The sequence below is a fragment of the Marinobacter sp. genome, assembly GCF_033722735.1.
Lineage (GTDB): Bacteria > Pseudomonadota > Gammaproteobacteria > Pseudomonadales > Oleiphilaceae > Marinobacter.
Genome location: NZ_JAWVYN010000022.1, coordinates 1 through 57,671, shown reverse-complemented (window position 1 = coordinate 57,671; position 57,671 = coordinate 1). Strand labels below are relative to the sequence as shown.

Here is a 57,671-nt window from a genome sequence, read left to right as displayed (position 1 = left end):
ATCAAGAGTGACACGGAAGAACTCTTTCCGCATATTAGCCATATTCACTCTGCGATCTTCAAATTCCTTATGAAGTGCCGATTCCAACGCTGGGGCTTCCTCACTGTATATCATCGCGTGGGTATCGAAAGCAAATGGAACACTGGCGTCTCCAAGCTCCCGTACCCTGTCATCTGGATCAAGCCTTCGAGTGAGACCAATTTTTACAACATTCTCCCCAAAAGATCCTACGTTCGAAATGATATAAACGTACCCTGAGCGGGTTAATTGAGCCATTGCTCTCGCACGTTCGCTTTCTGCATGAGCTTCCGCCAACTGAGCCTCAAGCTCTGCGATCTTTTGCTTCAAGGTTTCGTCGGGTTGACCTACTCCGGCTTCATGACGAACCCTTTCCAGCATTTGCTGATATTCTTTTTCTCTTTTTTCTGCTGACTTCACTTCAGCTATCAATTTCTTCTCTTCTCGCTCCGCACGCGCACGCTCGGCTCGCTCGTCTTTTTCCACTTTAATTTGTTCGCGATACTCATGGGTCAAAAAGAGCTCTTCCAATTTCAGCCCAATGTATTCATCAGTAATAAATATGTTCATTGAGGCATTTGCTTTATTAATCGCTTCTGCGGCCTTATGGATGCGCTTTTCCATAGCTTTAGCATTATTCCATCTCGTATTTGCGATGGCAGCTTCGCATTCGTTATTGAAGGCGCGCATGGTCAATCGGACTTGACGGTTAACCATAGTTTTACCCTTGGACTTACTATTATCAACGTACCAATTTGTGGGGCAGATAGTCGCCTTTTTATCCGAGATCATATTCTTTTGATGCTCGCGAACATCTCTAATCTTTTCTTTGAAAACCTCACTATCATGAAAGTCGAAGTGAGGCTCATAAACTCCAAGCTCAGCAAATGCCAAGCGTTCGTCATATACTGCAACGGTTTCCTCAAGTCTATTTAATAACTCTCGTTTCTCGGAATATGAGGATCTAAGCTCTGATATTGATTTAGAAACCTCGCTGGCTTCTTGTTTTAATCTATTTACTTCTTCTTCCTCTGAAATAATGTGGACAAATCGAAGCCTTTCCTTTTTGATCTCATCGGAACACCTTTCCCTCTCTTCTTTGAACAATTTATTGAAATCTCGATGTTGCCTATTCAATGATATTTTCCAGAATATTGCAGTAGCCAAGAGGGCAATGAGGGATAGTGTCAGGCCCGCCTTTTCGGAATCAGCTAAAACCCATAAAAGGTAATCGAGCTCCATAAGCTTTGCCTCCCTGGGAGATATCTTGATTTCTGATGTATTGACCGTGCACCAGCGGATTTAACAGCGTATTAGACCGAATGCTTCATTACCGCAAAAACGCAGCTTCTGCATTATTACGTGTCGTTATTACGCAAAATATAGAATCCAGGATTAAAACAGCCAAAAATTTCAAAGCGTTGCGGTCCATGTCCTTCATTGGCTCGTAATATCACCGCGTAATAACGACGCGGTCAAGTGACTACGTCCGGCCCAAAACAAAAAAGGCCCGAAAACTTTCGCTTCCGGACCTTTGTATCAGCGCGTTAGGTTATTCACCTCAACCACACTTACTATCCCCACAAGACAAACAAGTCGCACACCCATCCATAACAATCACCGCCTTGGTACTGCACTTGTTACACATGGTGGCATTGGCCGGGTATTCACCCGCAGAGTCGTCGTTCTTGGCCTTCTGGCTGGACTCAAACTCCGCCCGCTTCTCGGCAAGGATGCGCTTGGTGGCTTCGCTCATTTCCTCGCTTTCCAGCAGGCCGATGGCCTTGAGGTGTTTCTCGATCACGGCGCCGATTTCGGCCACCAGGGACGGCATGAACACGCCGCCTTTCTTGAAGTAGCCGCCGTTGGGGTCGTACACGGAGCGCAGCTCTTCCACCAGGAAGGTGACGTCACCGCCCTTGCGGAACACCGCGGAGATAACGCGGGTGAGGGCGATGACCCACTGGAAGTGTTCCATGGACTTGGAGTTGATGAACACCTCGTAGGGCTGACGGCTCTCGTGGTCGGTGCCTTCGTTCAGCAGGATGTCGTTGATGGTGATGTACATCGCGTGCTCGGCCACCGGCGGTTTGATCTTGTAGGTGGTGCCCAGCAAGAAGTCCGGGCGCTCGATGTACTCGTTCATCTCCACCGGCTTGGGGCCGGTGTCCTGCACGCTGGTGTCTGGCTGAGCCTGCTGGTTGTCGGCCTTGGTCACCCGGTAACCGACGATGTTCTTGGAAATTTTAACTGTCATGGTTCTGGTCCTGTGTCGGTTGTTCCCGGATTAATACTTGCCGTAGGTGCCTTCTTTCAGGGCGTCGAAGAGGTTGGCGGCGGTGTGGATCTCGCCGTCGTATTCTACCTGCTCGTTGCCCTTGAGGGTCACCTTGCTGCCATCGTCCAGGGTGAATTCGTACAGGGTGTTTTCCAGGTCTTTCTCTTTAACCAGTACGCCCTGGAACGCTTCCGGGTTGAAGCGGAAGGTGGTGCAGCCTTTCAGGCCGTTCTCGTAGGCGTACATGTAGATGTTCTTGAAGTCCTGGTACGGGAAGTCCTGGGGCACGTTCGCGGTCTTGGAGATGGAAGAGTCCACCCACTTCTGCGCGGCGGCCTGGATATCCACGTGCTGGTTCGGGGTCACGTCGTCGGAGGTGGTGAAGTAGGCCGGCAGCTTCTTGTCGTCGTCCTCGGAGAACGGCATGGCGTCCGGGTTCACCAGATGGCGGTAGGCCAGCAGTTCGAAGGAGAACACGTCCACCTTCTCTTTGGTCTTGCGCCCCTCACGGATGATGTTCCGGGAGTAGTGGTGTGAGAAGCTCGGCTCGATGCCGTTACTGGCGTTGTTGGCCAGGGACAGGCTGATGGTGCCGGTGGGCGCGATGGAGGTGTGGTGGGTGAAGCGGCCCCCTTTCTCGGCCAGCTCGGCCACCAGCTCCGGCTCCACCTGGGCAATCTTCTGCATGTAGCGGCTGTACCTGGCGTGCAGGACGCGGCCCTTGACCTTGTCGCCTTCCTTGTAGCCGTCGGCCTTCAGTTCCGGACGTTGGGCCAGCATCTTGGCGGTCACTTCAAACTCGTCGTCCATGATCGGGGCAGGGCCCTTCTCGCCGGCCAGGGCGAGGGACTGGCGCCAGCCTTCCACGGCCATCTCGCGGACCACTTCCTCGGTGAACTTGACGGACTCGTCAGAGCCGTAGGGCATGCGCAGCATGGCGAGGGTGGAGCCCAGGCCGAGGATGCCCATGCCGTGGCGGCGCTTGTAGGTGATCTCGTGGCGCTGCTCCGGCAGCGGCAGGCCGTTGATCTCCACCACGTTGTCCAGCATGCGGGTGAAGATGCCCACCACCTTGCGGTACTTCTCGTAGTTGAAGCTGGCCTTGTCGGTGAACGGGTAGTCAACGAACTTGGTCAGGTTCACCGAGCCCAGCAGGCAGCTGCCGTAGGGGGGCAGGGGCTGCTCGCCGCAGGGGTTGGTGGCGCGGATGTCCTCGCAGAACCAGTTGTTGTTCATCTGGTTGACCTTGTCAATCAGGATGAACCCTGGCTCGGCGTAGTCGTAGGTGGAGGTCATGATGGTGTCCCAGATCAGCTGCGCCTTGAGGGTGCGGTAGATCCGGCAGGCCACCTTGCCTTCGCCGTTCAGCACGTAGCCGTCGGTGACCGGGAAGTCCCGGTAGACGAACTGGCTCTCGTCGGACAGGTCCAGGCCTTCCTCTTCCACTTCCTTCTCGGTGACCGGGAAGGACAGGTGCCAGTCGTCGCCGTTCTTGACCGCCTCGATGAAGTCTTCGGTGATCAGCAGGGACAGGTTGAACTGGCGTAGGCGGCCGTCTTCCCGCTTGGCCTGGATGAAATCGATGATGTCCGGGTGGTGCACGTCGAAGGTGGCCATCTGGGCACCGCGGCGGCCACCGGCGGAGGACACGGTGAAGCACATGCGGTCGAAGATGTCCATGAACGACAGCGGGCCGGAGGTGGTGGCACCGGCGCCGGCCACGTAAGCACCTTTGGGTCGCAGGGTGGAGAACTCATAACCAATGCCGCAGCCTGCCTTGAGGGTCAGGCCTGCTTCGTGGTTCTTCTCCAGGATGTCGTTCATGGAGTCGTTGATGGTGCCGGACACGGTGCAATTGATGGTGGAGGTGGCCGGTTTGTGGGCCTCGGCACCGGCGTTGGAGGTGATGCGGCCGGCCGGGATGGCGCCGTTTTGCAGCGCCCAGACAAACTCTTTCTTCTGCTTGGTACGGACAGATTTGTTTTCCACCTGGGCGAGGGCTTCAGCAACCCGCTCGTAGGTGGCCTGGATATCCTTGTCCACCGGCTCGCCGGTCTTGGTCTTGAGCTGGTACTTGCTGCTCCAGATATCCAGTGAAGCGTCCTGCATGGGAATTGTTGTTATGACTGCCTGAGCCTTAGCGTTCATTGCCACCCTCTTATACTCCAAAGTGCCGTTTAAAGGCTGAGCGATTTACTTCCTACCCTTGGCTTCTTGCCTCGAGTATACGCCGCCTTACCCCTGAAAAATTCGTCTGTCTTGATGTTTCTTAAACCACAACATCTGGTGGTTGCCTGCCTGGCGCGGTCCTGTCTGTGCAGTACTTGACCGGCGGCTGCCGGCGGTTGCCGACGCCTTGACCAGTTCGCGTGCATCTTGTGCAAACTGGTCAATAAAGACCCAACATGTAGGTGAGTTTTGAGGAAGTATAACAGGATATAGTGGTCTGTGAAGAAGGTGACAACTATTAACCTGCGTCGGCAATCACGGCAAAATTAATGGCCAGGCTCTTGAAACGGGAAAATGCCTGCCAGCAGAGCGACTTGGGCCGACCAACGTCGAACACTACATGTTGTGGTTAAAAAACGATCAGTCATGAGTGGGGATGGAGCTGGAGCCGGGCCCCGGGAGGGTGTCCGGCTCCCTCGGCCAGGCTAACCGAGCAGCAGGTTGTCGTCGTCGATTTCCAGGCCCCGCTGTTGCTCGAACAGCCCCAGCAGGTCCTTGACGTCCAGGCCGTCCCGCTCGGAGCCGGCAATGTCGAACACCACCTGGCCCTGGTGCAGCATCACCGTGCGATCGCCCACTTCCAGGGCCTGCTTCATGCTGTGGGTCACCATCAGGGCGGTGAGCTGCTGTTCCTCGATGATCTTCTGGGTCAGCTCCAGCACGAAGGCCGCCGTCTTGGGGTCCAGGGCGGCGGTGTGCTCGTCCAGCAACAGGATGCTGGACGGGGTCAGGCTGGCCATCAGCAGGCTGACGGCCTGGCGTTGGCCGCCGGAGAGCAGGCCCATCTTGTCCCCCAGGCGGTCTTCCAGGCCCAGCTTGAGGGTGGCCAGGCTGCTACGGAACTGGTCCATGTAGCGGGCCTTGACCGCGGCGGTCAGGCCGCGACGCTGGCCCCGTTTGATGGCCAGGGCCAGGTTCTCGTCGATGGTGAGGGACTCGCAGGTGCCTGCCAGCGGGTCCTGGAACACCCGGGCCACGTTGCGGGCACGTTTGTGGGTGGGCAGGCGGGTGACGTCTTCGCCGTCCACCACAATCCGGCCGCTGTCCACCATTACCTCGCCGGCGAGGGCGTTGAGGAAGGTGGACTTACCGGCACCGTTGCTGCCGATCACCGTGACGAACTCGCCCTGGTTGACGGTCAGGCTCATGTCCCGCAACGCCGGGTTTTCCAGCGGGGTGCCCTTGCCGAAGGTCAGCTTGAGGTTGGATGCACTGATCATGGATGACTCCCTCAGGCGCTCTTGCGGGTGAAACGGGCGCGGACCGAGTTACGGAAACCCGGCAGCACAATCGCCAGGGTAACCAGTACCGCGGTGATCAGGTTCAGGTCCTGGGCCTGCAGCCCCAGGAAGTCGGCGTTCAGCGCCAGGGCGATGGCCAGGCGGTAGACGATGGCGCCCACCACGCAGGCCACCAGGGCCCGGAACACGGTGGACGGGGTGATCACCGCCTCGCCGCCGATCAGCGAGGCCAGGCCGATGACAATCACGCCCACCCCCATGGTGACGTCGGCGGCGCCCTGGCTCTGGGCGAACAGCGCGCCGGCCAGCCCCACCAGGCCGTTGGACAGGGCCACGCCGAGCACGATCATGGCGCCGGTGGCGATGCCCTGGGCGCGGGCCATGCGGGGGTTGGCCCCGGTGGCGCGCATGGCCAGGCCGGTTTCGGATTTCATGAACCGCCACAGCAGCAGCAGGGCGGCAATCGTGACAATCACGAACAGCACCACCGGCACCTGGTGGTAGGCCAGCCCGAGGTCGTACCAGGGGGTCAGCACCGTCTCCTCGGTGAGCAGGGCCACGTTGGGCCGGCCCATGATGCGCAGGTTCACCGAATACAGGGCGATCATGGTGAGGATCGACGCCAGCAGGTTGAGGATGTTGAGCTTCACATTTAGCAGGGCGGTCACCGACCCGGCCGCCATCCCGGCCAGCACCGCCGCGCCGGTGGCCAGCCAGGGGTTCACGCCCTGGATGATCAGGATGGCCGCTACGGCCGCCCCCAGGGGGAAGCTGCCGTCCACGGTCAGGTCCGGAAAATCGAGGACGCGGAAGGAGATGTAGATGCCAAAGGCCACCAGGCCATAGATCAGCCCGGTTTCTATGGCGCCATAGAATGCAATTTCACTGAGCATGGGTAGGTCTTCGTCGTCAGAATGTAAAATGGCGACCGCCCGCCCGGGGCGGTTGCCTGGGAAAGGAGACCGTTACTGTTCGCTGGAAACGACTTCCTGCGCGGATTCGATCAGTTCGTCGCTGAGGGTGATGCCCATGCGCTCGGCGGCGGCCGGGTTGACGAACAGGTTGAGCTTGTCGACGCTCTCCACGGGCATCTCGCCGGGGTTGGCGCCTTCCAGGATGCGTGCCACCAGCACGCCGGTCTGGCGGCCGTGGTCGTAGTAGTCAAAGCCCAGGGCGGCCACGGCACCACGGCTGACGGTGGCGGTATCGGCGGCGAAGACCGGCACCTTGGCCCGCTCGCCCACGGACACCACCGCTTCGGCAGCGCTGACCACGGTGTTGTCGGTGGTCAGGTAGATGGCGTCGGCCTTGCCGATCAGTGAGCGGGCGGCGCCCAGCACTTCCGAGGTCTTGGTGGCGGCGGCCTTCACCAGTTCCAGGTTGCGGGCGGCCAGGCGCTCTTCCAGCAGCTCCACCAGGGCCACGGCGTTGGCTTCGCCCGGGTTGTAGACGGTGCCGATCTTTTTGGCGTCCGGCATGACCTTCTGGAGCAGGTCGATGTGGCGATCGATGGGCAGCATGTCGGTCACACCGGTGATGTTGCCACCGGGCGCTTCCAGGTTGGGCACCAGTTTGGCACCCACTGGGTCGGTCACCGCAGAGAACACCACCGGCAGGTTGCGTGCGGCGGCCGCCATGGTCTGGGCAGAGGGAGTGGCGATGGCCACGATGACATCAGGGCTTTCGCCGACAAACTTGCGGGCAATCTGGGCGGCAATGGCGGCGTTGCCCTGGGCGCTCTCGTGCAGGATGCGGAGGTTGTCGCCTTCGCTGTAGCCTTGCGCGTTGAGTTCGTCCTTGACCCCTTGGTACACGGCATCCAATGCCGGGTGTTCCACAATCTGGGTGATTGCCACGGTTTGGGTGTCATCCGCCTGGGTCAGTCCGGTGGCGGTCAGGAGCAGGGCGCCTAGGAGGGTACGCAAGGTCCGCTTGGCCATAAGCCGATCTCCAACAAGTTGAGTTCAGGTGTTGGGCCTCCTGGTTGGGCGTCACGGCATGGCCGGGTCACCACAGGAGGTCCCGCTGGATTCAAAACGCGAAAGTTTAGCACAGCAAACGGCCCCGCGCTGGGCTTAGGCGGCGGTTTGAGGCTCGCTTCATATGCTGGATTTTCCCTATAGACAGGGAACTTGAGGGCATGCCGGGTCGTGTATAGTTCTACCGGAGTCACACTTTGACGTGAGAGAGTGTGGTGAAATATGCTACGAAAGTCGCACAACCTCAAGAAAGCAACGCCGCTTACACCCATAACAATCGAATAACCCAACAATAACACCTACAAGGAAGGTCCATGGACACTAATCAGAAACTTCCCCTGGATATGGTCTATCACTGGGAGACCGCCAAGGCCGAGTCGGTTTACATGACTCAGCCGATGGGCGGCGGCCAGGTGGTGGACTACACATGGCGACGGGCCGTGGGCGAGGCCCGGCGTATGGCGGCTTACCTCAAGTCGCTGAACCTCCCTGAGAAAAGCCGGATTGGCATTGTTTCCAAGAACTGCGCCCAGTGGATCATGTCCGACTGGGCAATCTGGATGGCCGGCCACGTCTCCGTGCCCCTGTATCCCACGCTGAATGCCGATACCGTCAGCTACATCCTGGATCACAGTGGCTGCGAGGTACTCTTCGTGGGCAAGCTGGATGACTGGGACACCATGAAGGACGGCGTACCGGAGTCGGTGCACTGCATTTCCTATCCCCTGAGCCCGCCCAACGATTTCAAGACCTGGGACGATATTGTGGCCAAGTACCCGCCGCTGGAGGAGAACGTGCAGCGGGACGCCGATGAGCTGGCCACCATCGTCTATACCTCCGGCAGCACCGGCAAGCCCAAGGGGGTGATGCTGAGCTTCGGCAATATGGCGTTCGCGGCCAAGGGAGGAATTGACGCGCTGGAGGTCACCAGCCACGAGCGCATGCTGTCCTACCTGCCGCTGTCCCACGTGCTCGAGCGGTTTGTGGTGGAAGGGGGCTCGATCTACAAGGGCTTCCGCCTGTTCTTTGCCGAATCCCTGGACACCTTCGTGGCGGACCTGCGCCGGGCGGAGCCGACCCTGTTCCTGGCGGTGCCGCGTATCTGGACCAAGTTCCAGCATGGGGTGTTCGAAAAGATGCCCAAGCAGAAGCTGGACCGGCTGTTAAAAGTGCCGCTGTTGCGCCGTGTGATCAAGAAGAAGATTCTCACCAACCTGGGTCTGCAGCACGTCAAGTTCGCCGGCAGTGGCTCGGCGCCGTTGTCCCACGACATCCTGGACTGGTATCGGGGGCTGGGGCTGGAGCTGCTCGAAGGCTACGGCATGTCCGAGAACTTTGCCTATTCCCACATGACCAAGCCCGGCCGTGCCCGAACCGGCTACGTGGGCGAAGCGCTGCCCGGCGTGGAGGTGAAGATCAGCGAACAGGGCGAGGTGCTGGTGAAGAGCCCGGCCACGATGATGGGGTACTACAAGGACGAGGAGAAGACCCGGGAGACCATGACCGAAGATGGTTTCCTGCGCACCGGTGACAAGGGCGAGATCGACGAGCTGGGTCGGCTCAAGCTGACCGGCCGCATCAAGGAAATCTTCAAGACCAGTAAGGGCAAGTACGTGGCGCCGGCCCCCATCGAGAACCGCCTGATGAGTCATCCGGACATCGAGATGGTGTGTGTCTCCGGGGAGAATTACCCGCAGCCCCATTGCCTGGTGATGCTGTCGGAGGAGGCGAAGAAGCGCAAAGCGGACGATGGCTACCGGCAGGAGCTGGAGAGCAGCTTCTCCTCGCTGCTGAAGGACGTCAACCAGACCGTGGACCCCCACGAGCAGCTGCAGTTTCTTGCGGTGGTGAAGGACGAATGGAGCATTGAAAACGACTTCCTGACGCCCACCTTGAAGCTCAAGCGCAACGTGGTGGAAGACGCCTACCGGCCGGATCTGGACAGCTGGTACGCCAAGCGCCAGCCGGTGATCTGGCAGTAACGCCCAATCCGGCACCCACCAAAGGACCTGCTACGGCAGGTCCTTTTTTTGTGGGGGCACCAACCGGCCCACTGGCGACGCCCGGGCGGCGAATGAGACCTGGGGCCGGTTGCGACTGGAGTCCCATTGGCGAGGTTCCGGCAACCGGTTAGACTGACCTGGGATTGGGAGGACGCTATGACACAATTGGCCCGTTTCCAGAACCGTATCAATGACGTGATTCCGCTGACCCGCAGCCTGGGCGTCAAACTTGAACGCTACGATGGTCGGCGGCTGCTGGTCACCGCGCCCCTGGAACCCAATAGCAACCATCAGGGCACCGGCTTTGGCGGCAGCCTCTATGCCGTCGGCGTGGTGGCGGCCTGGGGTGCGGTGGAGCTGTTCCTGGCCGACTGCGGACTGACCGGCAACGTGGTGGTGCAAACCGGCAACATCGACTACCGAGGGCCGGTGGAGGAGGATTTCTATGCCGTTGGCGAATTGCCGTCCGGCCCCGAGCTGGAGCGCTTCCAGAAAAGCCTGGCCCGTCATGGCAAGGGACGCCTGAATGTCGCGGCCCGGTTGTACTGTGGCAGGCCGGTGTTGTCGCCGGAGGCTCAGCAGCCGCAGGCGGTGTTTAATGGTCGCTTCGTGGTGGACGGAGCCCGCACCCGAGTGATGGCACGGGAGCCCACCCCGGAATAAGCCTGGCGATCAGGCCACGCTGCGGGTGTTGCCGATGGAACGGCTCATCAGGATGATGGGCACGATCCCCGCCAGCACGATGATCAGCGCCGGCAGGGCGCTGTGGGCCAGCTGTTCGTCGGAGGCGAACTGGTAGACGTAGGTGGCCAGGGTGTCGAAATTGAAGGGGCGCAGGATCAGCGTGGCCGGCAGTTCCTTCATGCAGTCCACGAACACCACCAGGGCCGCTGTCAGCAGGGTGCCCCGCAGGATTGGCAGGTGAACGTGAACCAGGGTGCCGCCGGGGCTCTGGCCCAGCGAACGGGAGGCCATGTCCATGCTCGGGGTGACCTTCTGCAGGGCGCTCTCCACGCTGCCGGCAGACACTGCCAGAAACCTCACCGTATAGGCGTATACCAGGGCGAAGGTGGAGCCGCTCAGCAGCAGGCCGGTGCTGATCCCGAAGACATCCCGCATCAGGCTGTCCAGCCAGTTATCGAACCCCGCCAGGGGAATGATCACGCCCACTGCCAGGACCGCACCGGGCATGGCGTAGCCCAGGCTGGACAGGCGCATGAGCACCTGCATGCCCCGGGTGTTATGCAGTCGCCGACTGTAGGCGAGGGTAACGCCGATCAGCAGGGTGGTCAGTGCGGCGGTGCCGGACAGGAACAGGCTGTTGAAGGTGTTCTCCAGGAAGGTCGGGTTCCAGCTCTGATCAAAGTACTCCCAGGCGTAGTAGCTCAGGCTCAGGGCCGGAACCACAAAGCCCAGCAGGAACGGCAGGCTGCAGACAGCCACGCAGGCCAGTTGCCGGCGTCTGGACAGGCGAAAGCGCTGAATCGGCTCCCGGGTGTCACGGGCGGCGTACTGGGACTGCTTGCGCCGGGAGTAGCGTTCCAGGGTTACCAGGATGATCACGAAAGTGAGCATGGTGGTGGCGATCTGGGCGGCACCGCCCAGGTTGCCCAGGTTCATCCAGGTGTCGAACAGCCCGGCGGTCAGGGTCTGCACCGCGAAGAAATCGACGGTACCGAAATCGTTGAGGGTTTCCATCAGCACCAGGGACAAGCCAACGGCAATGGCTGGGCGGGCGATGGGTAACACCACCCGGAAGAAGGTGCTGAGAGCAGAATGCCCCAGGCTACGGCTCACCGAGAACAGGGACGGCGACTGCTCCAGGAACGCCGCCCGAGCCAGCAGGTAGACGTAAGGGTACAGCACCAGGCCGATCATCGCCGTGGCTCCGCCCAGGCTGCGGATCTCCGGGAACCAGTAGTCCGCCGCGCTGGTCCAGCCGAACAGCTCCCGCAGGGCGATCTGCACCGGGCCGGCGTAGTCCAGCAGGTTGGTGTAGACGTAGGCGATGACGTAGGCGGGTACGGCAAAGGGCAGCAACATGGCCCACTCGAAGAAGCGCCGGCCCGGAAAGTCGCACATGGTGATCAGCCAGGCGGAGGTAACCCCCACCAGCAGGGTAATGGTGATGACCCCGATCATGAGCTGGAGGGTGGTCATCAGGTAGCGGGGCAGGGTGGTGCTGACCAGATGGGGCCAAATGTTCTCGTCAGGAAAGAAGGCCAGGTACAGGACGGCAAGAACGGGCAAGGCGACGATGGCGGTGGTCAGAATGGCGGAGATCAGCCATCGTTTGGACGTACGTCGGGCCAGCAGCGGTTGATTCAGTTCGTAATCCGCGGAACGTGCGGGCTGGCTCATGGTCTTCCGTTCACCTGAAAAAAGGCAGGAGTTTAGACAGAGCGTGGCTGGACTTCAATGACCGTGTGGTGGTCAGGGAGATTCCGGAGCGGCCGGCGGCCACTCCGGAACGGTGTGTCTTAGTTGTTGTAGTCGACACGGTCCACCATGCGAACGGCGGCGTCACGCTGCTCGGCGATTTCCTGCAGGGACAGGGAATCCGGGTTCAGCTCGCCCCAGCTCGCGACAATGCCGGACGGCTGGATCTCCGGGTTGGCCGGGTATTCGGTGTTAGCCTCGGCGTAGATCTGCTGGGCTTTTTCCTGGGACAGGAATTCCATCAGTTTGATGGCGTTGTCCCGGTTGGGCGCGCTGTTGGTCAGCGCAATACCGCTGATGTTGATGTGGGTGCCACGGCCTTCGGCGTTGGGGAAGACAATGCGGACCTGCTCGGCGGCGGGGCGCTGGTTCTCGTCGGCCAGCATCTTGCCGTAGTAGTAGCTGTTTCCGATGGACAGGTCACAGACGCCCTCGGCGATGGCCTTGATCTGGTCGCGGTCGCCACCCTGGGGCTTGCGGGCCAAATTGTTCTTGAGGCCGGTCAGCCAGGCTTCAGCCTCTTCCTCGCCGTGGTGGGCGATCATCGAGGAGAACAGGGCGATGTTGTATGGGTGCTTGCCGCTACGGGTACAAATACGGCCTTCCCACTTGGGGTCCGCCAGTTCTTCGTAGGTGCTGATCTCACCCTCTTCCACCCGGTCAACGGAGGCGTAGATCATGCGGCCGCGGGTGGTCAGGGCGAACCATTTGCCGTCGGGGTGACGCAGGTTCTCCGGGATGTTCTGTTCGAGCACGTCATTCTGGACCGGTTGGGTCAGGTCACGCTCGACCAGCTCGTTGAGGCGGGAAATATCCACGGTCATGACCACATCCGCCGGGCTGTTACGGCCTTCACGCTCCAGGCGTTCGGCCAGGCCCTTCTTGGCGAAGACCACGTTGGTTTCGATGCCGGTCTCTTCGGTGAATGCGTCCAGCAGCGGCTCCAGCAGGTTGGCCTGGCGGTAGGAGTAGATGTTCACTTCATCCGCGGCCTGGGCGCCGAGGGGCAGGGCAGAGGCAACCGCGACGGCGGCGGCAATATGCTTGACTTGCATAACTGACTTTCCCGAGTTGGTGTGTGCATGCGGAGCCCGTCTGGTTCAGCACCGCCTTATTAGAAACAGCAACTATTCTCATTCCAGTTTTTATTACTGTCAATGTCCATTTCACATATTTTGCCGGAAAAGGGTGCTATTCTTGGGCCTAAGGTCCCGCTTTTATGTAGTTTTTGGTTCAGCAAGGGAATTTCATCCATGACAGGTAGTAATGCAAAGTCGATGACCGCCGACCGAAGAGAACATTTGCGAACCTCGATGACCACCAAGGTCAGCGTGGAACAGCCGGGCCAGGGCCGGGTGGTGGTGCCCACCCGGGATATTTCCGATGGTGGCGTGTTCATTCTGGTGTCCGAGGGTGAGCTGCGCCTCGAGCTGGGGGACGTTGTCAACGTCCAGGTCCAGGGGTTGCCGGGGGAGGCGCCGGTGCTGGAAATGGTGGTGGTGCGCAAATGCTCCGATGGTTACGGACTGAAATTCGCTGGATAACTCGTCATGATCACTCGCACGTTAGTGAATGCCCTGGCCCTGTTGTTGCCCCTGGGTGCGCTCAGCGGCTGCGCCTCCTACTACAGTCATTACGCCATGTTTCCGGCCAGCAACTCCAGCGGCGAGAGCCGAATGGTCCGGCTGACCTGGCAGTCGGCCGATTATCCGGACTGGTGGTTGGCGCAGGACCAGGCCACCAGCATTCAGCTGGAGACCCAATGCAGTGAGCGGGTTTGGCGGTTAACCGACCAGGGCCAGGCCAGTCCCGGCGGTTGTGGTGAGGGCATTCGGGCCTGTGGTCGTCCGGGATTGGATTTGCTGGAGCCCAACCGGAAGCCGGTGGGTGAGGATTCAGTCTGCCTGGCAGTCTATCCGGAGCGCCCCGGCATCCGCATAACGGACCTGGGGGCAACCCTGGAACTGAACGTCTATTGTCGCCCCAGCCAGATAACCCGTGGCAGGGGCGATGAGGCGGTGAACCTGGATTACATCCGCAGTTCCGCGGTGCCGTATGTGGTTAATGTCAAGAAGGCCCCGCGGGGAAGTCTGGCGGGCCGGTTGCCGGCGTTTGACGAGTCGGTGTGTGACTGACTCGGGCGGCTGATTAAGAAAGCTTAACGGGCAAAATGTGAACAACGTCGCGGAGCTACAAAACGTTTCCGGCCGCGACATTGGGTGACAGTTTGTAGCCGTTTGTTCAAATAGACCAACAATAATGTAATGGCATCTTCCCTGCGTACCGGGAAAATAGGCAGCGTAACCATTTAGTCTGTTTCGAGGTGTCAGGTGGGCGTACGCCAGAAGAAAATTGCTGCGCATGATCTTACGGTCGGGATGTTTGTCTCCGATCTGGACCGGCCGTGGCATCAGACTCCCTTCCCGATCCAGGGTTTCCGCATTCGTTCCGACGAAGATGTTCGATCGGTCACCTCCTACTGTTCCTGGGTGATGATCGACGTGCCGGAGTTGCGGGACACCATCAGCTTCGAGCAAAGCAACACACCCATTTTTCCCCGACGGCGGGGGGCTACCCGCCGCGGTTCCCGGGAGGTCGTTCAGCTGCCGCCGGTGCAGATCAAAAACCCCGTTCAGTACCCCGAAGCCGCCCCCTTCCGCAAGGAAGTGAAGGCCAGTGCCAAGCTCCTGCAGGGGGCGGAGGATGCGCTCAACCAGGTCTATGACCGCCTGAAAGAGGGGGAGGCGCCCGACCTTCGCCCCCTGGCCGCTTCGGTTCAGAAAATGACCGACAGCGTTGTCCGCAATCCGGATGCCCTGCTGTGGTTGAGCCGCATGCAGGAACACGATGATTATATCTATCGTCACGGGCTGAATGCCGCCGTGTGGGGGTTGGTGTTTGGGCGTTACCTGGGGTTGGAGCAGGGGCTGCTCAACCACCTCGCCATGGGGTGCCTGTTGGCCCAACTGGGTAAGATGGATTTGCCCACTGAATTGTTGCGGGATGAGGAGGCACTCTCGAACGACGAGTTCGCCCATTACAAGTCCTACGTGGCCCTGGGGGTGCAGCGACTGGGTGACTTAGGTTTGTCCCGGGCCGTCACCAGCGTTGTCCAGTATCACCGGGAGCGGCATAACGGCAGTGGTTTCCCGGAGGGCATCCGGGGCGATCGTATTCCTCTGTTGGCGAAAATCGCCGGTCTGGTGAGCTGCTACGAATCGTTGATAGCGCCCCGGGACCCGCAGCGGGCCATGGCGCCGGCCCAGGCCGTAGCCCAGCTGTATGAGGTCCGCAACATCGAGTTCCAGGAAGACCTGGTGGAGAAGTTCATCCAGACCGTCGGTGTGTACCCGGTGGGCACCCTGGTGGAATTGTCCGACGGTCAGCGGGGGGTGGTTGTGTCACATTCGCCCGAGCGGCGGTTGCTGCCCCGGGTGATGGTGATGACCGACCGGGAACATCGCCCCCTGAAGCAGGCGAAGATCATCAACCTGGCGGAGTACAATGCGGAGAAATCCGCCGACGCGGCCCTGGTGGTGAATGGCTGTCTGCCCCAAGGCACCGAGGGGCTCGAGCCGGGGCGTTTCGACGTCACCGGTGTTGAATCCCGTTGGCGCATTGGCAACCTTCTTGGCGGTTAAGTGCCCCTCCCGCTTGCAGGGCAGGGGAGCCTCTCGGTCCCGGGTTATCTCACCAGCACCCGAAGCTGCTTCTTGAGCCAGCGGTAGTCCCCTTCCGGGCGAAAGTTGACCAGCAGGTCTGATTCGCCACCGGCCTCACCGGTCACAAAGTACTCCACCGTGGCACTCTGCCAGTCGAAGGAATGCACGGCCACGTCGCTGGTCCGCAGGCTGACGGCCTCCAGTGAGGCCAGCTCGGGCTCGCCGCCAATCTTGCGAATGCGCACGCTGTGAATGCCGGTGTCCGAAGCAGCGTGAGCGGCGGCCTCCGAATCCAGATAGTAGCGGTTGGCGTAGGTGCGCGTGGCCAGCTCCAGTTGCTGGGTGAGGTAGATCTCGGCCCGTTCCTCGTCGAACTGCTCCAGGTTGCGAACGGCGCTTTCAATCCGTTCCCGCCGGCTGATCAGGTCTTCCCGGTAGAGCACATCCGGATCCCGGTCGTCCACCTCGATGGGGCGTGCGGGAGCGTTGTCGATTTCGGCCTGAGTGGGGGGGGCGCTGCAGCGAAGATCGTCTTCAGGATAGAAACAGATCTCGGCCAACAGGCGGTTGGCCGGAGAGAGCGTCGCACCGGCGGCCTCAAAGTCGGCGGGCTCGACGGTGAAATCGATGGTGAGGTCGAGCCGCGCCAGGGCTGTGTTCAACTGCTCGATGACCCGGTCGCGAATGTCCAGCGTCTCGCCTTCGGTGATGGTTTCCTGCCAGTTCAGCGCCAGCAGGAACCGGGTCAGGTTGATCAGGGTATCGTCCTGAAGTGCACTCTGTTCGGCCATGCGGTGATCCCGTAGGCCTTCTTCGTTCGTCCCCGGTGATTGTAGGCGGCTGCGGGTGTCGGCCAGGAATTCCAGCGGCGTGACCAGGTCATCGGCGGGAACGTCGGTCGCCAGCACCAGGTCTCCGACGGCCAGTTGCAGCCGTTCGCCGGGGAGGTAGCGGAACTCGCCGGCCTCATTCGTGACCCCGGTCTGGCTGGCGGTCTGGTAGCTCAGTCCGCGGATGCCGGAGACGGTCACCTGGCCGCTGAGCAGGCCGTCATCGTCACTGGAGCCGCCGTCATCGAGGCAGCCGTTCAGCAACACCAGCATGGCCAGGAGCGTGAGGCGGGGCAGTTTCTGCAGCCGCCGAAGCAGGTTGGGGGAGAGACCTAAAAGGCGCATAGGCGTTGAAATACCAAAGTTTATTTGTAACTTGTTGTAAACGGCATTATAGGAAGCTGCCACCGCCAAGATCCGGAAGCCTGTCGCAGTTTGATGCATTGGTGTCCGGGGCGGCGGTGTCTGAACCAGGCCTTGAAATTCGGTCCATGCGTCACAACCTACAGATTTTGCTCTGCCGATCGGGGCGGATGGCGGCACTTTCACAGTTATGGGATTGCAAATGACCCACGCGCTCGAGATTAAGGGGCTGACGAAAACCTATGGTGACGGTTTCGAAGCCCTGAAAGGTATCGATCTGACTGTTGCCAAGGGTGACTTCTTTGCCTTGTTGGGCCCCAATGGGGCGGGCAAGTCCACCACCCTGGGGATCGTCTGTTCCCTGGTGAACAAGACCGCCGGTGCCGTGAGCGTGTTTGGCCACGACATCGACACCGAGCTGTCCGCGGCCAAGATGAATCTGGGCGTGGTGCCCCAGGAATTCAATTTCAACCAGTTTGAAAAGGTGTTCGATATTGTCACCACCCAGGCAGGTTACTACGGCATTCCGTTGCATCAGGCGAAGGCGTCGGCGGAAAAGTACCTGAAGAAGCTGGGGCTCTGGGACAAGAAGGATACCCCCGCCCGGATGCTCTCCGGCGGCATGAAGCGGCGGCTGATGATTGCCCGTGCCCTGGTTCACGAGCCGGGCCTGCTGATCCTGGATGAGCCCACCGCCGGGGTGGATATTGAGTTGCGCCGGTCGATGTGGACGTTCCTGGAGGAGATGAACCGCCAGGGCACCACCATTATCCTCACCACCCATTATCTGGAAGAGGCGGAAGCGCTGTGCCGGAACATTGCCATCATCGACCATGGCCGCATCCTTAGGCACACCAGCAAGCGTGAGCTGCTGGCGCAGTTGAACCGGCAAACCTTCCTGCTGGATCCCGATACCCCCTTGCAGGCCACGCCCGAGCTGGCAGGCTTCGAGACCCGGCTGGCCGAAGACGGCGCGCTGGAAGTGGATGTGGAGAAATCCCAGAGCCTCAACGATGTGTTCGTCCAGCTGGAGGAACAGGGCATTCGGGTTCAGAGCATGCGTACCAAGGCCAACCGCCTGGAAGAGCTGTTCATCCGGATGGTGCAGGAAAACGCCCGGGAAAAGATGGAGCAGGCCCTATGACCCCTCGTGCCATTGCTGTGGCGTTTTCCACCATCGTGGTCCGCGAAGTGCGCCGCTTTACCCGTATCTGGGCGCAGACACTTTTGCCGCCCGCGGTCACCATGACGCTTTACTTCATCATATTCGGCAACCTGATCGGTTCACGGATCGGGGAGATGGGTGGCTTCGATTACATGTCCTACATCGTGCCAGGCCTGATCATGATGGCCGTGATCACCAATTCCTACGCCAATGTGGTGTCGTCCTTCTTCTCCATGAAGTTCCAGCGCAGCATCGAGGAGCTGCTGGTGTCGCCGGTGCCCAACTGGGTGATCCTGGCGGGCTATGTGGCCGGTGGTATGGCCCGGGGCCTGAGTATCGGTGTAATCGTCACCCTGCTGTCGCTGGCGTTCACCCAGTTGCAGGTCCATCACCTGCCGGTGATGGTGCTGACGGTGATCCTCACCTCGGCGCTGTTTGCCCTGGGCGGGTTCATCAACGCCATGCTGGCCACCAAGTTCGATGACATTTCCATCGTACCAACCTTCGTGCTGACGCCGTTGACCTATCTGGGCGGGGTGTTCTACTCCATCCAGCTGCTGCCGGAGTTCTGGCAGGCGGTCTCCTTGGCCAATCCGATCCTGTATATGGTGAATGCCTTCCGTTATGGCATTCTTGGGGTATCGGACGTCAATATCGGCGTTGCCCTGGCGATGATCCTGATGTTTATTGCCGTTCTGTCGGCGGTCGCGCTGTTGATGCTCAGGCGCGGCAAGGGCATTCGCCACTGATTGCGGTGCGCCCCGAGCGCAACGACACATTACTTGAGGAATGACCATGGCGTTACACGACGCACCCCTGGGCAAGAGCAGTGATTACCCGGACCAGTACAGCCCGGAGCTGCTGTTTCCGGTTCCCCGGGACGACAACCGCCGTCGGCTGGGGCTGGCCGACGGCCGCTGGCCCTGGTATGGCGAGGATCTTTGGCAGGCCTGGGAAGTCTCCTGGCTGAGACCTTCGGGTGTACCCGCGGTAGCCTGGGCGGAGTTCCGTGTACCGGCGGCCTCGAAGGCGCTGATCGAGTCCAAATCCTGGAAGCTCTACCTCAACTCCCTGAACCAGACCGTGTTTTCGACCCCCGGGCAGTTGCAGGAGGTGGTTGAGAAGGACCTGTCCAGTGCCTGTGGCGCCGCGGTGCAGATGCGCCTGCACAGCGTGGACGAGCCTGGAGCCGCCCATGGCCGGCCGGCGGGCTTCGAGCTGATCGACGACGAGCCGGTGACCGGTGTGGCCTACGAGTACGATCCGACCCGGTTATCGGCGGGAGGGGGCATCGTGACCGAAAGGCTGTGCTCTCACCTGCTCAAGAGCAACTGCCCGGTGACCGGGCAGCCGGACTGGGCCACCCTGACCGTGGAATACACCGGGCCGGCCATCGACCGGGGGGGGCTGCTGGCCTACATTGTGGGTTTTCGCCAGAAGCAGGATTTTCACGAGCACTGCGTGGAGACGGTGTTTGTCGACCTCATGCAGCGTTGCCAGCCGGAATCGCTCACGGTGTGTGCCCGCTACACCCGGCGGGGCGGGCTGGATATCAACCCCTGGCGCAGCACGGAGCCGGGCTCGGCGCCGTCACTGAGACTGGTGCGGCAATAGCTTACATCTCTTCCTGGCGCAGGCGGTCGGCAGCGTCTTCCAGTGCGGCCAGGATGCTTTCGCGTTCCTTCTCGGTGATCTTGTCCGAATCCAGGTACATGGCAAAACCGCTGCGCTCGTGTTCCAGGAAACTGCGGTTGGGGCCGATGTCCCGCCGGAAATCCACCACCTCGTAGATAGGCACTGGACGGCCGAAGCCTTTCACGGTGATCTCGCCCTTGTCCCGGCACATGATCTTGTCCTTGATCAGCGAGAACGTCTCGTAGGAGACCAGGATCTCGCCGGGGTCGGCCAACGATTCAAGGCGGCTGGCCAGATTCACTTCCTTGCCGATGATGGTGTAGTCCATGCGGTTCTCGGCGCCGAAATTCCCCACCGTGGTGTAGCCGGTGCTGATGCCCATGCGGATCTCCAGTGGGGTCTTGATGCCCTGGCTACGCCATTTCTGGCGCATGATCTTCATGTGTTTGCGCATCTCGATGGCCATGGAGACACAGGCAAAGGCGTCTTCGCGCTGGCCCCGGCTGGTGGGATCGCCAAAGAACACCATGATCGAATCGCCGACGAACTTGTCGATGGTGCCGCCGTATTTGAGGGCGACTTCGGACATTTCGTTGAAGTAGTGGTTCAGCAACTCGGTCAGCGCCTCCGGCTCCATCTCTTCGGACAGGTCGGTGAAGCCCTTGATGTCGGAGAAGAAAATCGCCAGTTTCTTGCGCTGGGTTTCCAGCCGTACGTCCCGCTCGCCGGTGAAGATGGATTGCCACACCTGGGGCGACAGGTACTTGGAGAGCTTGTGGGAGAGGGCGATGGATTGCTCGCGCTGGTTCTGGATCTGGGTCTTCGCCATCATCAGCGAACGGGCCTGCTGGTGGGCATAGTAGGCGGTCACGCAGATATACAGGCCGGTGGCAAAGATCGAGACCATGCTGGTCAATAGCGGGGCCTGGAACGATGGAGCCGGGCCATGGATGCCCGCCGCGACAATCATGGCGCTGGTCATCGCTACCATGCCGAACAGCCACTGGCGGATGCCGCCGACAATCAGGCAACTGAACATCAACATCAGCACGACGGCGGCGGAGGGGATGGCGATCAGCCCCAGCGCGCCAATCAAACCGCCGCCCATCAGGCAGTCGAGCAGCAACATCTTGTGCCGGATGCGGCTGGACCGTTTCAGGAAGGTTCGACGGCTTAGGTAAAAAGCGGTGTGCGGCCAGATCAGGCAGCCCGCCACCAGCCAGTACAGCCAGGACGGGAAGATGCCCTCGTACATTCCGCTGGCCAGAATGCCCGCGGTGCCGGCATAGGCCAGTACGCGGCCGTTGTAATCGGGCATGGGCGGCACAGCCACGGGCTTGTTGTGGGAGTCAAGCACCAGTGTCTTGCCGGCATTCAGGGGAGCATTCATCATCTTAGAACCGGATTCGGCCAACCAGCATGTCTTTCAACATGACCCAATCGCCCATCAGACTGTATAGCGGGTACTTGAACGTCGCGGGGCGATTCTTCTCGAACTTGAAGTGGCCAACCCAGGCAAAGCCATAGCCGATGACTGGTAGCAGCCAGAGCAGGGCAAGCTTGCCGGAAAGCAGGGCGTAGGCAGCCACCACCAAAACCAGTGCGCTGCCCAGGTAATGCAGGCGGCGGCAGGTGGGGTCGCTGTGCTCTTCCAGGTAAAACGGATAAAACTCGGCAAAAGAGCTGAAAGTGCGATCGCTGCTCATTATTATTCTTCCAAACGATTGGATTGTTCTACCAGATGGTTGGCCGATTTCAGGTAGACCATTCTACGACTAAAGACTAACAGCATTGCGTGTTCTCGACAATTCTGGCAGTTTTGCGCAGTTCGTCTTCCACTGTCACCCATCGGGATTCGCTATGACAGATGTAATCGAGGCCATTCTCAGCCGCAGCTCCGAGCCGCGGTTAACCGCACCGGCACCCAGCGGGGAGCAACTTGAGAAGTTGCTGGAGTGTGCCTTCCGGGCACCGGATCACGCCATTCTCCGTCCCTGGCGCTACCTAGTCATTGAGGGGGAGGGGTTGAAGGCCCTGGGTGAGCTGTTTGCCCAGACCGGTGCGACCCCGGAGGAAAAGGACAAGCTGGGGCGGATGCCCCTGCGGGCTCCGATGATCATTGTGGGCATCACTTCGCCGAAGTCACACCCAAAGGTGCCGGAGATCGAACAGGCCATGTCCACCGCAGTGGGTATGGGCTATCTGTTGCTTGCCCTCAGGGACGCTGGATTTGGCGGCATGTGGCGCACCGGCATGTTGGCCTACAACGCCCAGGTGAAGGCTGGCCTGGGGCTGGCTGAGCACGAGTCCATCGCCGGCTTTGTTTATGTCGGCACCGTGGCCAGCGAAAAGCCGGCAGTGCCGCGACCGGCGGTGGCCGAGCTGGTCAGCCGGTGGCCGGCGCAGTCGTAACCTTGCCGCTTGATCCCCTGCCGCCCCCGTCAGGGGAAAAACCTTGCCGCTTTCACCGGGTCTTGCCGCCGAGCGTTCCAATCACTCACCTCGCAATCCATTGTCATCCCGGCCCGAACCCTTGTCCCGGGCCAAGGCTGTAAAGCTGGCACCCTCCTTGCTTTGTCTCTGTAAACACCGCTGCGACGGCCGACGCCAACGCGGTGCAACGAATTGGAGGCAGTATGGCGATTTCATTCGACAAGGCACTGGGGATTCATGAGCACGCACTGCAGGCCCGGGTCCAACGGGCGGAGGTGTTGGCCAACAATCTGGCCAACGCCGACACGCCGGGGTTCAAGGCCCGTGACCTGGATTTTCAGGCGATGATGGAACAGGCCAAGGGGCAGGTGAGCGGCCTACCGATGAGTCGCACCAACGACCGGCACCTGGACACCAGTGGCGCCTCCGGCTCGCCGGAGTTGCTGTATCGCACCCCTCACCAGCCCTCCATTGACGGCAACACGGTGGACAGCCAGGAGGAACAGAGCCGGTTCATGCGCAATGCCATGGACTACCAGGCCAGTTTCCAGTTCCTCAGCAGCAAATTCTCCGGTCTGACCAAGGCAATCAAGGGCGAGTAAGGCCCGAACGGTAATTCACTACGGCGGCAAGCACACACAGGAGATTCGCCATGTCCCTTGGAAACATCTTTGATATCGCCGGCTCCGGCATGACCGCCCAGTCACTCAGGCTCAATACCACGGCGTCCAACATCGCCAACGCCGAAACCGCCAGCTCCAGCGTGGAGACCACCTATCGGGCCCGCAAGCCGGTGTTTGCCGCCATCCAGCAACAGTTGCTGAATCCGGGGCAGGCCGGTGCGGCCGGCTTTCTGCAGGAGGGGCCTGGAGCAGGCGTGCGCGTGGAAGGGGTGGTGGAGAGTCAGGCGGAGCTTCAGATGCGCTACGAGCCTGATCACCCCGCTGCCAACGAGGACGGTTATGTCTACTACCCCAATGTCAACGTGGTGGAAGAGATGGCCGACATGATGTCGTCATCCCGCAGCTTTCAGATGAACGTGGACGTGATGAACACCGCCAAATCCATGATGCAGCGCATTCTGACCCTTGGTCAGCAGTAATCGGGGAATCCGCCAATGAGTACAGTTAACGGCACGGTTACCAGCGATGTCCTGAGCCGGTACCAGTTGCAGTCGCAATCCCAGTCGTCCGGCAAGGGCGAATTGGGCAAGACCGAGTTCATGGAACTCATGCTGGCCCAGCTCAAGAACCAGAACCCCCTGGAGCCCCAGGCCAACGGTGAGTTCATCGCCCAGCTGGCCCAGTTCAGCTCGCTGGAGGAAATGCAGAAGGTGTCCGGTTCGGTCGACAACATGGTGGGCGAGTTCCGCTCGGCCCAGGCGCTGCAGGCCTCCGCCATGGTGGGACGCTCGGTGTTGGTGCCGGGCACGGCGGGACAGCTGGAAGCCGGGGGGGAATTGAGCGGGAACGTGGCGGTTCAGGCGTCCACGTCAGACCTTCGCGTCTCCATCAAGAACAGCGCCGGCGAGCTGGTGCACCAGATCGAGCTGGGCAGTGCCCAGCCGGGGTATCACGCCTTCAGTTGGGACGGCACCAATGCTGACGGCGAACAGTTGCCGCCCGGCAAGTACGAGGTGGTGGCCGAGGGCAGCTACTCCGGCGGCACCGAGCAGCTGGGCACGTTGATCAGTGCCAATGTGGACAGCGTGTCCCTCGGCGGTGCGGGGCAAATTACCCTGAACCTGGCCAGCATGGGCTCCATTGCCCTGTCTGACGTGTACCAGATCAATTAACAACGAGGTGTAGCATGGCTTTCAATACAGGACTCAGCGGCTTGCGGGCGGCGTCTGTTGATCTGGACGTCACCGGCAATAACATCGCCAACGCCAGCACCGTCGGCTTCAAGAGCAGTAAGGCGCAGTTTGGCGACCTTTACGCCAGCGGTTTCCTCAGTGCCGGCACCAACCCCATCGGCGATGGGGTGCGGGTGCAGGATGTGAAGCAGAACTTCGGTCAGGGCAACATCAGTTTTACCGACAACGGGCTGGATCTGGCGATCAATGGCGATGGCTTCTTCGTGCTGAATAACGGCGGCGAGATTCGCTACTCCCGCGCCGGCCAGTTTGGCGTGGACAAGGACGGTTTCGTCGTTAACAACCAGAACATGCGGGTGCAGGGCTTCCTCGCCGACGACGACGGCAACCTGTCCGGGATTCGAGACGACCTGCAGATTGATACCGCCAACCTGGCGCCTCGCCGCACCACCCTTCTGGAAACCGACCTCAACCTGGACTCCCGGGAAGAAGTGCTGGAACAGCGGATTTCCGTGCTGGCGGAAGTGGGCGAAGCGGAACTTGGGGCGGGCAGCACGTCATTTCCGGCCGAAACCATAACCCTGACCTACAGCGACGGCACCCAGAGCACGGTGTCGATTCCCGCCGGCTCGTCTGCAGCCGAGGTTGCGGACCTTCTCGCCCAGGAAGACGGAGTCAGTGCCTCGGCCACCACCGATATGACCGTGGCAGGGTTGGATGACGCCTTCATTGGGGTGGGAGGCTTCACCTTCGAACTGGACGTGGAAGGCGTTCAGGTGCCGATTGACACCACCGGCGTCAGCGATCTGGATTCCCTGGCGGATGCCATTAATAATTCCAGCGCCAATACCGTCACCGCGAGTGTGGTGGCCGGGGAGTTGCGGCTGGTGGATAATCGGGGTCAGACCCTGACCACAACCTTTTCTAACGCAACCACCTCCCCACCGCCACAAACCCAGCTGGGCACGGTTCGCACACAGACCACCCGGGAGGTTACCGATCTGAGCTCGGACACCGGTACCTTCGAAACCGCGTGGGACAACCGAACGGTGCAGGTCACCAACGAGTTCAACCCCCAGGATCAGCGTACCTACAACCACGCGACGTCCACCACCATCTACGACAGTCTGGGCAACCCCCATGTGCTGACCCAGTTCTTCGTCAAGGACCCGGCTCCGGGGAGCGGGGTGGGTGTCAGTCAGTGGTCGATCTACCTGCAAGTTGACGGAGAGTTTGTGTCCGGCACCGATCAGACCCCCATCCAGGCCCAGTTTGATGAGGACGGAACCCTGCAGTCCATCGACGGGGACGTCAGTGGCCAGATCCTGGTGACGGACTGGACCCCGAAGGATTCGAATGGCCAGCCCAACGGCGCGGACGGTCCGCCTGCGCCGGGAACCGTGACCTCCACGCCCATTCCGGAGCCGCCCACCAGTTCGGCCTTCCTGATCGACCTGTCGGAGACCACCCAGTTTGGCAGTGCCTTCGGGGTGAACGATCAGCGCCAGAACGGCTTCACCACCGGGCGCCTCTCGGGGCTGGATGTGTCGGACGAAGGGGTGCTGTTTGCCCGGTACACCAATGGCCAATCCACGGCCTTGGGGCAGGTGGCTCTGGCGTCGTTCAACAACACCGACGGTTTGAGCCCGGTGGGGGAGACCACCTGGGTTGAGACCTTCGAGTCTGGCCAGCCCATCGTCGGCCAGCCTGGGACCGGTACCCTGGGCTCGATCAAGGCCAGTTCGGTGGAAGAGTCCAATGTTGATCTGTCAGAGGAACTGGTCAACCTGATCATTGCCCAGCGAAACTTCCAGGCGAATTCCAAGACCATCGAAACCTCGGACGCCATCACCCAGACCATCATCAACCTGAGATAACCTGACTAACCGGCCCGGGGCGCTATCCGCCGCCCCGGCCGATTCGCGTTCAGCCCTCATTCCCCAGCGCCTGTTCCAGGTGGCACGACTCCTGCATTAAGACTTTAAACAGTCAAAAATCCGGCAGGAGTTTTCCCATGGATAAGTCCCTCTACATTGGTATGTCCGGTGCCAAGCAGAACATGCTGGCGCAGCGGGCGCACGCCAATAACCTGGCGAACGCCAATACCACCGGATTCAAACGGGATTTCGCCCAGGCCCGCAGTATGCCGGTGTTCGGCGAACACCACCCGACCCGGGCCTACGCCATGACCGAAAGGCCCGGAACGGACCTGTCCGCTGGCGCGTTGATGGAAACCGGGCGCAAGCTGGATGTGGCGGTGGACGGTAGCGGCTGGCTGGCGGTGCAGAATGCCCAGGGCCAGGAGGTCTTTACCCGCTCCGGCAGCCTGCAGATCGATACCAATGGCCTGCTGCGCAACGGCGCCGGCGACCTGGTGCTTGGTAATGGTGGCCCGGTCGCGTTGCCCCCGTTCGAGAACGTACAGGTGGGCGCCGACGGCACCATCTCCGTAGTTCCGGTCGGTGGGCCGCCGGACCAACTGGTGGCGGTGGATCGCCTGAAACTGGTGAACCCGCCGGCGGACGTCCTGGAGAAAGGGGAAGACGGCTACATCCGCCGTAAGGCCGACCAGGCCCTGGACGGTGTGGAACCGCCCGACGCCACCTTGCGGGTGGCCTCCGGGTTTCTGGAAAGCTCCAACGTCAACGCGGTGGAGGAGATGATCGCCAACCTGCAGCTGTCCCGTCAGTTCGAGATGCAGGTCAAGGTCATGCGTACCGCCAATGACAATTCCGAGGCGGCGGCACGACTGTTGCAAAACCTCTGATAACGATCCATGACCAGTCACCGGCGTGGCAAAAGCGGCAAATTCTGGCCGCCCCAGGCCACTCCGGTAAGGAGTAGAACATGCATCCAGCACTTTGGGTGAGCAAGACCGGGTTGAGCGCTCAGGACACCAACATGTCCACCATTTCCAACAACCTGGCCAACGTTAACACCACGGGCTTCAAGCGGGACCGGGCGGTGTTCCAGGACCTGCTGTACCAGATCAACCGGCAACCCGGCGGCCTCAGCGGGCAGAATTCCGAGCTGCCCTCCGGCCTCCAGCTGGGCACCGGTGTACGGGTGGTGGGCACCGCCAAGCAGTTCTCCCAGGGCAACCTGCAGATCACCGAACAGCCGCTGGACATGGCGGTAAACGGCCGCGGCTTCTTCCAGGTCCTGCTGCCGGACGGGGACATTGCCTATACCCGTGACGGCCAGTTCCAGCTCAATGCGGACGGCGAGGTGGTCAATCCCGATGGCTACCCCCTGGAGCCCAACATCACCGTGCCGGAGAATGCCACCAGCGTCACCATCGGCAAGGACGGCACCGTCAGCGCCGTGGTGGACAACCAGGCCAGCCCGGTGAACCTGGGCGAGATCACCCTGGTGGATTTCATCAATCCGCAGGGGCTGCAGGCCATCGGCAACAATCTGTTCCGGGAAACCAATGCCAGCGGCGATCCCACCGAGGGTGAGCCGGGACTGGCCGGGCTGGGCACCATCGAGCAGGGCTCGGTCGAGGCCTCCAACGTGGAGGTGGTGGAAGAGCTGGTCAACATGATCACGACCCAGCGGGCCTATGAAATGAATTCCAAGGTGGTGTCCACCACCGACCAGATGCTGCAGTTCGTGACCAACAACATCGGTTAACCGGGGTTGCGGACGGTTATAGAGGGTATCGGCATGAATGAGACCATCGACAAAGCACGCAGCCGGGCGACCCTGGCCCTGGTGACCGCCCTGGTCCTGCTTCAGGGGTGCACCGCGGTGAGTCGACCGCGGGCGATGCCCGATGACCCCGCCTATGCGCCGGTGAGGGCGCAGGCCATGGCGGGGCAGGACCCCCATTCCGGCGCGATCTACCAATCCTCCCGTAACTACAATTTCTACGGGGATACGGTGGCGCTGAACATCGGCGATATCCTCACCGTGACGCTGCAGGAATCCACCCAGGCCAGCAAGTCCGCCGAGAGCAGCATCACCAAGGACCAGGAACTGAGCATCCCGGAGCCGGTGCTGTTCGGTAAGGCCAACATTGGCCTGAACGCCAGCGCCAACTACGAGCGGGACTTCGAGGGACAGGCCGAGGCGGACCAGAGCAACAGCCTCGACGGCAACATCACGGTCACCGTGACCGAAGTGCTGCCCAACGGCGTACTGCGGATCCGGGGGGAGAAATGGCTCTCGCTCACCAACGGCGACGAGTTCATCCGGCTGACCGGCCTGGTGCGGCCCCAGGACATTTCCCCGGACAACACGGTGCCATCCACCCGCATTGCCGACGCCCGCATCGCCTATGGCGGTACCGGTGACTTTGACCAGGCCAACCAGATGGGGTGGCTGGCCCGCTTCTTCAATTCCGAGTGGTGGCCCCTATGACCCTGCGCCGTTCGTTTCTCATCGTCGTGTTGATGGCCCTGGTGGCGGCACCGGTCATGGCGGACCGGCTCAAGGACCTGGCGCGGATCAAGGGTGTGCGTAACAACCAGCTGGTGGGCTACGGCCTGGTGGTGGGTCTGGATGGCAGTGGCGACAAGGCGCCGTTCACCAACCAGACCTTCCGTAACATGATGAACCAGTTCGGCATCACCCTCCCGGAGGGCACCAACCCCAACCTGGCCAATGTGGCCGCGGTGATGGTGCATGCCACCTTGCCGCCCTTCGCCAAACCGGGCCAGGAACTGGACATCACTGTGTCCTCCATTGGCAATGCCGACAGCCTGCGCGGCGGCAGCCTGCTGATGACCCCGCTCAAGGGGGCGGATGGCCAGGTGTATGCCATGGCCCAGGGCAGCCTGGTGGTGGGCGGCTTTGGCGCGGCAGGGGCTGACGGTTCCCGAATTACGGTCAACGTGCCCAGCGTGGGGCGGATTCCCAACGGTGCCACCATCGAGCGGGAAGTGGTCTCGCCATTCAGCCGGGGCGATACCATCACCTTCAACCTGTTACGTCCAGATTTTACCACCGCCCGACGTGTGGTGGATGCCATCAACGGCATGCTGGGCCCCGACATGGCCTACGCCCATGACGCCACGTCCATTTCCGTGAAGGCGCCGCGGGACCCCTCCCAGCGGGTCAGTTTCCTGTCGATCCTGGAGAACCTGGAGGTGAACCCGGCGGAGGATGCCGCCAAGGTGGTCATCAACAGCCGCACCGGCACCATCGTGGTGGGCCAGAACGTCAAGGTCAGCCCGGCGGCGATCACCCACGGCAACCTGACGGTGACCATCGAGGAGAACCCGGAAGTAAGCCAGCCCGAGCCGTTTTCGGAGGGCGAGACCGTGGTCACCCCGAATACCCAGATTGCGGTGACCGAAGACCCGGCGCGGATGTTCCAGTTCGGCCCGGCGGTCACCCTCAATGACATCGTTCAGGCCGTCAACCAGGTGGGTGCCGCCCCGGGCGACGTGATGGCGGTGCTGGAAGCCCTCAAACAGGCCGGCGCCTTGCGCGCCGAGCTGATTGTGATCTAGGTGATGTGATGCAGGACCCTCGGCTTCAGCAAACACAGATCTACACCGAGTTTGGCGGCCTCAACGCGCTCAAGGCCAAGGCGCGTACCGACAAGCAGGCGGCCTTGCGGGACGTGGCGGAACAGTTCGAGGGGCTGTTCCTGACCGAGATGCTGAAGTCCATGCGCAAGGCCGGCGAGGTGTTTGCCGAGGGTAATTACCTCAACAGCCAGCAATCTCAGTTCTATCGCGACATGTTCGACAACCAGCTCAGCCTGACCCTGTCGTCGAACCAGGGACTGGGGCTGACCGACACCCTGGTGCGCCAGCTCAGCCGCCAGATTCCGGGCATGACCGAGGGGGGCGAATCCTCCGGCTCCCAGCGTCGGACGCTGGCGGATTATGATCGCAGCCTGCCGGTGTTATCCCGGGAGCTGCCGCAACGACTGGAAGCGGTGAGCCGAATGGCGACTGAGTCGCAGCCCTCGACCGGCGAAGACGCGGTGGACGCCACGTCGCTGCCGACGCGTTTCGAGTCTCCCGAGCAGTTTGTGGAACAGCTGTTGCCCATCGCGGAGCAGGCAGCGGCCGGGACCGGCATCGACCCCCGGCTGATGGTGGCCCAGGCGGCCCTGGAGACCGGCTGGGGCAAGCACATGATTGAAGGTGAGGGCGGTGAGCCCAGCCACAACCTGTTCGGCATCAAGGCCGATCAGCGCTGGGCGGGTGAGGCCGTTGATATCACCACCTCGGAATACCGGGAAGGGGTGAAGCTGAATGAGCGGGCGGCCTTCCGGGCGTATCCGGATTACCAGGCCAGTTTCCGGGACTATGTGTCGTTCCTGGAATCGAACCCCCGTTACCGCGAGGTACTGGCGGCGGCGGATGAGCCGGAGCTGTTCGCCCAGCGCCTGCAGGAGGCGGGCTACGCCACCGACCCGAATTACGCCAACAAGATTCGCCGGATCATGAACGGCGATCAGTTTGCCAGCTCGGTGGACAGCCTGCGGTTGTCCATGGGGGCTGAGGAGTAAACGCTATGGCAGGTCTGATCAACATTGGCCTCACCGGTGTGCTCGGGCACCAAGCCGCCCTCAACACCACCGGTAACAACATCACCAACGCCAACACGGCGGGCTACAGCCGCCAGGAAGTGCTCTTCGAGACCCAACCCGGGCAGCGCACCGGTGCCGGCACCATCGGCACCGGCGTCAACATCTCGGACGTTCGTCGGGTGGCCAATGAGTTCCTGGTGGAGCAGGTGCGATCCGATACCTCGCTGTTCTCCGAGCAGGAGGCGCTGAACTCCGAGTTGAGCCGGCTGGACAATCTGCTGGGTGGCGAATCCACCGGCCTGAACCAGGTGCTGAACAACCTGTTTGCCAGCCTGCAGAGCGCCTCCGAAGACCCGGCCTCATTGCCTCAACGCCAGCTGGTGCTGAGCGAAGCCCAGGCGGTGGTGGACCGGTTCCAGGCGTTGCAGGAGGAGTTTATCCAGCAGCGGGAGTCGGTGAAGACCCAGATGGAGCAGGGGGTGAAGGACGCAAACACCCTGATCAACAGCATTGCCGAGCTGAATCTGGCCATCTCGGAATCCCCGGGGCTGGCCCAGGGGCACATGCCCAATGAGCTGCTGGACAAGCGCGATGAGAAACTGCGGGAACTGTCGGAGCTGCTCAGCATTCGGGTGGTCCCGAGTGAGGGCAGCCAGGTCAACGTGCTGTTACCCGACGGTCAGGCGCTGGTGCTCGGGGGCGAGGCCTCGAAGCTGGGTACCCGCGATAGCTCGGAGGACCCCACGTCGCTGGAGTTCACCCTGACCACCGCCGGTCGTACCCTGGTGATTGATGATCAGGTGACCGGGGGCAAGCTGGGCGGGTTGCGGCGTTTCGAACGGGAAGCCCTGCACCGGGCCTTCGACGAACTGGGCCGGGTGGCCGTGGCGCTGGCGGACAATCTCAATCACCAGCATGAGATCGGCATGGACCTGGAAGGCGACCTGGGGGGGCTGTTCTTCTCGGACATCAACTCCGACGCCGCCAAGCGTAGCCGGGTCATCGCCAATGCCGACAACCAGCCACCCAAGGACGGCGTGCTGGGGGTGGAGATCAGTGACAGCGGCGAACTTCAGGCGGGCACCTGGAACCTCCGCTTTACCGGTGATGGTCGGGACTTCGAGGTGATCGACCGGGCCACAGGTCAAACCGTCAATCAGGGCCGGCTGCCGGATCCGTTGCCGGCGGAAATCTCCATGCCCGGCTTCAACATCCAGATTGAGAGCGGTACCTTCAATGCCGGTGACAGCTATCTGATTCAGCCGACCCGGCTGGCGGCGGAGAGCATGGAACTGGAGGTGGCGCGGGAAGAGGACCTGGCCTTTGCCAGCCCGGTTCGGGCCGAGAATGACATCGGTAACAGTGGCACCGGGGTGATCGACCAGGGCGAGATGCTGAACGTCCGCAATCCGTTGTCCAATGGCATATTGCCGGAGTTCCAGACCCAGGGCCAGCTCAGCCCGCCGTTGGAGATCCGGTTCCGGGATGACGGCGGGACCCTGGTGTACGACATCCTGGATGCGACCGATCCGACCAACGTGCTGGTGGCCGGGGATGCCTCGGCAGTGCCGCCGCAGAATGTTTTTCAGGCCGGCATTTCCAATGACCTGTTCAGCGAAGATCCGCAGGACCCCAATTACCGGGGCTTCCAGTTCTCCATTAGCGGCGAACCGCAACCAGGAGACAGCTTCTTCATTGACTACAACACCAATGGGGTGTCGGACAACCGCAACGCCGAGAAAATGGCCATGCTGGCCACCGCGAATACCATGGACGGCGGCACCCAGAGCTTCACTGAGGGGTATGCCGGACTGGTGGAAAACGTCGGGGTTCAAACCCGGCAAAGCCAGCTTGATCTCGATTCGAGTCAGACCTTGTTGGAGCAGTCCACCAACCAGCGGGAGTCAGTGTCCGGCGTCAACCTGGACGAAGAGGCCGGTCGATTGATCCAGTTCCAGGCGGCGTACAACGCCTCGGCCCAGGTGATGAGCGTGGCCCAGAGTCTGTTTGACACCCTGCTGGCGACGTTCAGGTAAGGTCCGGGAGAAAGAACTCATGATCAGGATATCCTCACAGCAGATATTTTCAGGGGGCATCAACCGCCTGCAAACCCTGAACGGGACCCTTCAGCAGACCCAGCAGCAGATCTCCACGGGCAAGCGGGTAAACAGTCCGTCGGACGATCCGGTGGCCGCGGCCCGCATCCTCAAACTGGATCAGGAGGTCGCCCGTATTGAGCAGTTCCAGCGCAATGCAGGACTGGCTGACAATCGTCTGAACCAGGAGGAAAGTGCGCTGACCAGCGCGGTGGACGTGATCCAGCGGGTGCGGGAACTGACGGTGCAGGCGGGTAACGGGACCTTGTCCCAGAATGACCGCCTGTCCATTGCGTCCGAACTGCGGCAACGCCTGGATCAGCTGGCCACGGTAACTAACACCCGTGATGCGTCCGGTGAGTACATATTCAGCGGTTTCCAGGGCGAGACGCCGGCCTTTGGCAAGAACATCTCCGGCCATTACGTGTACCAGGGTGACGAAGGGCAGCGGACGCTGGAGATTGACGAAGGCGTGAGCGTGGCCATTAGCGATCACGGCAAGGGCATTTTCGTTGATATTCCCGCTGCAGATACCACGTTCTTCGCGGAGGCCAGTCCCAACAATCAGTCCGGGGCCCAGATCAGTACCGGCATGGTGCTGGATCAGCAGGTGTACGATGAGTTCGTAAGCAGCATCAACGGCGACGACCTGATTGTTCGGGTGCAGGATACCGATGCTGACGGCACCGCCGACACCTACGAGATTGCGGCAAAGACCGATCCGGGGACGGTTCTGGACTCTGGCGCCTACACCAGTGGTGAAAGCATTCTGTTTCAGGGGATTCAGTTTGAAATCACCGGCGCCCAGCCTGGCGACGCGTTCAATATCAAGACGTCGGACAAGCAGTCCGTGTTCTCCACCATCGAGAAGCTGATCTACGGATTGGAGAACCAGGTGAAGGGAGCTGCTGTCGCGACCGTCGACGGCGCCACCGGGTTCACCCCCAACACCGGGGATGTGTTGCACATCAACGGGGTTGATGTGGGGCCCTTCACCGCCGGGGACACCATCGCTGACCTGGGTGCCGCCATCAACGGCAATTTTGACCTCCAGGAGATGGGGATCACTGCCGAGGTCGTCAGTGGCGAGTTAAGGATCACATCCCAGGGGCAGGACATGCGTATCACCACACTCGACGAGAGTGTAGACCCGCCCGTATCGACCTGGACCGGCGATCTCACCATCGCCGGCGCCAAATTCGAGGATCTCGATGTAACCGCCGGGGCGGGCGTGACGTCGGCGAATTACGAAGGGGGGCAAGAGGCGTTTGACGACCTCATCGCCGATTCGTTGACCAACCTGGACAACGCCCAGGACAATATCCTGCTGACCCAGACCGATATTGGTGGGCGCCTGAATGCGGTGGAATCCACCACCGTATTCCTGGAGGACTCCTCCCTCTATACCAAAGACATCCGCTCCCAGCTGCAGGACGTGGATTATGCCGAGGCCATCAGCACGCTGAGCTTCCAGAGTTTCGTGCTGGAGGCGGCCCAGGCCTCGTTTGCCCAAGTGTCCCGGCTGTCGCTGTTCGACCGGTTGTAGGGCGTCTCTGGGGGGCGTCCGGGGAACCCGGCCTCAGTGCGGATGTCTCGATACCGAGGGCCGGCCGGGTAGACAACAAAACTCCGGCATTGTGTTGATTTCACAGTGTGCGTCAGTATAATTCGCAATCTCTCCGATGCCAGCGTGGTGAAATTGGTAGACACAGGGGATTCAAAATCCCCCGGGGTAAAACCCGTGGCGGTTCGAGTCCGCCCGCTGGTACCACTTTTTTCTAACAAGTCGTATGCCGGGGCCTGTTTGCCGAGCCGAGTTTGCCCGGACCACTCACCCGCGGCCCGCGGTTCCATTGAACAGTCCTTTCGATGAATGTCTCCGATTTTCACTTTGATCTGCCGGACGAACTCATCGCCCGCTATCCGCTGCCTGAACGCACCGCTTCTCGTCTGTTGACCCTGGATGGGCTCAATGGTCGTACCGAGCACCTGCATTTCCGGGATCTGCCGTCACTGCTCCAGCCGGACGACCTGCTGGTGTTCAACAACACCCGGGTGATCCCCGCCCGCCTGTTCGGACGCAAGGAAACCGGCGGTCAGGTGGAAATCCTGGTGGAGCGCCTGCTCGATGATCGGCAGATCCTCGCCCACGTCCGCGCGTCCAAGGCGCCCAAGCCGGGGCAGCGCATCCTGGTTGAGGACGGCACCGCCTTCCTGATGAAGGAACGGCAGGAGGCCATGTTCGTACTGGCCTGTGAGGCCGCCGAGCCGGTGATCGAGGTGCTGGAGCGTGCCGGTCACATGCCGTTGCCACCCTATGTGGACCGGCCCGACGAACAGTCGGACCGGGAGCGGTACCAGACCGTCTACGCGCAGCAGGCGGGGGCGGTGGCGGCACCGACCGCCGGCCTGCACTTTGACGACGAGTTGATCCAACGTTTGCGCACGCAGGGCGTCAATACCGCCTTCGTGACCCTGCACGTGGGGGCGGGCACCTTTCAGCCGGTGCGGGTGGATCGGGTGGAGGACCACACCATGCACAGCGAAGTGGTGCAGGTGCCGGACGAGACTGTCGAGGCGGTGCGTCAGACCCGCGAGAAGGGTGGGCGGGTGATTGCCATCGGCACCACCTCGGTCCGCTCCCTGGAGTCCGCGAGTCGTGGTGGGGTGTTGCGCCCCTTCCGTGGTGAGACCGACATCTTCATACACCCCGGGTATCGCTTCCAGACCGTCGACGCCATGGTGACCAATTTCCATCTGCCGGAGTCCACGCTGATCATGCTGGTCAGCGCCTTTGCCGGCTACGAGCACGTCATGGCGGCCTACCAGGAAGCCATTCGCGAGCGTTACCGGTTCTTCAGCTACGGTGACGCCATGTTCATTACCGGCCAGGAGCCCAGTTTGGGGGCGCTGACCGCTTCGACACCGTCGGGAGAGGTATCGTGAGTAGTGGCTGTTTTATGTCGTTTGAGAAACTCGGTGAGGACGGTAAGGCCCGCCGCGGGCGTCTGACCTTCCCCCGGGGCGTGGTGGAGACACCGGCCTTCATGCCGGTGGGAACCTACGGCACGGTGAAGGGCATGTTGCCCCGGGATATCGAGGAAATCGGTGCCCACATCATTCTGGGCAACACCTTTCACCTGATGTTGCGGCCGGGTACTGAGGTGATCAAGGCCCACGGCGATCTCCACGACTTTACCCAGTGGCAGGGCCCCATCCTGACCGATTCTGGCGGCTTCCAGGTGTTCAGCCTGGGGGAGATGCGCAAAATCACCGAACAGGGCGTGACCTTCCGCTCGCCGGTGGACGGATCGCCGGTGGAGCTCAATCCCGAGATCGCCATGCAAGTTCAGCGGGACCTGGGCTCCGACATCGTGATGATCTTCGACGAATGCACGCCGTACCCGGCCACCGAGAAGCAGGCCCGGGAGTCCATGGAGCTGTCCTTGCGTTGGGCCGAGCGTAGCCGCCGGGCCCATGGCGACAATCCGGCGGCGCTGTTTGGCATTGTCCAGGGCGGCATGTACCCGCAGCTGCGGGAGCGATCACTGGAGGGGCTGGAGGCAATCGGCTTTGACGGCTATGCCATTGGCGGTCTGTCGGTCGGGGAGCCGAAGGAGGATATGATCCGCATCCTCGACCACCTGCCACCGAAAATGCCGCAAGACAAGCCGCGTTACCTGATGGGCGTCGGGCGGCCCGAGGACATTGTCGAGGCGGTCCGTCGCGGCGTGGACATGTTTGATTGCGTGATGCCCACCCGCAATGCCCGCAATGGCTACCTGTTCACCTCCACCGGCATCGTCAAGATCCGTAACGCCCGTCATCGTCACGACACATCGCCGGTGGATGATCAGTGTGACTGCTACACCTGTGAGAATTTTTCGAGAAGTTATCTCCATCATCTGGATAAATGTGGAGAAATGCTTGGCTCGCAGTTGAATACAATCCACAATCTGCGCTACTACCAGAACCTGATGGCCGGTTTGCGCGGGGCCATTGAAGCAGGTACATTGTCCGACTTTATCGAGGCCTTTTACGCCCGTCGGGGTGAGGCGGTGCCGCCTCTTGCAGATTCCTGATTTCGCCCCCATAAAGGGGCGGCATTCCTATTTTGTAGAACGGAGAAGTTGAATGAACTTGATCAAACTGTTGGTTGCCGCAATGAGTGTTGTTCTGCCGGGCGTGGCCCTGGCCCAGGAGCCGGGTGCCGGCCAGATGGGCGTGATGGGCCAGGTTATCTTCTTTGCCGGCTTTATCCTGATCTTTTACCTGCTGATCTGGCGTCCCCAGTCCAAGCGTGCCAAGGAGCACAAGGCGCTGATGTCCGGCCTGAACAAGGGCGACGAGATCGTCACCTCCGGTGGGGTTGCCGGCAAGATCACCAAGGTTACTGACGACTTCATCGTGGTCGAGATCGCCGACAACGTGGAAGTGAAAGTGCAGAAGGTCGCCGTTGCCGCCGCGCTGCCCAAGGGTACCCTGAAGGACATCTGAGTCGCCCTCTGATACCGCCGTATTGAGTTCGACGACTGGTCAACACAAGGGATCCCATGCTTAACAAGTATCCGCTATGGAAAAACCTGGTCATCCTGTTTGCTCTGGTGATCGGGTTCGTTTACGCGCTGCCCAACCTGTACCCGGATGACTTCGCGGTACAGATCACCGGTGCCCGCAGCAGCACAGAAGTTGACCAGCGCGCGCTCGACCGGGCCATAGGCGCCCTTGAAGACGCTGGCATTCAGGTCAAGGCCTATTCGTTGCAGGGCCGCAACGGCCTGATCCGCCTGAACGGGGCTGAAGATCAGCTCAAGGCCCGCCCGCTGGTTCAGGCCAAGCTGGGTGAAGACTACCTGGTGGCGCTGAACATGGCGCCGTCCACCCCGGAATGGCTGCGTGCCCTGGGAGCCGGTCCCATGAAACTGGGTCTGGACCTGCGGGGCGGTGTCCATTTCTTGCTGGAAGTGGACATGGACGCGGCCCTGGAAACGCGGCTGGAGGCGTTTGCCAGCCAGATCAAGCGGGAGCTCCGGGAAGAGCGCATCCGCTACCGTGGTGGCGACCTGATGGGGCAGCGGGAGATCGTGTTCCAGTTCCGGGACGAAGAGGCCCGGGACGAGGCGTTCGACCTGATCAAGCGTCAGCACAACCAGTTCCTGCTGGATGAGCGCACCGAGGGTGGCCAGTTGCAACTGGTATTGACCCTGTCCGAGGCGGAGGTGAAGTCGATCCAGGACTATGCCCTGGAGCAGAACCTGACCACCATCCGTAACCGGGTCAACGAGTTGGGTGTCGCCGAGCCACTGGTCCAGCGCCAGGGTGCGGACCGCATCATTGTCGAACTGCCGGGGGTGCAGGACACCGCCCAGGCCAAGCGGGTACTGGGGGCCACGGCCAACCTGGAGTTCCGTCTGGAGGCGCGTCCCGATGCTCCCACCAGTTCCACCGAAGTCTACCCGTTCCGGGATAACGAGAACCGTACCGCCCGTCTGGAGCGTGAGGTGATCGTTACCGGCAACAACGTCGCCAATGCCCAGCAAGCGTTTGACGAAAACGGCCAGCCCCAGGTCAACATCACCATGGACGCCGTCGGCGGTGACCTGATGCACCGGGCCACGCGTAACGCCATCAAGCGCCGGATGGCGGTGCTGTTCATCGAGTTCAAGACCGAGACCGAGTATCGCGAAGTCGATGGTGAGGTCCAGGCCTTCGAGCGTCGGGTGGAAGAGCGCGGCATCATCAGTCTGGCCACCATCCAGTCGGCGCTGGGCAGCAGCTTCCGCATCACCGGGCTGGATTCCATTCCCGAAGCCTCCGAACTGGCGCTGCTGTTGCGGGCCGGCGCGTTGGCGGCCCCCATGTATTTTGTGCAGGAACGCACCATCGGGCCTTCCCTGGGACAGCAGAACATCGACGCCGGCATGATGTCGGTGGCGCTGGGCTTTGCCCTGGTGCTGGTGTACATGCTGCTGTACTACCGCGGCTTTGGCCTGGTGGCCAACGTTGCCCTGACGCTGAACCTGATGTTGCTGATGGCGTGCATGTCGATCCTGTCCGCCACCCTGACCCTGCCGGGAATTGCTGGCATAGTGCTGACGGTGGGCATGGCAGTGGATGCGAATGTGCTGATCTTCGAGCGTATTCGCGAGGAGCTGCGTGCCGGTGTGCCGCCACAATCGGCCATCAATGCCGGTTACTCGCGGGCCTTCGTATCGATCTTTGATGCCAACATCACCACCCTGCTGGTGGCGGTGATCCTGTTTGCCATGGGTTCCGGTCCGGTGAAAGGGTTTGCGGTCACGCTCTGCCTGGGCATCCTGACGTCCATGTTCTCCGGTCTGATGGTCAGCCGCAGCATCGTGAACCTGGTATACGGCGGCCGCAAGGTCGAGAAGTTGTCGATCGGAGGGAAGCTTGCCAATGTCTGAAGTAACTAAACAGCCGTTCGACTTCATGGGCCTGCGCAAGGCGGCTTCGGTCGTGTCCATTGCCTTGCTGATTGCCTCGGTGGCGATGCTGGCGATGCGCGGACTGAATCTGGGACTTGATTTCACCGGTGGCACCTCGGTGGAGCTGGAGTATCAGCAACCGCCTGCTCTGGAGGACGTTCGCGAGACTCTGAGTGAGGCGGGCTACGAACAGTTTGTGGTCCAGAATTTCGGTGATGACAACCTGGTGCTGGTCCGGCTGGCGGAATCCGAAAACGACAAGCTGGCGGAAGACATTGCCGCCACCCTGGCGGCCAATGGCGATGAGCTGCGACTGATCAGTTCCGAGTTCGTTGGCTCCCAGGTGGGGGAAGAGCTCAAGGAAGACAGTGGTCTGGGGCTGCTGATTGCGTTGGCAGTGGTGCTGATCTACGTGGGGATGCGCTTCCAGTTCAAGTTTGGCATTGCCTCGGTGCTGCCCCTCGCTCACGACGTCATCATCATTCTTGGCATCTTCGCCCTGTTCCAGTGGACCTTCGACCTGAGCGTGCTGGCAGCACTGCTGGCGGTCATCGGTTATTCGCTGAACGACACCATCGTGGTGGCGGACCGGATCCGGGAAAACTTCCGCAAGATGCGGGAAGGGGATTCCGAGCACATCATCAACGAGTCAATCCACCAGACCATCGGCCGGACAATCAATACCTCTGGTACCACGCTGGTGGTGCTGTTTGCCCTGTTCTTCCTGGGCGGTGAGGCCATCAACAACTTCGCCATCGCCCTGATCATCGGGGTGATTGTGGGGACCTATTCCTCCATCTATGTCTCGGCCAACCTGTTGGTGGTCTTGGGCGTCACGCGGGAAGACATGATTATCCCGCCGAAGGAGGGAGCTGGCGAGGCCGAGGAAGAGGAGCAGCCGCCGGAGTGGCTCAATCGGATGTAGGGCTCACTCAGGACGAGTCAGGCCCATTAAAAAGGCCGCGTCGGGTTTACCGGTGCGGCCTTTTTTGTGGCTGCTGCTGACGGCGGGCTGAACCGGTCCGTCAGTGGGCAGGTGTTAGCGAGGGAGTCGACCCTGGAACGGATGCAGGGTCTTGAGGACTTCCTTGAACAGCTTTGGATTGGCGATGACCAGCTGCTTGGCCGCGCTGGTGGACGGGTTGCCGGAAAAATCGCCGGCCAGGGCGCCGGATTCCATCGCGATGGTGAGGCCCACCGCCAGATCTTCCGGCTGAGGGCGGAAGATCACCGCCGCGTCCAGGTGTCCGGCAGCCACGCGGGCAATGTCGAGGGACGCGCAGCCGGCCGTGTGCAGCTTGCCGGCCTGCTGGGCGAGGGTTGCCGTCAGCTCGCCCCACAACAGGGGATCGTCTGCGCCTTTGCACTGGTCCAGCAGGTTGGTCACCAGGCTGGCTTCGGACAGGTGGCGGGTAGTGCCGGTGCGCACCCGGCGGCTGTTGAGTGCCGCCCCATGGCCGCGACTGGCGGTGTATTCCTCACCGGTTACCGGGTTCACCAGCAGCAGGTTCTCGGTACGGTTACCCTTTTTCTGGATTAGCGCCAGGGCAAAGTCCGGAAGGTTGCGCAGGAAGTTGTCCCGACCCAGGACTGGGAAAATGTGCCAGGTGTGTTCCGCATTGCCGGCGTCAGCTTCGTTGATGGGCGCAATCACATGGTCCTTGTACGCCTTTTGAAGCTGCTCGGAGAAGTTGTCGTAGATCGACTGGGCTACTCGGTCCAGTTGCCGGCCGCGTTCGATCGGGTCCTTGTCCGCAGGATCCTGGCGTTCAAAGTGGGCTTTCAGATAATCCGAACCCTGTCGCGCGACGCGCAGAGCCATTTTAATTGCTGGTTGCATCAGACTGTACGTTACCTGGGTGTATGGAAGGTCGCGTATCATATCAAAACCACGTCTGGCCTTGTACGTTTTTTGGCTCGGTATTGTCACGGACTGGGGGTCCAGGACGGGCAGAGCAGGAAAGTTCGTTTCGGCATGTCCGAACGGGCGGTTGGGGGGGGGATTCTGGTATCATGGCCGTTTTTTACGATCCACAGAGAATTGTCAGTCATGCTCAAGCAAGCGCTACCGGGTGAAGCAGCCCAGTCCAATTACGATCAGGTTCGCATTGTACTCGTTGAGACTTCCCATTCCGGTAACATCGGTGCGGTTGCTCGGGCAATGAAAAACATGGGGCTTAGCAACCTCTGGCTGGTGAACCCCGAGTCGTTTCCGGACGAGGCGTCCTATGCCCGCTCCTCCGGTGCCTCCGACGTCCTTGACTCGGCCAGGGTGGTGAGCAGCCTGGACGAGGCGATTGACGATTGTGTGCTGGTGATGGGCACCAGTGCCCGCGGTCGCAAGGTTCCGTGGCCGGTGATCGCACCCCCGCAGGCGGTGGAAAAGGTGGCGGGGCACGTCGACCAGGGGCCGGTTGCCCTGGTGTTTGGTCGGGAGAATCATGGCCTCAGCAACGATGAGTTGCAGCGGTGTCATTTCCATATCCATATCCCATCCAACCCGGATTACAGCTCACTGAATCTGGCGATGGCAGTGCAGGTGGTTTGCTACGAACTGCGCATGCATTTCCTGCGCGGCCTTGAAGAAAGGGAGAGTAAACCCTATCTGGGATCAATGACTTCACCGGGCGACCATGGTTGGGACGTACCCCCGGCATCGGTGAAAGAGGTCGAAGGATTTTTTGGGCACCTTGAGTCTACACTGGTGGATATAGCCTTTCATCGAAGGGATAACCCGCGTCAGCTGATGACGCGGTTGCGCAGATTGTTTCAGCGGGCCCAGATGGATCAGATGGAAATCAACATTCTTCGGGGGGTACTGACCGCGGTCCAGAAGGCTGCCCGGGACCAGGGCTCGGCCGCCTCCAAGGTTAGCGCCGGAGCATCAACCGACAAGCAGGACGAAAACCATGTTTGATGGACTGAAGGAAGACATTCAGAGCGTATTTCACCGGGATCCGGCGGCTCGCAACACTTTTGAGGTGTTGACCAACTACCCCGGGCTGCACGCGCTGCTGTTTCACCGCTTTTCCCATTGGCTCTGGAATCTCGGGCTCAAGTGGCTGGCGCGGACCTTTTCCACCATCGCGCGCTGGCTCACTGGTATTGAGATCCATCCTGGAGCGCAAATCGGTCGACGCTTCTTTATCGACCACGGCATGGGGGTTGTGATCGGGGAGACGACAGTGATTGGTGATGACGTGACCCTGTATCAGGGCGTCACCCTGGGCGGCACCAGCTGGAACAAGGGCAAGCGCCACCCAACCCTGGGCAACGGCGTGGTTGTGGGCGCCGGCGCCAAGATCCTGGGGCCGTTTGAAGTGGGTGAGGGCGCCAAGATCGGCTCCAATTCAGTGGTCACCAAGGAGGTGCCTGCGGGCGCGACGGTGGTGGGCATCCCTGGCCGGGTCATTGTGAAGCAGAAGTCCGACCAGGATACGCGGCGGCGCGAGATGGAGGAGCGTATGGGCTTCGACGCCTACGGCGTGACCGACGAGATGCCGGACCCGATGGCCCGAGCGATGCGCAGCCTGCTGGATCACATGCATGCTGTGGACGATCGCATCGAGAACATGTGCAAGGCCCTGCAGAAGGTGAATGCCGATTACCGTAATGGCGCCTTGCCCCCGCTGGACGACACGGATTTCGATTGCGTCCGGGAAGAGAGCGGCAAGGAACGCTGAATACTTGACTGAAATAGTTGGTCAATTCATACTCAAAAGCCGTCAAGTATCCATACTCGCACCGTCGAGGCTAATCCTATGCGACTGACCACCAAGGGCCGGTACGCGGTAACCGCCATGCTCGATCTTGCGCTGCATGGCGGGGAAGGGCCGGTAAGTCTGGCCGATATCTCCGTGCGCCAGGAAATCTCCCTGTCCTACCTGGAGCAGCTGTTCTCACGCCTGCGGCGTCATCAGCTGGTGGCCAGTGTCCGCGGCCCTGGTGGGGGTTATCGGTTGAGCCGCAGCACCGACGCCATCTTCATTTCGGAGGTGGTGGATGCGGTGAATGAGTCGCTCGATACCACCCGGTGCGGCAACAAGGGCGATTGCCAGAAGGGCGAGAAGTGTCTCACCCATCACCTGTGGTCCGACCTGAGTAACCAGATTCACCAGTTCCTGAGTGAGATCAGTCTGGCCGACCTGATGAACAAGCGCGAGATTCGGGACGTGGCGGCCCGTCAGGATCGTCGTCAGGAAGCCGAAGAGTCTGAGACCATCAATACCGAGCGTCTATCCGACCGTGCGCCGGTGTAACACCGATCCGAACCTGTAACCTATGAAGAAACCTGTATATATGGATTATGCGGCCACGACGCCCGTAGATGGCGCCGTTGCCGAGGAAATGGCCAAGTACCTCACCGTCGACGGTGTGTTTGGCAATCCGGCGTCACGGTCCCATGGCTTTGGCTGGCAGGCCGAGGCGGCGGTGGAGGGGGCCCGCCGCCAGGTGGCCGAGCTGATTGGGGCGGACCCGCGGGAAATCGTCTGGACTTCCGGCGCCACCGAATCGGACAACCTGGCCATCAAGGGCGCCGTGGAAGGCAAGGACAACCCCCATGTCATTACGTCGCTGATCGAACACAAGGCCGTACTGGATAGCTGCAAGTGGCTGGAAGGCCAGGGTTGTCGTGTCACCTGGCTGGAGCCCGATGGCACCGGTCGCGTGTCCCGTGACCAGGTGGCGCAGGCGCTCACCGACGACACGGTGGTGGTCAGCCTGATGCTGGTCAACAACGAACTGGGCACCATCACCGACGTGGCCGCCATTGGCGAGTTGCTGCGGGAGCGGGGGGTGATGTTCCATGTTGATGCCGCCCAGGCTGCGGGCAAGATGCCGGTGGATGTGGGCGTGCTGAAGGTCGATCTGATGTCCCTGTCGGGGCACAAGGTCTATGGCCCGAAGGGGGTGGGTGCCCTTTATGTCCGTCGGGCCCCCGGCGTCCATATTGAGGCGCAGATGCACGGCGGCGGTCACGAACGGGGCATGCGGTCCGGCACCCTGCCAACCCATCAGTTGGTGGGGATGGGCAAGGCGTTCGCGCTGGCTAGAGAGCAGATGGACGAGGAAGTCCGACGCCTGGAAGCGCTGCGCTCCAGATTCCTTGAGGGAATCCAGGCCCTGGACGGCGTGCTGTTGAATGGCCACCCGGAGTCACGGGTGCCGGGCATCCTCAACCTGTCTTTTGACGGTGTGGAAGCCGAATCGCTGATGCTGGGGCTGAGGGAGTTGGCGGTGTCTTCCGGATCCGCCTGTGCCTCGGCGACCCTGGAGCCCTCCTACGTGCTCCGGGGCATTGGCCTGAGTGACGAGCAGGCCCATCGCGCACTGCGTTTTTCCATCGGACGCTATACCACTGACGAGGAAGTTGATTTTGCCGCTTCGCAGGTGGTTGAGGTGGTCAACCGTCTTCGCTCTGTCCGGTAGGCAGTGGCCTCCGGACTGCGTATAATCCCAACCCTGAATTTTTATCCTGAACCCTGAACTTGGAGACAAACCATGTCAATCGAGCGCACGCTCTCTATCGTCAAGCCGGATGCCGTTGCCAAGAACGTAATCGGTGAGATCTACAGCCGTTTCGAAAAGGCCGGGCTGAGCATTGTGGCTGCCAAAATGAAGCACCTGACTCAGGAAGAGGCCGAAGGCTTCTACGCTGAGCACAAAGAGCGTCCCTTCTTCGGTGATCTGGTGGCCTTCATGACCTCCGGCCCCGTTGTGGTTCAGGTTCTGGAAGGCGAGAACGCCATCCTGAAAAACCGTGACCTGATGGGGGCCACCAACCCGAAGGAAGCGGAAGCCGGCACCATCCGCGCCGATTTCGCGTCCTCCATCGACGCCAACGCGGTTCACGGTTCCGATTCGGCGGCGTCTGCGGAGCGTGAAATCGCCTACTTCTTTAACGACAACGAAATCTGCCCGCGCGGCTAAGTCGTTGTTACAGGGTCGGCAGGATGGCCTGTTCGACCCTGTTGGTTATCTGATCGAGGTTCTCTGATGACAACCCCTGTGGAAAAGACCAACCTGCTCGGGATGCCCAAGGGCAAGCTGGAGGCTTATTTCGAGTCCATTGGCGAGAAGCGTTTTCGCGCCACCCAGCTTCTGCAGTGGATGCATCAGCGCGGGGTGGATGACTTCGATCAAATGACCAACATCAGCAAGTCCCTGCGAGAGAAACTCAAGCAGGTGGCTGAAGTGCGAGGGCCCGAGGTAGTCTACGACGAGACTTCCAAGGATGGCACCCGCAAATGGGTCATGCGCATGGACAACGGCAACAGCGTTGAAACCGTGCTGATTCCGGACGGTGAACGCGGCACCCTGTGTGTGTCATCGCAGATCGGTTGTAGCCTGGATTGCACCTTCTGTTCCACCGGCAAGCGGGGTTTCAATCGCAACCTCACCGCGGCGGAGATCATCGGTCAGGTGTGGGTGGCCCGCCGCGCCTTCATGCCTTTCGAGGACAACTCCGATCGGCCAATCACCAACGTGGTCATGATGGGAATGGGGGAGCCGCTGCTCAACTTCGATAATGTTGTCGATGCTATGAACCTGATGATGGAAGATCTGGCTTACGGCATTTCAAAACGCCGGGTCACCCTCAGCACCTCAGGCGTGGTTCCGGCGCTCGACCGGTTGGGCGAAGTTACCGATGTTTCACTGGCCATTTCGCTCCATGCCCCCAATGATGAGCTGCGTAACCAATTGGTGCCGCTCAATAAAAAGTACCCGATTGCGGAGTTGCTGGCGGCAACGCGACGCTATCTGGCCAACCTGCCGGACAAGCGCAAGGCCACCATCGAATACACCGTCATTGAAGGGGTGAATGATCAGCCCCAGCACGCCCGGGAGCTGGCGAAGCTGCTCCGGGGACTGCCGTGCAAGATCAACCTGATTCCCTTTAATCCGTTCCCGGAAAGCGATTTCCAGCGGCCGAAAATGACCGCGACCCGGCGTTTCCAGAACATTCTGAACGAAGCCGGCTATATCACCACGGTGCGTACGACCCGGGGCGATGATATCGATGCCGCGTGTGGCCAGCTGGTCGGTCGGGTGGAAGACCGCACTCGCCGTAGCCAGCGCTATATCGCGGTGCAACAGGTAACGCCGTAGGGTGAACGACAATCCAAGGATCCGATTTGTGACCAAGTTCAACGGTGCGATTAAACGAGTCTGTGTCAGTGCCTTGTTAACAGTCGTGCTGGCGGGCTGCGTGACCACGACGGACAGCCGGTTTGCCCGGGAAGCGGATCGGGAGAAGGCGGTGAACAGCTACATTCAGCTGGCCACCGCCTACGTGGGAAAGGGGAATATTGACCGTGCCCGGGTTCACCTGGAACGAGCCCTGGAGCTGGAGCCGGACAGCGCCGGTGCGCACTCGGTGATGGGGCTGGTGTACCAGTCCGAAGGCGAGGGCCAACTGGCGGAGGAGTCGTTTCAACACGCCTTGGAGTCCGATCCGGGGTATACCCGCGGTCGGGTGTTCTATGGCGCTTTCCTTTTCGGCCAGCAACGGTATGCCGATGCCCGTCACCAGTTTCAACGGGCCGCGAGCGATACCGGCTACGCAGACCGGGCCTCAGTGTTTTTCAATCTTGGGCTAACGGAGGAACGGCTGGGGAATGTCGGGCCCGCCGCCGCAGCCTACCGCCGTTCGGTGGAGTTGAGCCGGGGCGATGCTAACTCGCTATTGGCGTTGTCGCGCATGCTCGTTGAACAGGGCAAGTATGACGATGCCGCCGGTTACTACGAGCGGCTGACGATGGCGATGCGCCGCAACCCGGAGATGCAGCACTCGCCGCAGAGCCTGCTGACCGGTATTCGGATTGCCCGCCACTTCAGTGACCGGGATCGGGAATCCAGCCTGGCGCTGTTGCTCAAGAACAAGTACCCGGATTCAGCCGAATACAAACAATACAAGGTGTTGAGTTCTGATGTCGAATGATGAAACCGTAGCTCCGCCACCAACCAGCCCATCAGTGGGCAGTCAGCTTAAGGTGGCCCGCGAAGGCAAGCGACTGGAGGTCGCCGATATTGCCAAGGCCCAGCATTTGCGCCCGGCGATTATCCAGGCCATTGAGGACGGTGATTTCGGGGAAATCGGCAGTGAACTCTTCCTCAAAGGCTACGTCAGAACCTACGCCAGCCAGGTTGGATTGAATGCAGAAGAACTGATTGCCCAGCTCGACCGGGAATTAGAGCCACTGCGCCAGGAACGGGAGCAGCAGCGCCAGAACCACCCGCTGGTGACCATCGAAGAGCGCAAGCAACGCAAGCAGAGAGTGGCCAAGGGGCTGCTGTTTCTGGTGTTTGTACTGGTGGCGGTGTTCATCGGTTACAAATTGTTCATTCAGGATATTACAGGCACCGGCGGGTTAACCGCGTCGCGGGACGAGGCCGGTCAGTCGGAATCCAGCCCTGCCACCGGTAGCGGAGGGGTTGCCGAGGCCCAGGTGCCGTTGGCGGAACAGATTCCGGCCTTGCCGCGAGAGGCCGCTGATGCGTCAGAGTTGGCGGAACCCAGCGCGGAGCCGGTGGTCGAGCCCATGGGGACTGAGCCTGTTGCGCCGGTCCCCGTTACCGGGGATGCTTCCACAACGGAGCCGGCGCCCGGAAGCGAAGCGGGCCCAAGTACCGCAGAGACGGTCGAACCGGCAACAGCGGTGGGAGAATCCCAGCCTGTGGCGCAACCGGTTGCAGACGCTGGTGAGGCCCGGCTGCTTGTCACCTTTACCGCAGACTGTTGGGTTCAGGTGACTGATGCGGATGGCCGGCGCCTGGCTTCCCGGTTGCGTCGCTCCGGCGACCAGTTGGATGTGTCCGGGACCCCGCCGTTGCAGGTGGTCATCGGCGCGGTGGATGCGGTTAGCTCGATCAGTTTTCAGGGCCAGCCGGTCGACCTGAGCGGGTTCCGGGTGGTCAACAATCGCGCCGAGTTCACCCTGGGCAATTGATATCGGCGAATATTTCTTTGAACAGTCTGGTTAACCCTTTATGAAACAGGAATCTCCGATCAAACGACGCGTCTCGCGCCAGATCATGGTAGGCAACGTACCGGTGGGTGGCGATGCCCCCATTGCCGTTCAGAGCATGACCAACACGAACACCTGTGACGTGCCGGCCACCGTCAACCAGATTCGTGCCATTCAGGACGCCGGAGCGGACATCGTCCGGGTATCCGTTCCGTCCATGGAGGCGGCCGAGGCGTTTGGCCAGATCCGTCAGCAGGTGTCGCTGCCGCTGGTGGCGGACATCCATTTCGATTACCGGATCGCGCTTAAGGTGGCCGAGTACGGCGTGGACTGCCTGCGAATTAACCCCGGCAATATCGGTCGCGAAGACCGGGTGTCCGCCGTTATCAGCGCTGCTCGGGACCGCAATATTCCGATCCGTATTGGCGTCAATGCCGGGTCGCTGGAAAAGGACCTGCAGAAGAAATATGGTGAACCGACGCCAGAGGCCCTGGTGGAATCCGCCATGCGCCACATTGACATTCTCGATCGCCATGACTTCCAGGATTTCAAGGTCAGCCTGAAGGCGTCCGAAGTGTTTATGACGGTGGCCGCCTATCGCAAGATCGCCTCACAGATCGAACAGCCATTGCACCTGGGGATCACCGAAGCGGGCGGCTTCCGCTCCGGTACGGTGAAATCGTCCATCGGTCTGGGTATGTTGCTGATGGACGGTATCGGCGACACCATCCGGGTGTCCCTGGCAGCGGACCCGGTTCAGGAAATCAAGGTGGGCTATGACATCCTCAAGAGCCTGCGCCTGAGAACCCGCGGCATCAATTTCATTGCCTGCCCCAGCTGTTCCCGTCAGAACTTCGACGTCATCCAGACCATGAACGATCTGGAAGCCCGTCTGGAGGACATCAATGCGCCACTGGATGTGGCCATCATCGGTTGTGTGGTGAATGGTCCCGGAGAGGCCAAGGAAGCGGATGTCGGCCTGACCGGCGGCAGTCCGAAGAACCTGTTCTATCTCGCGGGACGCCCGGACCAGAAATTGGACAACGCCACCCTGACCGACGATCTGGAACGGCTGATCCGGGAAGAGGTGGCCCGGCGTGCAGAGCAGGAAGAGGCCATCATCGCCCGATCCGACGGTTAGGCTCCGGTCTCCAGGTAACGACGCAAACAGACTTCGACAGTAAGGTTTTCCCTTGGCAAAGATTCAGGCTATTCGCGGGATGAACGATATCCTGCCCGAACAGACTCCGGTTTGGCAGTACGTTGAGGAGACGGTACGCCAGGTATTGACGGGTTACGGCTATCAGGAAATCCGGATGCCGGTGGTGGAACAGACGGATCTGTTCAAACGCTCGATTGGTGAAGTCACCGATATCGTCGAGAAGGAGATGTACACTTTCGACGACCGCAATGGCGACAGCCTGACACTGCGTCCGGAAGGCACCGCCGGTTGTGTTCGCGCTGCTGAAGAGCATGGCCTGTTGTTCAATCAGAGCCGTCGGCTGTGGTACATGGGGCCCATGTTTCGCCATGAGCGTCCTCAAAAGGGCCGTTACCGCCAGTTCCACCAGATTGGAGTGGAGTGCTTCGGCATGGACGGCCCCGATATCGACGCCGAACTGCTGGTACTGACGGCACGTTTGTGGCGGGCACTGGGCCTGCACAGTCACACCCGGTTGGAAATCAACTCCATTGGCACCTCGGAATCCCGCAAGCGTTACCGCGAAGCGCTGGTGGCCTACCTGTCCGATTTCCGTGACCGACTGGACGCCGACAGCCAGCGCCGCTTGACCACCAACCCGCTGCGGATCCTGGACAGCAAGAATCCCGAAACCCAGGCCATCCTGCAGGACGCTCCGAGCCTGGACGACTACATGGACGAGGAGTCCCAGCTGCATTTCAGCCGGCTGAAGGCGCTGCTCGATGCCGCCGGCATCGAATACACCGTCAATCCCCGTCTGGTGCGTGGCCTCGATTATTACGGAAAAACCGTATTCGAATGGATCACCGACAGCCTGGGGGCGCAGGGTACGGTGTGTGCCGGCGGCCGCTATGACGGTCTGGTGGAACAGCTGGGCGGCAAGCCGACCGTGGCAGTCGGTTTTGCCATGGGGCTGGAGCGGTTGATCCTGTTGCTGGAGACCCTCGATCTGGTGCCCGCGTCCGTTAACAACGATGCCGATGTCTATGTAACCGCCCTGGGCGAGCCGGCGGTGGCTACGGCGCAGCGAGTCAGTGAGCAGGTTCGCTCGGCGCTGCCGGGGCTGACAGTCGTCACCCATTGCGGCGGCGGCAGCTTCAAGAGCCAGATGAAGAAAGCGGATCGCAGCGGTGCCCGGGCGGCACTGATTCTTGGTGACAACGAGGTTCAGGCCGGAACCGTGGGGCTGAAGCCGCTGCGTTCCGACGCAGGGCAGCAGGAAGTACCACAATCCGAGGTGATCGAAGCGCTTCGCAAGCTGCTTGATCAGTAAAGACGCAGAAAACAGGGGGCCTGGCAGCAGCCTGGGGATCCGTGGATCCGGCTGGGCCAGCCCCAAGCCAGAATAATTGACGATAACAGGAGACAGCATGGCCGAGTTGCGTACCGAAGAAGAACAGATTCAGGCGATCAAGGACTGGTGGAAGAAAAACGGCAGCTCTCTTCTGATCGGCATCGGTGCCGCATTGGCAATCGTGTTCGGCTGGCAGGCCTGGCAGAAGCAGCAGGTCCAGGAGCGCAGCGCGGCAGCGGCGGAGTTCTCCAACCTGCTGAGTGCCTACGGCGATCAGTCGGATGAGAACCGGGTTGAGACCATCAGCTACGTGGCCAACCAGCTGCAGGAAGAATTCGAGGACAGTGCCTACGCCATCTACGGCAACCTGATCCTGGCGCAGCAGCAGTTGGTGGAGCAGGGCGATGCGGAGGCGGCGATCGCCTCGCTCCAATGGGCCCACGAGCGCGCTCAGGATCACCCTGCGCTTGAGCTGGTGGTGCGTAGCCGGCTGGCCCGCGCCCAGTTGGCCAACGGCCAACTCGATGACGCCCTGGCCACGGTGCGGGGGGCCAGCAACCCGGGCAGCTTCAAGGCGCTGCTGGCAGAACTGGAAGGTGACATCCTGATGGCGCAGGGCGACCGTGAGGCAGCGGGTGAGGCCTATCTGTTGGCCCGACAGGAGAGTCGAACGGGCCGTAACGGCGTTCTTGAGCTGAAACTGGCCGATCTGGGCATTGGGGAGGGTTCCTGATGCTCAGTGGGCTTGGCCGGTTCTGGCTGACCGGGACTGTTGCCGCGGCTGCCGTGCTGACGGCCTGCAGCTCCCAGGATACCTTTGAGCAGCCGGCTCCGGTACCGGAGGTCGTCGAGGCGGTGGAGTTTGACGAAGTTTGGACCATGCGCGTGGGCGAGGGCCACGAAGAGCAGCTCATGCAGTTGGCCCCGCTGGTCATGGGCGACACGCTCTATGCCGCTGCCGCCGATGGCACCGTGGTCGCCACTCAGGTGGACAACGGCAAGGTGCACTGGTGGCGTTATCTCGAAACCAACCTGCTGGCCGGTGTTGGCGGAGACCGGGAGCGCCTCTGCCTGGTGACTGGCAATGCCGAGCTGGTCGTGCTGTCCCGCGAGGACGGTTCGGTTCTGTGGCAGACGTCGCTGCCGAATGAGGTGATTGCCTCCCCGCGTTCCAATGGCGAGATAGTTGTGGTTCAGACGGTCGACGGGAATGTCCTGGCCTTTGACGCCGCCTCGGGGAACAAACGCTGGCAGTATGATGGCGTGGTGCCTGTACTGAGCCTGAGGGCCGCGGCGGCGCCGCTGGTGGGCAGCGAGATGACGCTGGTGTCGTTTTCCAGTGGTCGGCTGTTTGCGCTGGCGTCCGATTCCGGACAGCCTTTGTGGCAGTATACGGTGAGTGAGCCTCAGGGACGTACCGAACTGGAGCGTCTGGTCGACGTGGCCAGCGAGCCACTGGTGCTGGAGTCGGCGGCACTGGTGACCGGGTATCAGGGCAAGCTGGCCCTGGTGGACCTGCGTAGTGGCCAGGAAATCTGGAGCCGCGAGAACTCCAGCCTGCAGACACCGGCCATCGCTGGCGGCAATATCTACGTGGCCCAGTCCAACGGCCATGTGGTGGCCTACGAAGGTTCTACCAGGCAGGTTGTCTGGACCCAGGAAAAATTGGCCTGGCGCCAGCTTTCCCGTCCCGTGGTGCTGGGCAACTACCTGCTGGTCGGGGACTTTGAGGGTTATATCCATGTGATGTCTCTTGAAGACGGCAAGTTGTTGGGACAACTGGAGTTTGACGACGAAGGCCTGTGGGTTCCCATGCAACGCCTTCAGGACAGGCTGCTGGTCTATGGCAACAGCGGCAAGTTGAGCCTCTTTGAACTGAACGAGCGCGACTGAGCGCCCACGGCCGGAGCAAGATGACTCCGGCCTTCCCATATCTGGATACTCGAACGTTATGACGCCTGTAATCGCCCTGGTGGGTCGCCCCAATGTCGGCAAGTCGACCCTGTTCAACCAAATGACCCGCTCCCGGGATGCGCTGGTGGCCGATTTCCCCGGCTTGACCCGGGATCGCAAGTACGGCGAGGGGAACTACGAGGGTCAGCGCTTTATCGTGATCGATACTGGTGGGTTGACCGGCGATGAGGAGGGCATTGACGCCGAGATGGCCCGCCAGTCTCTGCAGGCGGTCGAGGAAGCCACGATTGTGCTGTTTCTGGTGGACGGCAAGGTTGGGCTGACGCCAGGCGATGAGTTGATAGCGGACCATCTGCGGCGGATGGGCAAACCGGCTCACCTGGTGGTTAACAAGACCGATGGCCAGGACCCGGATGTTGCCGCCAGTGACTTCTTCAGCCTGGGCTTTGAATCCACCTTCCTGATCGCCGCGTCCCACAACCGGGGTATCCGGTCACTGCTGGAGGCCCTGCTGCCGGAGATCGAGGCAGAGGCGGAAGAGGATCGGGCGCAGAAGTACCCCGGTATCCGCATCGGCATTGTCGGCCGCCCCAATGTGGGCAAGTCCACCCTGGTCAACCGTATGCTGGGGGAGGAACGCGTGGTGGTGTACGACATGCCCGGCACCACCCGAGACAGCGTCTACATTCCCTATGAGCGACAGGGCAAGGAATACACGCTGATCGATACCGCCGGCGTGCGGCGGCGCAAGAACGTTCGCGAGGCGGTGGAGAAGTTCTCCATCATCAAGACCCTGCAGGCCATCGAGGACGCCCATGTGGTGATTCTGGTGATCGATGCCCGTGAGGGGCTGGTGGACCAGGACCTGCACCTGATCGGCTTTGTCCTGGATGCCGGTCGGTCGTTGATCGTCGCGGTGAACAAGTGGGACGGCATGGATCCGGAAGACCGGGCCCGGGTCAAGGAGCAGGTCCAGCGTCGCCTGGATTTCCTCGATTATGCCGACAAGCACTACATCTCGGCCCTGCACGGCTCGGGCGTCGGGGTCATGTACGATTCGGTGCAGGCCTGCTACGACTCCGCCATGGCCAAGTGGCCCACCAACCGGCTTACCGCCATCCTGCAAGATGCCAGTACGCAGCACCAGCCGCCAATGGTACAAGGCCGCCGCATCAAGTTGCGCTACGCCCATCAGGGCGGCTCAAACCCGCCGATCATCGTGGTCCACGGCAACCAGACGAATGCCCTGCCAGGGGCCTACAAGCGCTACCTGGAGAACACCTTCCGCCGGGTGTTGAAGGTGACCGGAACGCCCATCCGTTTCGAGTTCCTCAGTGGCGAGAACCCCTACGCGGGTAAGGTGGACCGCCGCACCCCGCGGCAGAAGGTCAAGCAGGAAAAGGAGCTTCGTCAGGGCAAGCGCCCCAAGAAGCCCCGGATGAAAAGCAAGAAACGCCCTTAGTCGCTGCCTGCCCGTGCCGACGTGTGCTCACACGCCGGCATCGGCCACCTGCTTGGCCTGCACCGCGGTCAACGCGATGGTGAAGACGATGTCGTCCACCAGCGCGCCCCTCGACAGATCGTTGACCGGTTTTTTCAGTCCCTGCAGCATCGGTCCGATACTGACCACATTGGCACTGCGCTGGACCGCCTTGTAGGTGGTGTTGCCGGTGTTCAGGTCGGGGAAGATGAACACCGTGGCCTTGCCGGCCACCGGGCTGTCCGGCGCCTTGCTCTTGGCGACACTGGCGATGGCGGCGGCATCGTACTGCAACGGCCCATCGATCAGCAGGTCCGGACGGCGCTGCTGGGCCAGGCGGGTTGCCTCACGCACCTTGTCCACATCCTGGCCGCTGCCGGATTCGCCGGTGCTGTAACTGATCATCGCGACCCGGGGCTCAATACCGAAGGCCAGGGCAGAGTCGGCACTCTGGATGGCGATATCGGCCAGGGCTTCGGCATCCGGGTCCGGGTTGATGGCGCAGTCGCCGTAGACCAGTACCTGCTCGGGCAGCAGCATGAAGAAAATCGAGGACACCACCCGGGCGTCGTCGTGGGTCTTGATCAGCTGCAACGCCGGCCGCACCGTGTTGGCCGTGGTGTGCACCGCACCGGACACCAGGCCGTCGGCCTCGTCCATCGCCACCATCATGGTGCCCAGGACCACATTGTCCTCCAGCATGGCTTCCGCCATGTCCGGCGCCAGCCCCTTGTGTCGCCGCAGTTCCACCATGGGTTGAATGTAATTCGCCCGTACCTCGGTCGGGTCGATCACTTCCAGCTCGTCCGGCAGGGTGAGGCCCTGGTTCTGGGCCACCGAGGCGATCTCCTCTCGGCGTCCGATCAGCACGCAGCGGGCGAGCTGACGCTGGTGGCAGAGAATGGCAGCCTGCACGGTACGGGGTTCGTTGCCTTCCGGCAGGACGATGCGCTTGTCCGCCGCCCGCGCCCGCTCGGAAAGCAGGTAACGGAAGGCCGGGGGCGACAGCCGCCGCTGACGCTGGAGGCTCAGATGCTGTTGTAGCCAGTCGGTATCGAGTTGGGTGGCCACCGCTTCCATCGCCTGTTCAATACGCTCGGGATCGTCCAGGGGAATCGATGGGGTCAGGCTCGCCAACTGGTGGGCCGTCTCGAAGGTGTTGTTGGTGGCAGCCAGCACCGGTAGCCCCGTGCCCAGAGCCTTGTTGCACAGCTGGATGACCCGGTCGTCAGGAGGCAGGTCTCCGGTTAGCATCAGGCCGGCGAGGGGCACGCCATTGAGCGCCGCGACCGCCGTGGCCAGCATAATGTCGTCCCGGTCGCCGGGGGTCACCACCAGCGTGCCGGGTTTCAGGGTATGGGCCATGTTGCGAATGGTGCGCGCGCAGACCGTCACCTTTCGCACCCGCCGTGTGGCCATTTGACCTTCGTGGAGCACCGGGCAGGCCAGTTCCCGGGCAATGTCGGACACCCTGGGCGCCAGCAGTTCCGGTTGCCACGGGATCATTCCCAGCAGGCGGAACCGCTCGCTGGTGAAGACCTGGCACTGGCCGGGATAATCCGGCACTTGCTCGGTGGTCTGGGCATTGACCCGCGGAGTGAACTCCGAGCGTTCCGGCTCGCCCACCTTGTTGAGGATGACACCGATTACATCCGGGTCGGTGGGGGCGGCAAACAGCCGGGCGGAGAAATCCAGCTGGTCGTCCAGTTCCCTGGGAGAGGCGTCCTGTGGGGCGCTGACCAGAATCACTTCCGCCCCCAGGTTGCGGGCCACTTCCACATTGAGGCGGGCGATATAGGCTTCGCTACGGTCAGGTACCAGACCTTCGATGATCACCACATCCGAAGCATTGGCCACCTGCTGGTACTGGGCCACCACTTCTTCCATCAGCAGGTCGGACTTGCCCTGGTTGAGCAGTTTCTGGGCCCGTTTGAGATCGATGGGTTCCGGGGGCTCGATCTCGCTATGGGCGCCGATAAAGGCCACCGACGCATCGCGATGCCCGTTATGCTGCTGTACCGCCAGGCTCTCCGGCTGGGCGAAGGGCTTGTAGAAGCCCACACGCACTCCGACCCGGTCGAGGGCTCGGTGTAAACCCAGGCACACCGAGGTGAGCCCGCTGTGTAGTGCCGTGGGGGCAATAAATAGATTCTTGGCCATCGTTTGTCCTTAACTGTGTGGCGTATTGATCACGGAGTCGTTCTGTTCAGCCCGAGCGTTGACCATGGTCGCGGGCGGACCGGGCGATAACCAGCTCTTCGTTGGTCGGGATGACCAGAATCGGGAAGCGGCTGTCTGCGCCACTGATCCGCTGGTCATTCTGCCGGCCATGGCTTGCGTTGGCCGCCGGCTCGAGCCGGAATCCCATCAACGCGAGGTGACTGAGGGTCTGGGCGCGCACCGGCGCGCTGTTTTCACCAATGCCGCCGGTGAACACCAGGGCATCGAGCTTATCGAGCGACGCCATCATCGCGCCGATGTAGCGGGCCAGGCGAAAGCAGAACACGTCGATGGCCAGTTGGCAGCCTGCGTGGCCTGCTTCGGCCCGTTCGCCGAGGGCTCGCATGTCGTTGGTTTCGCCGGAGAGCCCGAGCAGCCCGCTGTCCTGGTTCAGGGTTCGGTGTACTTCCTTGGCGGACAGCCCCTTGCCCATCAGGAAGTCGAACAGCCCGGGATCGATGTCGCCGCTGCGGGTGCCCATCACCAGGCCTTCCAGGGGTGTCAGGCCCATGCTGGTGTCGACGCTGCGTCCGTCTCGGATGGCGGTGATGCTGCAGCCATTGCCCAGGTGTGCCGAAATGATCGACGTCTGTTCCACCGGCTGGCCCAGTAACCGCGCCGCCTCGCTAGCCATGAACTGGTGGCTGGTACCATGGAAGCCATAGCGGCGAACGCCCCAGTCCCTGTAGAAACGGCGGGGGAGCGCGTAATGGAAGGCCTTTGGAGGTAGGCTCTGATGGAAGGCCGTATCAAAGACCGCTACTTGTGGCACCTCTGGGAACAGCGTCCGCGCGGCATCGATACCGACCAGATTGACGGGGTTATGCAGAGGGGCGAGGGCGGAGCACCGGTCGATGGCCTCGATCACCTCAGCGGTGATGAGTGCGGCGTCGGTGAAGTCCTCGCCACCGTGCACCACGCGATGGCCAATGGCCCGCGGGGCGGCCTGAAGAACACCCGCGGACCGCAGGTGCTCGATCAGCGTCACCAGCGCAGCGTGGTGATCGGCGTTGGCCGGCAAGGGCACCGGCTGCTGATCTCCCATGTGCACCTTCGCGGTGGCGTTTTCGGTATTCAGGCGTTCGGCCAGGGCGGTCGCACGGTTTTCCAGGTTGCCGTCAAAAATCGCGAGTTTCAGCGACGAGCTGCCGCAGTTGACCACGAGTATGCTGTCATCCATGGGGAAACCTTCCTGTTTGAGCGGGATTACATCTGGGCCCGATGATTGCTGCGTAGCCAATCCTCGAACTCGAGTTGTGGGGCAGGGCGGCTGTAGAAATAACCCTGGGAATAGTCACAGCCCTGTTCTTTGAGAAAATGGGTTTGCGTTTCGTCTTCCACGCCTTCGGCAATCACCTGGAGGCCAAGACTGTGGGCCATGTTGATGATCGCCTTGACCAGGGCGGCGTCGTCCTGCTCCTTCATGACATCGCGAATGAACGCCTTGTCGATCTTCAGGGTGTC

General features: G+C 61.3%; 53 protein-coding genes and 1 tRNA gene (1 of these 54 running past the window's edge). 39 read left to right on the top strand and 15 right to left on the bottom strand.

Annotated features, from left to right (window positions below):
* From R3175_RS14885 to R3175_RS14860, 6 genes are all read right to left on the bottom strand, one after another.
* Positions 1-1,260, bottom strand: the 5' portion of a protein-coding gene (locus R3175_RS14885; protein WP_318945111.1) for a DUF4041 domain-containing protein. Its footprint begins 153 nt before the window's first position; the window shows 1,260 of its 1,413 coding nt (coding positions 1-1,260); its start codon is at positions 1,258-1,260; its stop codon lies beyond the left edge, outside the window.
* Between the two features lie 319 nt (positions 1,261-1,579).
* Positions 1,580-2,275, bottom strand: coding sequence for an NrdJb (locus R3175_RS14880; RefSeq protein WP_318945110.1), 696 nt, complete (start codon positions 2,273-2,275; stop codon positions 1,580-1,582).
* 30 nt (positions 2,276-2,305) lie between these two features.
* Positions 2,306-4,444 (bottom strand): adenosylcobalamin-dependent ribonucleoside-diphosphate reductase, encoded by a 2,139-nt coding sequence (locus R3175_RS14875; protein ID WP_318945109.1) that lies wholly within the window; start codon positions 4,442-4,444, stop codon positions 2,306-2,308.
* Between the two features lie 506 nt (positions 4,445-4,950).
* On the bottom strand, positions 4,951-5,745 hold the full coding sequence (locus R3175_RS14870; RefSeq protein ID WP_318945108.1) for an ABC transporter ATP-binding protein: 795 nt from the start codon (positions 5,743-5,745) through the stop codon (positions 4,951-4,953).
* An 11-nt stretch (positions 5,746-5,756) separates the two neighbouring features.
* Positions 5,757-6,659: an ABC transporter permease gene (locus R3175_RS14865; protein ID WP_318945107.1), complete on the bottom strand. Its 903-nt coding sequence runs from the start codon at positions 6,657-6,659 to the stop codon at positions 5,757-5,759.
* A gap of 72 nt (positions 6,660-6,731) precedes the next feature.
* Positions 6,732-7,706 (bottom strand): ABC transporter substrate-binding protein, encoded by a 975-nt coding sequence (locus R3175_RS14860; protein WP_318945106.1) that lies wholly within the window; start codon positions 7,704-7,706, stop codon positions 6,732-6,734.
* Positions 7,707-8,059: 353 nt separating this feature from the next.
* Between R3175_RS14860 and R3175_RS14855 the strand changes: the two genes are divergently transcribed.
* Complete coding sequence (locus R3175_RS14855) at positions 8,060-9,727, top strand: AMP-binding protein (RefSeq protein ID WP_318945105.1); 1,668 nt, start codon at positions 8,060-8,062, stop codon at positions 9,725-9,727.
* Between the two features lie 177 nt (positions 9,728-9,904).
* Positions 9,905-10,411: a thioesterase domain-containing protein gene (locus R3175_RS14850; protein ID WP_318945104.1), complete on the top strand. Its 507-nt coding sequence runs from the start codon at positions 9,905-9,907 to the stop codon at positions 10,409-10,411.
* A 9-nt stretch (positions 10,412-10,420) separates the two neighbouring features.
* On the opposite strand, the gene R3175_RS14845 is transcribed toward R3175_RS14850, so the two are convergent.
* Positions 10,421-12,109: an iron ABC transporter permease gene (locus R3175_RS14845; RefSeq protein WP_318945103.1), complete on the bottom strand. Its 1,689-nt coding sequence runs from the start codon at positions 12,107-12,109 to the stop codon at positions 10,421-10,423.
* A 119-nt stretch (positions 12,110-12,228) separates the two neighbouring features.
* Positions 12,229-13,242 carry a Fe(3+) ABC transporter substrate-binding protein gene (locus R3175_RS14840; protein ID WP_318945102.1) on the bottom strand — a complete coding sequence of 338 codons (1,014 nt, stop codon included), beginning with the start codon at positions 13,240-13,242 and terminating at the stop codon, positions 12,229-12,231.
* Between the two features lie 198 nt (positions 13,243-13,440).
* Here R3175_RS14840 and R3175_RS14835 point away from each other — a divergent pair, with 198 nt between their 5' ends.
* From R3175_RS14835 to R3175_RS14825, 3 genes are all read left to right on the top strand, one after another.
* Entirely contained in the window at positions 13,441-13,731 is a 291-nt protein-coding gene (locus R3175_RS14835) for a PilZ domain-containing protein (RefSeq protein WP_318945101.1), read from the top strand.
* A 6-nt stretch (positions 13,732-13,737) separates the two neighbouring features.
* Entirely contained in the window at positions 13,738-14,322 is a 585-nt protein-coding gene (locus R3175_RS14830; protein WP_318945100.1) for a hypothetical protein, read from the top strand.
* A gap of 195 nt (positions 14,323-14,517) precedes the next feature.
* The gene (locus R3175_RS14825; RefSeq protein ID WP_318945099.1) at positions 14,518-15,828 is read left to right on the top strand and encodes an HD-GYP domain-containing protein; all 1,311 of its coding nucleotides are present in this window, start codon (positions 14,518-14,520) and stop codon (positions 15,826-15,828) included.
* Between the two features lie 44 nt (positions 15,829-15,872).
* Here the strand turns inward: R3175_RS14825 and R3175_RS14820 are convergent, their stop codons facing one another.
* Positions 15,873-17,024: an organic solvent ABC transporter permease gene (locus R3175_RS14820; RefSeq protein WP_318945098.1), complete on the bottom strand. Its 1,152-nt coding sequence runs from the start codon at positions 17,022-17,024 to the stop codon at positions 15,873-15,875.
* Between the two features lie 220 nt (positions 17,025-17,244).
* Between R3175_RS14820 and R3175_RS14815 the strand changes: the two genes are divergently transcribed.
* Genes R3175_RS14815 through queF form a run of 3 tightly spaced genes read left to right on the top strand, consistent with a single transcriptional unit; the run spans position 17,245 to position 19,821 of the window.
* A complete protein-coding gene (locus tag R3175_RS14815; RefSeq protein ID WP_318945097.1) occupies positions 17,245-18,186 on the top strand; it encodes an ABC transporter ATP-binding protein in 942 nt (313 codons plus the stop codon).
* Positions 18,183-18,956, top strand: coding sequence for an ABC transporter permease (locus R3175_RS14810; RefSeq protein ID WP_318945096.1), 774 nt, complete (start codon positions 18,183-18,185; stop codon positions 18,954-18,956). Before R3175_RS14815 ends, R3175_RS14810 begins: the two co-directional genes overlap by 4 nt.
* A gap of 46 nt (positions 18,957-19,002) precedes the next feature.
* Positions 19,003-19,821 carry an NADPH-dependent 7-cyano-7-deazaguanine reductase QueF gene (gene queF / locus R3175_RS14805; RefSeq protein ID WP_318945095.1) on the top strand — a complete coding sequence of 273 codons (819 nt, stop codon included), beginning with the start codon at positions 19,003-19,005 and terminating at the stop codon, positions 19,819-19,821.
* A 1-nt stretch (position 19,822) separates the two neighbouring features.
* On the opposite strand, the gene R3175_RS14800 is transcribed toward queF, so the two are convergent.
* Together R3175_RS14800 and R3175_RS14795 are read right to left on the bottom strand one after the other, a co-directional pair.
* The gene (locus R3175_RS14800; protein ID WP_318945094.1) at positions 19,823-21,235 is read right to left on the bottom strand and encodes an adenylate/guanylate cyclase domain-containing protein; all 1,413 of its coding nucleotides are present in this window, start codon (positions 21,233-21,235) and stop codon (positions 19,823-19,825) included.
* 1 nt (position 21,236) lies between these two features.
* Entirely contained in the window at positions 21,237-21,548 is a 312-nt protein-coding gene (locus tag R3175_RS14795) for a DUF962 domain-containing protein (protein ID WP_318945093.1), read from the bottom strand.
* Between the two features lie 154 nt (positions 21,549-21,702).
* Here R3175_RS14795 and R3175_RS14790 point away from each other — a divergent pair, with 154 nt between their 5' ends.
* From R3175_RS14790 to secF, 18 genes are all read left to right on the top strand, one after another.
* Entirely contained in the window at positions 21,703-22,254 is a 552-nt protein-coding gene (locus R3175_RS14790) for a nitroreductase (protein WP_318945092.1), read from the top strand.
* Positions 22,255-22,478: 224 nt separating this feature from the next.
* Positions 22,479-22,877 (top strand): flagellar basal body rod protein FlgB, encoded by a 399-nt coding sequence (flgB, locus tag R3175_RS14785; RefSeq protein WP_318945091.1) that lies wholly within the window; start codon positions 22,479-22,481, stop codon positions 22,875-22,877.
* 50 nt (positions 22,878-22,927) lie between these two features.
* Complete coding sequence (flgC, locus tag R3175_RS14780) at positions 22,928-23,377, top strand: flagellar basal body rod protein FlgC (RefSeq protein WP_318945090.1); 450 nt, start codon at positions 22,928-22,930, stop codon at positions 23,375-23,377.
* A 15-nt stretch (positions 23,378-23,392) separates the two neighbouring features.
* Positions 23,393-24,070, top strand: a complete 678-nt coding sequence (locus R3175_RS14775) for a flagellar hook assembly protein FlgD (RefSeq protein WP_318945089.1) — start codon at positions 23,393-23,395, stop codon at positions 24,068-24,070.
* Between the two features lie 14 nt (positions 24,071-24,084).
* Positions 24,085-25,968 (top strand): flagellar hook protein FlgE, encoded by a 1,884-nt coding sequence (locus tag R3175_RS14770; RefSeq protein ID WP_318945088.1) that lies wholly within the window; start codon positions 24,085-24,087, stop codon positions 25,966-25,968.
* A 137-nt stretch (positions 25,969-26,105) separates the two neighbouring features.
* Complete coding sequence (locus tag R3175_RS14765; protein WP_318945087.1) at positions 26,106-26,858, top strand: flagellar basal body rod protein FlgF; 753 nt, start codon at positions 26,106-26,108, stop codon at positions 26,856-26,858.
* 80 nt (positions 26,859-26,938) lie between these two features.
* On the top strand, positions 26,939-27,727 hold the full coding sequence (gene flgG, locus R3175_RS14760) for a flagellar basal-body rod protein FlgG (protein WP_318945086.1): 789 nt from the start codon (positions 26,939-26,941) through the stop codon (positions 27,725-27,727).
* A 33-nt stretch (positions 27,728-27,760) separates the two neighbouring features.
* Positions 27,761-28,456, top strand: a complete 696-nt coding sequence (flgH, locus tag R3175_RS14755; protein WP_318945085.1) for a flagellar basal body L-ring protein FlgH — start codon at positions 27,761-27,763, stop codon at positions 28,454-28,456.
* Entirely contained in the window at positions 28,453-29,550 is a 1,098-nt protein-coding gene (locus tag R3175_RS14750) for a flagellar basal body P-ring protein FlgI (RefSeq protein ID WP_318945084.1), read from the top strand. Before flgH ends, R3175_RS14750 begins: the two co-directional genes overlap by 4 nt.
* A gap of 8 nt (positions 29,551-29,558) precedes the next feature.
* Entirely contained in the window at positions 29,559-30,563 is a 1,005-nt protein-coding gene (gene flgJ / locus R3175_RS14745) for a flagellar assembly peptidoglycan hydrolase FlgJ (RefSeq protein ID WP_318945083.1), read from the top strand.
* A gap of 5 nt (positions 30,564-30,568) precedes the next feature.
* Positions 30,569-32,620 (top strand): flagellar hook-associated protein FlgK, encoded by a 2,052-nt coding sequence (flgK, locus tag R3175_RS14740; protein ID WP_318945082.1) that lies wholly within the window; start codon positions 30,569-30,571, stop codon positions 32,618-32,620.
* 19 nt (positions 32,621-32,639) lie between these two features.
* A complete protein-coding gene (flgL, locus tag R3175_RS14735) occupies positions 32,640-34,226 on the top strand; it encodes a flagellar hook-associated protein FlgL (protein WP_318945081.1) in 1,587 nt (528 codons plus the stop codon).
* Positions 34,227-34,364: 138 nt separating this feature from the next.
* Positions 34,365-34,451: transfer RNA gene (locus tag R3175_RS14730), tRNA-Leu, on the top strand.
* Positions 34,452-34,549: 98 nt separating this feature from the next.
* Positions 34,550-35,626 carry a tRNA preQ1(34) S-adenosylmethionine ribosyltransferase-isomerase QueA gene (queA, locus tag R3175_RS14725; protein WP_318945080.1) on the top strand — a complete coding sequence of 359 codons (1,077 nt, stop codon included), beginning with the start codon at positions 34,550-34,552 and terminating at the stop codon, positions 35,624-35,626.
* Positions 35,627-35,640: 14 nt separating this feature from the next.
* Positions 35,641-36,762, top strand: coding sequence for a tRNA guanosine(34) transglycosylase Tgt (tgt, locus tag R3175_RS14720; protein ID WP_318945113.1), 1,122 nt, complete (start codon positions 35,641-35,643; stop codon positions 36,760-36,762).
* A gap of 82 nt (positions 36,763-36,844) precedes the next feature.
* The gene (yajC, locus tag R3175_RS14715; RefSeq protein WP_318945112.1) at positions 36,845-37,177 is read left to right on the top strand and encodes a preprotein translocase subunit YajC; all 333 of its coding nucleotides are present in this window, start codon (positions 36,845-36,847) and stop codon (positions 37,175-37,177) included.
* Between the two features lie 56 nt (positions 37,178-37,233).
* Positions 37,234-39,108 (top strand): protein translocase subunit SecD, encoded by a 1,875-nt coding sequence (gene secD / locus R3175_RS14710; RefSeq protein ID WP_318945079.1) that lies wholly within the window; start codon positions 37,234-37,236, stop codon positions 39,106-39,108.
* On the top strand, positions 39,101-40,054 hold the full coding sequence (secF, locus tag R3175_RS14705; protein WP_318945078.1) for a protein translocase subunit SecF: 954 nt from the start codon (positions 39,101-39,103) through the stop codon (positions 40,052-40,054). The genes secD and secF overlap by 8 nt, the downstream gene beginning before the upstream one ends.
* Before the next feature lie 114 nt (positions 40,055-40,168).
* Here secF and R3175_RS14700 read toward each other — a convergent pair whose 3' ends face one another.
* Positions 40,169-40,969 carry an inositol monophosphatase family protein gene (locus tag R3175_RS14700; protein ID WP_318945077.1) on the bottom strand — a complete coding sequence of 267 codons (801 nt, stop codon included), beginning with the start codon at positions 40,967-40,969 and terminating at the stop codon, positions 40,169-40,171.
* Between the two features lie 210 nt (positions 40,970-41,179).
* On the opposite strand from R3175_RS14700, the gene trmJ reads away from it, so the two are divergent.
* The 13 genes from trmJ to der all read left to right on the top strand — a co-directional run bounded on the left by trmJ (position 41,180) and on the right by der (position 53,969).
* Entirely contained in the window at positions 41,180-42,046 is an 867-nt protein-coding gene (gene trmJ, locus R3175_RS14695; RefSeq protein ID WP_318945076.1) for a tRNA (cytosine(32)/uridine(32)-2'-O)-methyltransferase TrmJ, read from the top strand.
* The gene (gene cysE, locus R3175_RS14690; RefSeq protein WP_318945075.1) at positions 42,039-42,812 is read left to right on the top strand and encodes a serine O-acetyltransferase; all 774 of its coding nucleotides are present in this window, start codon (positions 42,039-42,041) and stop codon (positions 42,810-42,812) included. The genes trmJ and cysE overlap by 8 nt, the downstream gene beginning before the upstream one ends.
* A gap of 78 nt (positions 42,813-42,890) precedes the next feature.
* The gene (gene iscR, locus R3175_RS14685; RefSeq protein ID WP_318945074.1) at positions 42,891-43,388 is read left to right on the top strand and encodes a Fe-S cluster assembly transcriptional regulator IscR; all 498 of its coding nucleotides are present in this window, start codon (positions 42,891-42,893) and stop codon (positions 43,386-43,388) included.
* Between the two features lie 22 nt (positions 43,389-43,410).
* Positions 43,411-44,559: an IscS subfamily cysteine desulfurase gene (locus R3175_RS14680; protein ID WP_318945073.1), complete on the top strand. Its 1,149-nt coding sequence runs from the start codon at positions 43,411-43,413 to the stop codon at positions 44,557-44,559.
* 72 nt (positions 44,560-44,631) lie between these two features.
* A complete protein-coding gene (gene ndk / locus R3175_RS14675; RefSeq protein WP_318945072.1) occupies positions 44,632-45,060 on the top strand; it encodes a nucleoside-diphosphate kinase in 429 nt (142 codons plus the stop codon).
* Positions 45,061-45,126: 66 nt separating this feature from the next.
* Positions 45,127-46,239, top strand: a complete 1,113-nt coding sequence (gene rlmN, locus R3175_RS14670) for a 23S rRNA (adenine(2503)-C(2))-methyltransferase RlmN (protein WP_318945071.1) — start codon at positions 45,127-45,129, stop codon at positions 46,237-46,239.
* Positions 46,240-46,267: 28 nt separating this feature from the next.
* Entirely contained in the window at positions 46,268-47,071 is an 804-nt protein-coding gene (gene pilW / locus R3175_RS14665) for a type IV pilus biogenesis/stability protein PilW (protein WP_318945070.1), read from the top strand.
* Positions 47,061-48,080: a RodZ domain-containing protein gene (locus tag R3175_RS14660; protein WP_318945069.1), complete on the top strand. Its 1,020-nt coding sequence runs from the start codon at positions 47,061-47,063 to the stop codon at positions 48,078-48,080. The genes pilW and R3175_RS14660 overlap by 11 nt, the downstream gene beginning before the upstream one ends.
* Positions 48,081-48,120: 40 nt before the next feature.
* Positions 48,121-49,239, top strand: a complete 1,119-nt coding sequence (ispG, locus tag R3175_RS14655; RefSeq protein ID WP_318945068.1) for a flavodoxin-dependent (E)-4-hydroxy-3-methylbut-2-enyl-diphosphate synthase — start codon at positions 48,121-48,123, stop codon at positions 49,237-49,239.
* A gap of 52 nt (positions 49,240-49,291) precedes the next feature.
* Entirely contained in the window at positions 49,292-50,572 is a 1,281-nt protein-coding gene (gene hisS, locus R3175_RS14650; RefSeq protein WP_318945067.1) for a histidine--tRNA ligase, read from the top strand.
* Positions 50,573-50,669: 97 nt separating this feature from the next.
* On the top strand, positions 50,670-51,326 hold the full coding sequence (locus R3175_RS14645; protein ID WP_318945066.1) for a YfgM family protein: 657 nt from the start codon (positions 50,670-50,672) through the stop codon (positions 51,324-51,326).
* On the top strand, positions 51,326-52,486 hold the full coding sequence (bamB, locus tag R3175_RS14640; protein WP_318945065.1) for an outer membrane protein assembly factor BamB: 1,161 nt from the start codon (positions 51,326-51,328) through the stop codon (positions 52,484-52,486). The genes R3175_RS14645 and bamB overlap by 1 nt, the downstream gene beginning before the upstream one ends.
* A 58-nt stretch (positions 52,487-52,544) precedes the next feature.
* A complete protein-coding gene (gene der, locus R3175_RS14635) occupies positions 52,545-53,969 on the top strand; it encodes a ribosome biogenesis GTPase Der (protein WP_318945064.1) in 1,425 nt (474 codons plus the stop codon).
* A 27-nt stretch (positions 53,970-53,996) separates the two neighbouring features.
* On the opposite strand, the gene pta is transcribed toward der, so the two are convergent.
* The 3 genes from pta to R3175_RS14620 form a co-directional block, all read right to left on the bottom strand.
* Positions 53,997-56,147, bottom strand: a complete 2,151-nt coding sequence (gene pta / locus R3175_RS14630) for a phosphate acetyltransferase (RefSeq protein ID WP_318945063.1) — start codon at positions 56,145-56,147, stop codon at positions 53,997-53,999.
* Positions 56,148-56,193: 46 nt separating this feature from the next.
* Positions 56,194-57,387, bottom strand: a complete 1,194-nt coding sequence (locus R3175_RS14625) for an acetate kinase (protein WP_318945062.1) — start codon at positions 57,385-57,387, stop codon at positions 56,194-56,196.
* Positions 57,388-57,413: 26 nt separating this feature from the next.
* On the bottom strand, positions 57,414-57,671 hold a 258-nt coding region (locus R3175_RS14620), incomplete at its 5' end, for an EAL domain-containing protein (RefSeq protein ID WP_318945061.1).

Coding starts and splice junctions, on each gene's coding strand:
- R3175_RS14880 (WP_318945110.1), bottom strand. CDS start 2,275: ATGACAGTTAAAATTTCCAAGAACATCGTCGGTTACCGGGTGACCAAG.
- R3175_RS14875 (WP_318945109.1), bottom strand. CDS start 4,444: ATGAACGCTAAGGCTCAGGCAGTCATAACAACAATTCCCATGCAGGAC.
- R3175_RS14870 (WP_318945108.1), bottom strand. CDS start 5,745: ATGATCAGTGCATCCAACCTCAAGCTGACCTTCGGCAAGGGCACCCCG.
- R3175_RS14865 (WP_318945107.1), bottom strand. CDS start 6,659: ATGCTCAGTGAAATTGCATTCTATGGCGCCATAGAAACCGGGCTGATC.
- R3175_RS14860 (WP_318945106.1), bottom strand. CDS start 7,706: ATGGCCAAGCGGACCTTGCGTACCCTCCTAGGCGCCCTGCTCCTGACC.
- R3175_RS14855 (WP_318945105.1), top strand. CDS start 8,060: ATGGACACTAATCAGAAACTTCCCCTGGATATGGTCTATCACTGGGAG.
- R3175_RS14850 (WP_318945104.1), top strand. CDS start 9,905: ATGACACAATTGGCCCGTTTCCAGAACCGTATCAATGACGTGATTCCG.
- R3175_RS14845 (WP_318945103.1), bottom strand. CDS start 12,109: ATGAGCCAGCCCGCACGTTCCGCGGATTACGAACTGAATCAACCGCTG.
- R3175_RS14840 (WP_318945102.1), bottom strand. CDS start 13,242: ATGCAAGTCAAGCATATTGCCGCCGCCGTCGCGGTTGCCTCTGCCCTG.
- R3175_RS14835 (WP_318945101.1), top strand. CDS start 13,441: ATGACAGGTAGTAATGCAAAGTCGATGACCGCCGACCGAAGAGAACAT.
- R3175_RS14830 (WP_318945100.1), top strand. CDS start 13,738: ATGATCACTCGCACGTTAGTGAATGCCCTGGCCCTGTTGTTGCCCCTG.
- R3175_RS14820 (WP_318945098.1), bottom strand. CDS start 17,024: ATGCGCCTTTTAGGTCTCTCCCCCAACCTGCTTCGGCGGCTGCAGAAA.
- R3175_RS14815 (WP_318945097.1), top strand. CDS start 17,245: ATGACCCACGCGCTCGAGATTAAGGGGCTGACGAAAACCTATGGTGAC.
- R3175_RS14810 (WP_318945096.1), top strand. CDS start 18,183: ATGACCCCTCGTGCCATTGCTGTGGCGTTTTCCACCATCGTGGTCCGC.
- queF (WP_318945095.1), top strand. CDS start 19,003: ATGGCGTTACACGACGCACCCCTGGGCAAGAGCAGTGATTACCCGGAC.
- R3175_RS14800 (WP_318945094.1), bottom strand. CDS start 21,235: ATGATGAATGCTCCCCTGAATGCCGGCAAGACACTGGTGCTTGACTCC.
- R3175_RS14795 (WP_318945093.1), bottom strand. CDS start 21,548: ATGAGCAGCGATCGCACTTTCAGCTCTTTTGCCGAGTTTTATCCGTTT.
- R3175_RS14790 (WP_318945092.1), top strand. CDS start 21,703: ATGACAGATGTAATCGAGGCCATTCTCAGCCGCAGCTCCGAGCCGCGG.
- flgB (WP_318945091.1), top strand. CDS start 22,479: ATGGCGATTTCATTCGACAAGGCACTGGGGATTCATGAGCACGCACTG.
- flgC (WP_318945090.1), top strand. CDS start 22,928: ATGTCCCTTGGAAACATCTTTGATATCGCCGGCTCCGGCATGACCGCC.
- R3175_RS14775 (WP_318945089.1), top strand. CDS start 23,393: ATGAGTACAGTTAACGGCACGGTTACCAGCGATGTCCTGAGCCGGTAC.
- R3175_RS14770 (WP_318945088.1), top strand. CDS start 24,085: ATGGCTTTCAATACAGGACTCAGCGGCTTGCGGGCGGCGTCTGTTGAT.
- R3175_RS14765 (WP_318945087.1), top strand. CDS start 26,106: ATGGATAAGTCCCTCTACATTGGTATGTCCGGTGCCAAGCAGAACATG.
- flgG (WP_318945086.1), top strand. CDS start 26,939: ATGCATCCAGCACTTTGGGTGAGCAAGACCGGGTTGAGCGCTCAGGAC.
- flgH (WP_318945085.1), top strand. CDS start 27,761: ATGAATGAGACCATCGACAAAGCACGCAGCCGGGCGACCCTGGCCCTG.
- R3175_RS14750 (WP_318945084.1), top strand. CDS start 28,453: ATGACCCTGCGCCGTTCGTTTCTCATCGTCGTGTTGATGGCCCTGGTG.
- flgJ (WP_318945083.1), top strand. CDS start 29,559: ATGCAGGACCCTCGGCTTCAGCAAACACAGATCTACACCGAGTTTGGC.
- flgK (WP_318945082.1), top strand. CDS start 30,569: ATGGCAGGTCTGATCAACATTGGCCTCACCGGTGTGCTCGGGCACCAA.
- flgL (WP_318945081.1), top strand. CDS start 32,640: ATGATCAGGATATCCTCACAGCAGATATTTTCAGGGGGCATCAACCGC.
- queA (WP_318945080.1), top strand. CDS start 34,550: ATGAATGTCTCCGATTTTCACTTTGATCTGCCGGACGAACTCATCGCC.
- tgt (WP_318945113.1), top strand. CDS start 35,641: ATGTCGTTTGAGAAACTCGGTGAGGACGGTAAGGCCCGCCGCGGGCGT.
- yajC (WP_318945112.1), top strand. CDS start 36,845: ATGAGTGTTGTTCTGCCGGGCGTGGCCCTGGCCCAGGAGCCGGGTGCC.
- secD (WP_318945079.1), top strand. CDS start 37,234: ATGCTTAACAAGTATCCGCTATGGAAAAACCTGGTCATCCTGTTTGCT.
- secF (WP_318945078.1), top strand. CDS start 39,101: ATGTCTGAAGTAACTAAACAGCCGTTCGACTTCATGGGCCTGCGCAAG.
- R3175_RS14700 (WP_318945077.1), bottom strand. CDS start 40,969: ATGCAACCAGCAATTAAAATGGCTCTGCGCGTCGCGCGACAGGGTTCG.
- trmJ (WP_318945076.1), top strand. CDS start 41,180: ATGCTCAAGCAAGCGCTACCGGGTGAAGCAGCCCAGTCCAATTACGAT.
- cysE (WP_318945075.1), top strand. CDS start 42,039: ATGTTTGATGGACTGAAGGAAGACATTCAGAGCGTATTTCACCGGGAT.
- iscR (WP_318945074.1), top strand. CDS start 42,891: ATGCGACTGACCACCAAGGGCCGGTACGCGGTAACCGCCATGCTCGAT.
- R3175_RS14680 (WP_318945073.1), top strand. CDS start 43,411: ATGAAGAAACCTGTATATATGGATTATGCGGCCACGACGCCCGTAGAT.
- ndk (WP_318945072.1), top strand. CDS start 44,632: ATGTCAATCGAGCGCACGCTCTCTATCGTCAAGCCGGATGCCGTTGCC.
- rlmN (WP_318945071.1), top strand. CDS start 45,127: ATGACAACCCCTGTGGAAAAGACCAACCTGCTCGGGATGCCCAAGGGC.
- R3175_RS14660 (WP_318945069.1), top strand. CDS start 47,061: ATGTCGAATGATGAAACCGTAGCTCCGCCACCAACCAGCCCATCAGTG.
- ispG (WP_318945068.1), top strand. CDS start 48,121: ATGAAACAGGAATCTCCGATCAAACGACGCGTCTCGCGCCAGATCATG.
- R3175_RS14645 (WP_318945066.1), top strand. CDS start 50,670: ATGGCCGAGTTGCGTACCGAAGAAGAACAGATTCAGGCGATCAAGGAC.
- bamB (WP_318945065.1), top strand. CDS start 51,326: ATGCTCAGTGGGCTTGGCCGGTTCTGGCTGACCGGGACTGTTGCCGCG.
- der (WP_318945064.1), top strand. CDS start 52,545: ATGACGCCTGTAATCGCCCTGGTGGGTCGCCCCAATGTCGGCAAGTCG.
- pta (WP_318945063.1), bottom strand. CDS start 56,147: ATGGCCAAGAATCTATTTATTGCCCCCACGGCACTACACAGCGGGCTC.
- R3175_RS14625 (WP_318945062.1), bottom strand. CDS start 57,387: ATGGATGACAGCATACTCGTGGTCAACTGCGGCAGCTCGTCGCTGAAA.